The sequence below is a fragment of the Kiritimatiellia bacterium genome, from assembly GCA_028715905.1.
Lineage (GTDB): Bacteria > Verrucomicrobiota > Kiritimatiellia > JAAZAB01 > JAAZAB01 > JAQUQV01.
In genome coordinates, this window is the sequence record JAQUQV010000003.1 from 1 (window position 1) to 57,176 (window position 57,176).

Sequence of the window (57,176 nt, forward strand, 5' to 3'; positions counted from 1 at the left end):
CTTTTGCCGCAGGTCAAAAACGTCGCTTTATTCACGGCGGCCGCCTGTTACCTGCTGGCGTGTTATGGCGGCGGATTCGCCGTCATGCCGGCGCTCGTGGCCGATTCTTTCGGCCCCGCCCATGTCGGCCGGATATACGGCTCCGTCTTGACAGCCTGGGGCGCAGCGGGTATTGTCGGGCCTTTGGTCTTTGCGTGTTTCAGGGAAGCCGCCATTTACACGGCCGCCGGAATGCTGGCGGCCGGACTGTTGCTGGCGCTTGCCTATAAAAAGCCGGAGGCGGCTCCCGCTGGGGCGGATGAAAACGGTGGCCGCGCGGCCCCGCATGAATAATGGAATACGGCGCAACTGGCTTTACGCCTGCCATGTGAAATTTGCGGGTTACCGTGAAAAGGATGGAAAATTATGAATAAAGGAACGGAAAAAAAACTGCGTATGGCGTTTATGGGGTTTCGGCATGGACATATTTTCAGCGTGTATAAAGCCAAGCGCGCCGATGTTGAAATCGCCGGCGCATGCGAGGAGCACGCCGAAACGCGCGCGGCGTTAAAAAAATCTGCGCAGGCGGAAATTACGCATGAGAATTATGAAAAAATGCTGGACGAACTTGATTTTGATATTCTGGCCGTTGGCGATTATTATGCCCGGCGGGGGGCGATCCTTATTGAGGCCTTGAAGCGCGGCAAGCACGTCATCAGCGACAAGCCCATCTGCGTCCGCCTGGCGGAACTTGATGAAATTGAAAATCTCGCGCGGCAAAAACGGCTGGCGGTAGGCTGTCAGTTGGACCAGCGCTCCGGCGGCACCACGCTGGCGATGCGGGATTTGATCCGCGCCGGGGCGCTCGGGGAAATCCACGCAATTGCATGTAACGGCCAGCATCCGTTAAACTACCGGGCCAGGCCGGGCTGGTACTTTGAGGAGGGGAAACACGGCGGCACAATCAATGACATCGCCATTCACGCCTTCAATTCCATTCCCTGGATGACTGGTTTGCGCTTTGTCCGGGTGAATGCGGCGCGCAACTGGAACGCCCGGCTCAAGGAAGCGCCGCATTTCAAGGATGCGGCCCAGTTCATGCTGACCATGGACAACGGCTGCGGGGTCCTGGGCGATGTTTCCTATTTCGCCCCGGACAGTTTCGGTTATTCGCTTCCGCAATACTGGCGTTTTACGATCTGGGGCTCCGCGGGGCTCATTGAGGCGAATCACAAGGACGGAATTTTATACCGGAACGGCGAGAAAGAACCGCGGCCCATTCTGCCGCCGCCGGGGCCGGCCGGTTTTTATTTTGATTCGTTTTTAAGGGAAATCCGGGGGCAATCCGCCGCCGGGGATTTGATGACCGCCGAAGTGATTGAGTCTTCGCGCAATACGCTGCTGACCCAGAAGGCGGCCGACGAAAACCTTCATGACGTGGCGTTATAACCCGGCGGCGCCGGAAAACCAATTGCCCCTCATTTTATGCGATAAGAGGATTTGATGTCAAGCCAGGCCTTGTTATGGAGTATTTTCGGCGTTTTTATGTTCGCGGTCATGGCCTTTGACCTTGGCGTTTTCCAGCGCAAAGACCATACAATCGGCCTTAAAGCGGCTTTAATGCGCTGGGGCTGTCTGGTTGCCTTTGCGTTCATTTTCAACATGGGGGTCTGGTTCTGGCGCGGTTCCGAGAAGGCCCTGGAGTTTACAACCGGTTATTTGATAGAACTCTCCCTCAGCGTGGACAATGTCTTTGTCTTTCTGCTTATCTTTTCCTATTTCCGCGTGCCATCCCGTTACCAGCCCAAAGTCCTTTTCTGGGGGGTGCTGGGCGCATTGATCATGCGGGCGCTTTTTATCGCCGCCGGCATCACCCTGGTCCAGAAGTTTCATTTCATCATTTATATTTTCGGGGCGTTCCTGGTTTTGGCCGGTCTCAAGATGGCTTTTCAGAAAGACCATGAGATTCATCCGGAGAAAAACCCGTTGATCAAGCTGTTTCGCCGGCTGATGCCCGTTTCGGCCGGATATGAAAACGGCCGGTTTTTCGTAAGACGTAACGGCCGGATTTTCGCCACGTCCTTGTTTATTGTGCTGTTGATCGTGGAGACGACGGACATCATTTTCGCGGTTGACTCAATCCCCGCCATCCTTTCCATTACTTTCGATCCGTTTATCGTGTATACCTCAAACGTTTTCGCCATTCTGGGCTTGCGGGCGCTCTACTTTGTGCTGGCGGGGATCGCGCGGCTGTTTTGCTATCTCAATTACGGGCTTTCCGCGATCCTGGCTTTTGTGGGCGTGAAAATGCTGCTCTCCGATATCTGCCATATCCCGGTCGGCGCCGCCTTGGGCGTGATTTTTGTTATCCTGCTTGTTTCAATAACGGTTTCTATCATTCGTCCGCGGAAGGATGCATCAGCGCTGACCCCGGCTTGTTCTTCCAAAGATGACCCGCAGTCCGGCGCCCCCGCCGCCGGTTGACGCGGCCGCCTGGCGCCGTAAATTAAAATGGAAAGCGCTTTTATGCGTAATGCCGTTTCCTTGAAGGGCGGCATGCTCGCGGATGCCCGGCGTCCGGCGGAATCAATTGACAGCGCCGCTGTGGAGCAGGAATGGAACAACACCCGGGATTGGCCGGCGTGCTGGCGGGGGGTGCCGCCCCGTTCCAGGGCCGTTTTGCCGGTTTTCCGGTCTTTCCCCCGCCCAGGTTGTTTTTATTGCCGGCGCTTGAGGTGCGTATTCGTCTTTTTTTCGCTGAAACGGTAGATCGTTTCGCCGGATTTGGTCTTACCCAGTTCCTCGCGCGCCAGCCGCTCAACGTGCTTGGGGTCCGTGGTAAACAGCTCCTGCTGCCTGCGCAACGCCTGAACTTCCTCTTCCTTGCGGCGGTTTTCCTCATCAAGGGCGGTGATCTTGCGCTGGCGTTCCTGGTTCTGCCTGATTTTAGGCAGGAAGGCGCTGATCACGGCAATAATCACTACCGCCGCAAAAACAACCGATGCGATCCGGTAAAGCGTAAGCCAGAATTTCATCCTGCGGAGGCGGCACAAAGGGATAAGGCGCAAAGCCGGAAAGAAAACATAAAATAATCTCCGGCCTTGGCCTAATGCACCTTTGTTGTTTTATGCCTTAATTAAGACCATAAACGGCGTTTTTCCCGAGCATCTCTTCTATGCGCAGCAGTTGGTTATACTTGCATACGCGGTCGGTGCGGCAAAGCGATCCGGTTTTAATCTGGCCGGCATTGACTGCCACCGTCAGGTCGGCGATGGTGGTGTCTTCCGTTTCGCCGGAACGGTGGCTGATGACGGCCGTGTAACCGGCGCGGTTGGCCATGGATATGGCGTCTAACGTTTCGGTCAGCGTGCCGATCTGGTTAAGCTTGATCAAAATGGAATTGGCCGTGCCGCTCGCAATGCCTTTTTTGAGGAATTTGGTGTTGGTGACAAACAGATCGTCGCCGACGAGCTGGATTTTATCGCCGATTTTGTCGGTCATCAGCTTCCAGCCGGCCCAGTCGTTTTCCGCCAGGCCGTCCTCAATGCTGATGATGGGGAATTTTTTTGCCAACTGGGTGTAGAAAGCGATCATTTCTTCCGATGTTCTGGAAGACTTATCGCTTTTTTTGAAGACATAGCGTTTGCCGTCATAAAACTCGCTGGCGGCCGGGTCCAGGGCGATAAAAACGTCCCGGCCGGGCTCGTAACCGGCTTTTGCGACGGCCTTTACGATTACTTCCAGCGGTTCGGTGTTGTTTTTCAGGTTGGGCGCAAAACCGCCTTCATCGCCCACGGCGGAGCTGAGGTTCATGCCTTTCAGGATGGATTTAAGCGCGTGAAACACTTCGGCGCCCATGCGCAAGGCTTCCTTGAAAGAGGAGGCGCCCCTGGGCATGATCATGAATTCCTGCAGGTCAATCGGGGCGTCGGAATGAGCGCCGCCGTTCATGATGTTCATCATCGGCACCGGCAGCACCTTGGCGTTGGCGCCGCCGATATAACGGAAAAGCGGTATTCCCAGGCACTCGGCTGCGGCTTTGGCCGTGGCCAGCGAAGCTCCCAGCGTGGCGTTTGCGCCCAGTTTCTTTTTGGTTTCAGTTCCGTCAAGCTCAATCAGCGTGCGGTCAACTCTTACCTGGTCAATCGCGTCCAGGCCGATGAGGGTATCCTGAATGATCCCATTCACGTTCTTGACGGCCTTCAGTGTTCCCTTGCCGCCGTAGCGTTTTTGATCGCCATCCCGCAGTTCCAGCGCCTCGTGTTCGCCGGTGGAAGCGCCGGAAGGCACTGCCGCGCGTCCGATAATGCCGCCCGTTAAGTGAACCTCAACCTCAACCGTGGGATTGCCGCGCGAATCCAGTATTTCCCGCCCGTGTACGCTGGTGATTTCCGACATGATATTTCTTTCCTTTCCTGGTTTTGAATTGCCGATTAAAATTATTAACGCCGCCATTATAATGTTCCGGTTGGCGGGGGACAAGCCCATAATCCGCGTTTTTGGGAAACGGATTTGTCAGTGATGAATGATGGAATTCATGCAAAAAAAGCGCAGGCAGCCCCTTCCTGCGCAATGGGGACTGGTTCGTTTTCGCGGCTGAACCGTTCCATTTAAACACGATACACTTTAGCGTAGAAGCCCTAAATAAGACCGACGGATCGCCAGCCGGGAAAGGTTTGGATGGCGGCACTGCCGCCTTAGGAAAAACGGCGTTTCAGCAATTGCTGTTTTAATTTCCGGTAGCGCGCGCTGTACCAGGGGGGTGTTTGCGCCTCGCGGTGGTCAAAGCCGAAGGCGCGTTTTTTAACGGCCAGGACCGGCGGCGCCTGGATGCGTTTCGCGATCCCCAGGCCGCAGTATTGTTCCCACCAGCGTTCCAGGTCGGCGATGAAGACGCGATTGTTCTTGAAAATATCGCCGGCCTTCACTTCGCAGCCGATTTCCTTTTCCAGCCTGCCGGCCAGGCGCCAGGCGAGGATTTCCTCCGGGGTAACCCTCTGCCAGCGCTCAACCCAGGCGGCAAAGAGCCGGTCATGATAGGGATAGCAAAGCGGGTCGCCCTGGTTTTTGTCCACGTTCTGTTTTGGGCTGAGCTCCGCCGAGGGTTTTAAGTCAAAACATTCCGCCGGAATGATTTCCCGCTTGAAAATATTCTTGTTCATGAATTTTGCCAGCGCGTAGACTTCGCGCTTCCATAAGTCGCCGAGCGGCGCCAGACATCCGGCCAGGTCGCCGTACATGGTTGTGTAGCCGATTGTCATTTCCGCCTTGTTGGCGTTGCAGGTGAACGCGCCGCCGAAGGCCGCCGCGGCCGCCGCCAGAATCCTCGCGGAGCGGTCGCGGGCCTGGATGTTCTCCAGGATGGGCCCGTTCAGGCGCAACCGTCCCCGCAAGGCGTTGGCAAATGATTTTATGGCCAGATTGTCAATTTGGGATACGGTCAGTTTGACGCTTGGGTCTATGGGGATTTCAACGTAATAACATCCAAGATTTTTTGCGATTGCCCGCGCCAGACGGATGGTAACGGGGGAATTGAAGCGCCCGGGCATGTTTATCAACAGCAGGTTTTTTCGCGGCAGCGTCTGCCGGCAAAGACAGGCCGCGACCGCCGAGTCTATTCCTCCGGAAAGGCCGACGACCATCCGTTTTATCCCGATTTGCTTGAGGAATGACTGCAGTCCGGAGCATAAGGCCTCGTAAATCGCGCCGATGTCGTCTTCGGCTCCGCCGGGTTGCCTGCCGAAAGGCGTGCCGTCCATGGGAATGTCAAAAACCTGTATGTTTTCCTCAAACCGCCTGCCGGCCCGGCGGCAATTGCCGCCGGAGTCGTAGACGCAGGAAGAGCCGTCAAAAGTGTAAACGGTCTTCCCGTTGTTCTGGATGCCGACGTTGTTGACGTAGATAAGCGGCCGCCGGAGGCGGGCGCAGTGCCCGGAAAAAACAGTTTCACGCTTGCGGTTTTTATTGAGAGTGAAGGGCGAGGAGCTGCTGTTAAGGATGATGTCAACGGGGTGTTTCGCCATGATCCGCAGAGGGGAAACGCCATAGTCCGCGTCCCAGGCGTCTTCGCAGAGAATGCAGGCCAGGGCGAGCCCGCAGGCCTTCACCGGCGAAATGAGTTTTTCGGGTTTTTGCCCCAGCTCCTGCGCCAGCTTGCGCAAATCGTAAAAATAACGGCTTTCGTCAAACTCGCGGTAATTCGGCGAGAGGGTTTTTATGACAAAATTGTATGGAGCGCCGCGCGGGCCGATGAATTTTCCCCGCTCGGCGACAAAGAGGGCGTTGTATTTGCGCACTCGGCCATCCTCGTTTTTTCGGCCCCAGTCCATGGCGACGTTGCCGAAGACGACGGTGATGTTTTTTGCGGCCGCGCGAATCCGCTCGCCGCATTCTTCGCATTCGCGCAGAAAGGCGTTCCGTTCCCAGTTGTCGCCGATGAGGTAGCCGGGAATGGCCAGTTCCGGGAAGACGATCAGCCGGGCTTTTTTTTGTTTTGCCGCGGCGATACCCTTCAGCATGGTTGCGGTGTTAAGCGCGGGCTGGCCGGGGACGACATTTATTTGCGCCAGGGCCGCGCGCAGATGTTTTGGTTTGGCATGCATGGGCCGTGCTGATTTAAAGGTATTTGTCTTGTTGCCGGGAAAATATCATTTTTGCCGCGGTTATCAAAGACAAAAAGTATTTCCGGATCAGGGGCTTGAGCGCCGCGCGCGGGCTTGCGGCGGGATTATTTCCTTAATTTTTTTCCTTTTCCGGCGGCCCGGAAAATAGCTTGTCTTGTGATGCAGAATCGGCTAATCGTTATGTTAAAACTCAGGCTTTTTAGTCGCCGGCGAAAGATCGGGGACGGGGCGGACAAAATGAATTTCTATTGCTTGAAATGTTTCTGCGCGGCCATGGCGCTTCTTCTGGCCGGCGGGTGCGCCACTATCCGGCCGCCGGCGGGTGCGCGGCCGCTGGAAAAAAAAATGCTGATTACCGCCTATTGCAAGTGCGGAAAATGCTGCGGATGGGAACGCAACTGGCTCGGGCGCCCGGTCTATGCCGGCGGCCCCTTGAAAGGCAAGCCGAAAAAAGTCGGCGTCACCGCCAGCGGCAAAAAGGCCGGGAAGGGCACCCTTGCCGCCGATTTATCGCTTTATCCTTACGGCACGATCATGTATATTCCCGGCTACGGCTACGGGCGCGTGGAAGATTGCGGAAGCGGCATCCGGGGCAATCATATTGAATTGTTTTTCGGCTCTCACCGGCAAGCGCTCAGCTGGGGCAGGCGGATTATGAAGGTCAGAATCTGGCTGCCGTAGAGACGGCCGATTATTCCGGCCCGGCGGCCATTTGCCGCCGCCGATTGATTATGATCAGCGTTGAACATTTGAATAAGGTTTACCGGCTTTACCACCGGCCTTCCGACCGGTTCCGGGAACTGCTGCGCCCGCGCAAAAAATATCACCAGGATTTTTACGCCCTTCGGGATATTTCCCTGCGCGTCAGACGCGGTGAAACCCTGGGCATTATCGGCCGCAACGGCTCCGGCAAGTCAACGCTCCTTAAAATTATCGCCGGCATTTTAACGCCCACCGGCGGCGGTGTTTTTGTGCGGGGGCGGGTGGCGGCCTTGCTTGAGCTGGGGGCCGGCTTCAATCCCCTGCTGACCGGGATGGAAAACATTTATTTCAGCGGCACGATCATGGGCTATACCAGGCGCGAGATTGACCGGCGGATGGATGAGATGATCGCCTTTGCGGGCGTCGGCGATTATCTTGACCAGCAGGTGCGCACCTATTCAAGCGGCATGTTCGTCCGCCTGGCATTTGCCGTTGCCATCAGCGTGGATCCCGACATCCTGATTGTGGACGAGGCTCTGGCGGTCGGGGATATGAACTTTCAGGCGAAGTGCTTCCGCAAGCTGGCCGATTTCAGGGAAAAAGGCAAAACCGTTATTTTTGTGACCCATGCCCTGGACACCGTCATTCGCTATTGCGACCGGGCCGTTGTTCTTGACCGGGGGCGGCTGGTTGCGGAAGGCGGTCCGAAGCAGGCGGTGGACGCATACAAACGGATCATGGCGGGCTGCGCTTTTCCCGATTCCGGCGCGGATGCCGGGCCGCCGGCCGGCGCGGATGCGCTTTCTTACGGCAACAAGAAAGCGCTCATTGCCGATTGCGGCTTGCATGATGAATCCAACCGCCCGGCCCGTTTCCTGGAAAACGGCCGGCCGTTTACAATCCGGATGAGGGTCAGATTCCTGGATGAAATTGCCGAGCCGATTTTTGCCTTCACCATAAAAGATTTGAAGGGGCTTGAAATAACCGGCACCAACACCGAATACAAGAAAATTTCGCCGGGTATGTTCCGCAAGGGCGAAGAAGTTGAAGTGCGTTTTGAACAGGTGCTCAACATGCAGTCGGGGAGATACGCGCTCTCCCTCGGTTGCGTCGGCTATGATGCGGAGGGCATTGTTGTCTATCACCGCCTTTATGACGCCGTTTTCTTTGAGGTTTCTTCTTTAATGCCCATGGTGGGCTGGTATGATCTGGGGAGCAGTGTTACGGTCAATCGTGTTTAGTCCCGTGTTTGACATTTTGATTAGCTTTTAACCGATGGCGAAACTGATTACAGAATATCATGCCGGCGCCGACCTTTACTCGGACGGCGCGGTTGAGGATGAAATGCTCGGCTGGTTCCAGTCCGGCGCAAATATTTCCGTTATTCTTGCCGCGGACAGCCGCTGGCCGGTCTTGTATCATCTTTCGCCGGAGCGCCGGAACCTGCTGGAATGGTATCCGTTCCGCAGGGACGCGCATTTGCTTGAAGTCGGCGCCGGCTGCGGCGCCTTGACCGGGCTGTTTGCTGAAAAGTCCGCAAAAGTCACCGCGGTTGAGCTTTCCCTCCGGCGCAGCCGGATTATTTACGAGCGGCACCGCGCTCTTGAAAACCTGGAAGTTATCGCCGGCAACATCCGCGATTTGCGGTTTGCGAAAAAATTTGACTATATAACGCTGGTCGGCGTGCTGGAGTATGCCCGTTCGTTGGTTGCGGGCGAATCGCCGGCCGTCCGTCTGCTGGAAATCTGCCGCGGTTTTCTCAAGCCGGATGGCATTCTTTTTACGGCGGTTGAGAACAGGTTCGGCCTGAAATATTTCGCCGGCGCGCGCGATGATCATACCGGCCGCGCGTTTGACGGTCTGGAAGGCTATCCCGCGGGCGGTCCGGCCGAAACCTGGTCGCGCGCCGAGCTTTCCGCCCTTTTGAAGCAAGCGGGATTTTCCGCCCCGCAGTATTTTTATCCGTATCCCGATTATAAATTGCCGGATGAAATTTTCAGCGACGCCTTTCTGCCGGAAACAAACCGTATCCTCCGGAACGCGCCCAATTATGACCGCGTCCGCTACCGGATTTTTGACGAAAAGCTTGCCTTGCTGAATGTTATCGCCAATAATCAATTTCCTTTTTTCGCCAATTCATTTCTGGTATTGGCGGGCCCGGCGGAGCGGTTGTCTTAAAAATAAAATTTTAAAATGGAAGGAGAAAGTAAGAAACAAAATGAATGCCGGTAAATTTATCAGCGAAACCATTCAGAGCTCAATCGGCACCAAGCAGAGCATTCTCGCCGACCGCTTGTTCATGGCGCGCGTGGCGAAAATTGCCGACGCGGCGGTGAAGGTTTGCCGTTCCGGCCGCAAAATCCTGCTGGCCGGCAACGGCGGCAGCGCGGCCGATGCCCAGCACCTGGCCGGCGAGTTTGTCAACCGGTTCCGTTTTGACCGTCCGGCCCTTCCGGCCGTCGCCCTTTCAACCGATACTTCCGTAATGACCGCGATTGCCAACGATTCGTCGTTTGAACGCATTTTTGCGCGCCAAATAGAGGCCCTGGGCGCGAAAGGCGATATGTTCATCGGTTTTTCAACGTCGGGTTCATCGCCGAATATTCTGAAGGCGCTCAAGCAGTGCCGGAAAATGAAAATTGTCGCCGTGGGGTTTACCGGCGAAAAGAGCGCGAAAATGGCCGGGTTGTGCGATTACTGCCTCGCCGTGCCTTCGCAGGATACCCCCCGGATTCAGGAGGCGCATATCATGCTCGGGCATATCCTCTGCGAGATCATTGAAACGCGGCTCTTCAAGCCCGCGCGGTCTTGATTGGCGTTTGCTGTCTTTTTCCGTAAAATATACGGAGGAATCATAAAACGCCATGCTCAATGCTGGGATAAAAAAATAATTTATCGCAAGCCAATGGGCGCAGTTTATAAACTGCGCCCATCGGGTTTTGGATACAATGATGGTCAATCGGGGCGGGCCTGGAGAACAGGCAAGTTTCGGATAACGGCCGGCCGTTTTAAAATTGATATGAAATTCCGACCGCCAGAACAGGGTAAAACCTGAATTTATCGGCCTCGTCCTGGACATTCCCTTCCTCTTGGGCCAGGTCGGCCTGAAAAACGGGGTCGCCGGATTTTGAGCCGTCCGCCGTCAGGCTGATGTCGGGGGAGCCCTGAAACATAACGCCCAGGTCAAAGACAAAATTCCATGAAGTATGCGGTCCGACCGCGTTGCCGAAACCGATTCCGGCATAGGGCGCGAATTTTTTAAAATTCACGCTCCCGCTGAGCGTGCCGATCTCCTCGGGCGTGTAATCATGGCCGCCGATTTTCTGGGTCTCGTTCAGTTTCGCGTCCAAACCGGGGCGGTTGTGGTTCAAAATAAATCCGCCGGTAATCCTGAAATTATTGCAAAAGGGATGGCAGTCCAGCAGCAGCGGCACCGAGGCCATGTTGAGGTCAACGCCGTAATCAACGTCCTTTATCTTTCCGCTGAATCTCAGATGCAGGTAATTCCCTCCCGCCCGCACGTTCAACACGTCTTCCAGCACGCCCAGCGTTATTTCGGCGCCGGCCCCCAGTGTGCCGGCCTTGATTCCCAGGGCGATATAGGGCGGGATATAAGATGGTTCTTCTTCCGCATCCGGCAGTTCCCGGGGGGGCGGAACGGTTTGCGCCTGCGGCGCTCTGGCGGCAACTGCTTTTCCGCGGGCCGGATAGGAGGCCGCCCGCGCGCCCGGGGGGATCAGCGCGAACACGGTCAGGAATAGTATGGCCGCGAATAATATGCCGGCGGACGGACATTTGTTTTGCATTGAAAGATTCTCCTTAACCGTTTTTTGTATCCAGGCCATTGCAATTCATGCGGGTTGTTTCCGGCCGGACTTTGTTCCTCTTGCGCGCGGCATGACTGCGCCGGACGAGCCCGGCCATGGCATTTTTCAGGGCGTCAATGCCGTCGCCGCTCAGCGCGCTTATTTTCAGGGGTTTGATTCCGGTGCGTCTGACGAATTCCTTCAGCAGTCCGGCGCTTTCCGGCAGGTCCATCTTGTTGGCCGCCGCCACGAATGGCCGCGTAAGCAGTTCCGCCTTGTAGCGTTTTATTTCATCCCGCAGGACGAGATAATCATCGGCCGGGTGGCGGCCGTCGGTCCCGGCCATGTCCAGGATAAAAACCAGCGCGCGCGTGCGCTCCACGTGCCGCAGAAAATCGTGTCCCAGCCCTACGCCGGCGTGGGCGTTCTTGATCAGGCCGGGAATATCCACCACTTTGAATTCATGATCGCTGAAAGGGCCGTCTTGCACCGTGCCGATGACCGGATAAAGAGTGGTAAAAGGGTAGGGCGCTATTTTCGGGTGCGCATGGCTGATGGCGCTGATCAGGGTTGATTTGCCGGCGTTGGGAAATCCGATCAGGCCGATATCGGCCACGATTTTCAAATCCAGTTTCAGTTTCCTGGCTTCGCCCGCTTCCCCGGGGGTGTGTTCGGTGGGGGCGCGGTGGGTGCTGGTAAGCCAGTGGCAGTTTCCCATGCCCCCCTTGCCGCCGCGGGCCGCGAGAAACATTTCCCCGTCGGCAACAAGGTCGGCAAACTGCTCCCCGGTTTCAAAGTCATTGACAACCGTGCCGCAGGGGACGTTGAGCGTGAGGTCGGCGCCGTTCCGGCCGTGCATCTTTTTGCCGCGGCCGTGTCCGCCGTCGGGCGCGCGCCGTTCGGGGCGGTAATAAAAAGCGAGGAGCGAATCGGTGTTTTTATCGGCGCGCAGGATGATGTTTCCGCCGCGGCCGCCGTCGCCGCCGTCGGGGCCGCCCATCGGCACGTATTTTTCGCGGCGGAAACTGCGGCAGCCGTCGCCCCCCTTGCCGGCGAAGATTTTCACCTTCGCCGTTTCAATAAAGCGGTGGCCTTTCACTTAGCGGCGGCGGTCTCTTCCACTTTGACGAGCTTGCTGTTCCTGACGAACCGCACGACGCCCGGCTTGAGCGCAAAAAGGGTATCATCGCGGCCGCGCTTGACGTTTGCGCCCGGCATTAATTTTGTGCCGCGCTGGCGGGTGATGATGGATCCCGCCTTTACGAACTGTCCGTCAAAACATTTCACGCCCAGCCGCTTGCCGCAACTGTCGCGCCCGTTTACCGCATGACTGCCGCCTTTTTCCGCCATAATTTCCTTTCAGCAGATCCGGTAGTCAGTAGTCAACAATAGCCGTTCGGAATTTGAAAACAAAATTCAAAATCACGATTGCTGGCCGCTGAACCATTTTGTTTCTGCGTTCTGACTGCTGTCTCCTGAATTCCGATTCAGATTGTAATTTCCTTGATCTTCAGCACGGTCAATTCCTGCCGGTGGCCTTTCTTGCGGTGGTATCCCTTGCGGCGTTTCATTTTGAAAGACACAACTTTCGGGCCGCGGATGTGTTTGACGACAACGGCGTTGACCGCGGCGTTGTCAAGGCGGGGTTGGCCTATTTTTAAAATTGTTCCATCGGAGACGGCGAGGACCGGAGTCAGTTCAACTTCGGCGCCGGCGGCGGCGTCCAGGAGTTCAACCTGCAGGACATCTTCCTGATGAACCAGATATTGTTTTCCGCCGGTTTCAATTACCGCATAAGCGCTCATAATGGCCTTTTCAAATATGATTCAGTTCGTATTAAGTTCGCGCAACGAGGGAAATAAGATAATGGATGCGCGTTTTAAGTCAAATAAAAAAAAAATTTGTTTTGGACGCGCCCGGGATGACGGGGGTTGGGCAGGCTTGGCCGGTTTTTTATCTCCGCGGGAAGCTGTTGTCCTTGGGACGGGGGGGGATGCGGCGGGGGAACTTGACTTTTGCCTTTAAATGCCATAAATTGAAAACATGTCGGATACAACTCCAGCTTCCGGGAACAAAACGGCGTCCGCGGCTCCGCCGCCGCGGCTGGCGGGCCTCTTGAAGCGCTGCGGACTATTGACGGACGAGCAAGTCGGCGCGGTTCTCGCGCGCAGGAGCGAGGGCGGCCTTTCCATTACCCAGATGATTGTTGAGGCGGGCTACGCCGCGGAGGCTGAATTTCTTGAGGCGGTCGGGAAAATCCTCAATCTGCCTTTTATCAGGTTGAATGAAGTGGCCATCACCAAGGATGCCCTCGGCAAACTGCCGGCCAAGGTGGTCTTTCAGTATAATATCATTCCCCTTGCGGTGGAAAACGGTGTTTTGCAGGTTGCCACCAATGACCCCTTCAACGCCGCGGTGATTGACGCGGTCCGCCTGGTCTCGGGCGGAAGGGTGCGGATGGTGCTGAGCCCGGCGGCTGATATCGCCAAGGCCATCAACAAGTTTTACGGGGTCGGGGCCGACACGATGGAAAGACTTATGGAAGACGACGCGATTGATGATTCCGAGGAGTCAATTCTGACCAAGGTTGACCTGAGCGACCTGGACCAGGAGGCTTCCATCGTGAAGTTCGTCAACCAGGTGATCTGGGAAGCGTATAAAGACCGCGCCACGGACATTCATTTTGAGCCGATGGAGGATGAGTTGCGCATCCGTTACCGCGTGGACGGCGTGCTGCATCAGACCTCCATGCCGCCCCAGCTGAAACGTTTCCAGCCCGCCATTGTTTCGCGCATCAAGGTCATGTCCAACATGGACATAGCCGAGAAACGCCTTCCGCAGGACGGACGCATCGGGCTCAGCATTCACGGCGAAAGCCTGGATATCCGCGTTTCCACGATCCCGACCGTTTACGGCGAGAGCATCAGCCTGCGCCTTCTGACGCGCGGCACGGGCCTTTTGGAGCTTGACAGCATCGGCATGAACCCGTCCGACGAGGCCGTCATCCGCAAGCTCATTGAAAAACCGCACGGCATTTTGCTGGTAACCGGCCCGACCGGCTCCGGGAAGTCCACCACCCTGTATTCCTGCCTGCACACGATAAATTCTATTGACCAGCGGATCATCACGATTGAGGACCCGATTGAATATGAAATCAGCGGCGTCAACCAGATCGCGGTCCGCCCGGAAATAGGTCTGACCTTTGCCGCCGGCCTGCGCCACATCCTCCGCCAGGACCCGGACGTGATCATGGTCGGTGAAATCCGTGATTATGAGACCGCCGAGATAGCGATCCGCGCCTCCATGACCGGCCACCTCGTTTTCAGCACCCTGCACACCAACGACGCCGCCGGCGCCATCACCCGCCTGATTGACATGCGCATTGAGCCCTTCCTGATTTCGTCTTCGGTTGAGGCGATCATTGCCCAGCGCCTGGTGCGTGTGCTCTGCGACGCCTGCAAACGCGAGAAGGAAATTGAAGAATCGTTTTTAAGGGAAATCAACTTCCCGCCGCCGGCGGCGGGCGGCGTCAAGATTTATGAAGCGGGCGGGTGCGAGAAATGCCGGCGGACGGGTTTCCTCGGCCGGCGGGGGATTTTTGAGGCGCTGGCGGTGAACGACGCCATCCGGCCGCTGATTATAGGCCGGGAGTCGTCAAATGTGATCAAACAGGCGGCGGTCAGGCAGGGCATGCGCACCCTGCGCGAAGACGGCTGGGTGAAGGTCGGGGGGGGGGTTACCACGATTGAGGAGGTTTTGCGCGTGACCGAGGAAGATGAGTAAAAGTCAGGAGAAACCCGAATATTGCACGAATTTCGTGCAATGTTCGCTTTCGCTCAGGCGGGCATTGTCCGCCGAATTCTACTGAAAGGATAGCATGCCTGCCTTTATGTATATTGCGCGGACGCGGTCCGGCGAAAAAGTTGAAGGGGTGATTGAGGCGGCCGACCGCCGCGCGGCCCTGCTGCAGATTGAGCGCCAGGGACAGGTGCCGGTCACCGTTGAAGAAAAAGACGCGGCCGACCGGGAACAGGCTTCCGCCGGCTGGCGGAGCCGTTTGTTGTGGCGCCGCCGCCGGGAGCGCATGGCCGCGCGGGAGATGCTCGTCTTTACCACGGAATTGAGCGATTTGCTGGCCTCCGGCATGAAACTCGGCAATGCGCTCAATACCTTGTCCCATCGCCGCACCGGACAATCCTGCGATAAAATTATTAAATCGCTCCGGGACGACATCATCCGCGGCACGAGTCTTTCCCAGGCCTGTGAAAAATTTCCGGAAAGCTTTCCTTCGCTTTATTGCAGTCTTATCCGCGCCGGCGAAGCAGGCGGTAATCTGGCGGAAGTCATGCAGAGAATTGTGCGCCATTATGAGCGTTTGCAGGAGGTTAAGGAAAAGGTTGTCATGGCGCTGGTCTATCCCGGCATAGTGATCACGGTCGGCATCGCCACCCTGATCTTCAGCATGGTGTTTGTGATCCCGAGATTTTCCATGATCTTCCGCGACCTGGGCAGCACGTTGCCCCTGCCGACCCGCATCCTGATCGGTGTCAGCACATTGATGATCAAATACGGCTGGCTGCTGCTCATTCTGGTTGTCATCCTGGCCGTTATTTTCAAGCGCTACCTGCGCACGGAAAGCGGGAGGAGGATGTGGGACGGGTTGTATTTGAAAACCCCGTTGATCAGGGATATCACCACGGCCAATGCGTTCAGCCAGTTTGCGCGCACGCTCGGCATGCTTATCGGCAACGGCGTGCCGGTGCTGGACGCGCTGTCAATCGGCGAGAAAACCGTGCAGAATTCGGTCATTGCCGCCGAAATCCGCAATGCCCGCGACCGGGTTACCGACGGCACCACCATTTCGGGGCCGCTCGCGGCCGGCCGGGTTTTCCCGCAGATGCTGACCGACATGCTGGCGATCGGCGAGGAGACCGGCGACATGAACGGCGCCCTGACCCACATCGCCCGCCGGTATGAAAACAACCTTGACCGGAGCATAAAAATTTTCACCACGGTGCTGGAGCCGGTGCTGATTGTTTTGATGGCCTTTGTGGTCGGCTTCGTGGCCATCAGCATCCTGCTGGCGGTCTTTGAAGTGACCAACGGGTTGAACGCATAAGCGGTGAATAAATGTTCGCCGCCCGCTTCGTTGGACGTGTGGAGGAGGCAGAGACAGGGAGTCCGGTTGGTTTAAAATTTCAGAAAAAGATGAAAAAATTTTGTTTTACCTCGGCGCCCTCCGCGTCTGCGGTAAAATAACCTAAAAATCAAATAAGATGGGAAATACAGCGATGATAAAAAAACGGCGTCACAATGAAAAGCATGTTGCCGGGCGGGATTCCGGTTTCACCCTGATTGAAGTTCTGCTGGTGGTGGTCATTATCGGCATCCTGGCCGCCGTGGTTTTGCCGCGCATGACGGGCCGCGGCAAGGAGGCCCAGATTGCGGCCGCCAAGGCCAGTATTGAGAATATCAGCCTGGCGCTGGACATGTATGAGGTTGACAACGGCGTTTATCCGGCCAGCCTGCAGTCCCTTCTTACCAAGGGGGCGGAACTGAACTGGAAAGGGCCTTACCTTAAAAAAGATGAAATCCCTCTTGATCCGTGGGGCAAGGCGTTTGTCTATACGCCGCGGGACAACGGTTATGAAATCAAGTCCTACGGTCCGAACGGAGCCGACGGCGGCGGGGACGATATTACCAATTGAAGAAATGCAGAATTAAGAATGCAGGATGAAAAATAAAGAATATTGTTCCGCCCCGGGCGGAAAGCCTTCTGCGTTCTGCCTTCTGCCTTCTGCCTTTCCGCGCGGCTTCACAATGATTGAACTTTTGCTGGTTGTCGTGATTATCGGCATCGCCCTCGGTGTAACCATGCCCGCCCTGGTGAGTTCCATCCGGGGCCAGCGCCTGAAAACGGCGGCGCGCACTTTTGTGTCCGTAGCCCGTTACGCGCGCAGCATGGCCGTGCTGAAGCAGACCGATTTGACGTTGACTTTTAATACGGAGACCGGCCAGATTGACCTGATTTCAACCAACGCCGCCTTGCCGCGTTTTACCCGCATGATTGAAAACGTCAGGGTGGCTTCCGTTCAAATTGAGGGCCGTAACGGAAATGCCGATGAGGATGTCAGCGCGGTTGAATTCAGGCGCAACGGAGTTTGCCGGCCGTTTGCGGTTAAAATTGTTGACCGGCGCGGAAATTACGTCGTGGTCAAAGTTGACGCGCTGGCCGGCGTGCGGGCAACCGAATATGGACAGGAATAAAAAAATTTCAAATTGCAAATTTCAAATTGCAAATTTCAAACGCCCGGCGCGGCAGACCGGCATGACCCTGGTGGAAGCCGTCCTGGCGCTGGCTATTTTGAGCATCGGCATTTTTATTCTTATTGAAGCCACGGCCCGCTGTCTGGCCGTGGTGCGTCTCTCGCGCAATTATCAGACCGCGCGCGCCGTGCTTGCCCGCGGCGAGAGCGAGCATCCCCTGCGCGGCACCAATGAATTGCAGAAGAACATCGTGGAAGGCGCGGAATACGACGGCTTTGTCTTTTCGCGCGAACTGCGTCCCGTGGACGGCGTGGAGAAACTTTTTATGGTTGTCACGAGGGTCGCCCGGCCGGAAGCCGGCCGTGAATCCGGGGAGGAACTGGTCAGTTATGTCTATTGCCCGAACGAGGAAGAGTGAAACTCCCCCGCGGCTTGCCGCGGGGGGGTTCACTTTAATAGAACTTTTGGTTGCTATGGCGTTGATGGTGATAGCGCTCGGGATCACCTTCAGCACCTTTTACAGCATTTCCAAGGCCTGGCAGCGGGGACAGGGCATGGCCGACAGTCTTAACCGCGGCGAATTTGTCATGGAACAGGTCGTGGACGGCCTGCGCTCGGCCTTTTTTCCGGTCCGGCAGCCGTCCCAGGATCAGGCCGCCGGCGTCCAGACCAACGCCACAAACACTTCCGCAACCGGCGCGGCCGCGGCCGTCTCTTCCTCCAGCGACTACGGTTTTATGCTTGAAGATGACGGCGAGGGCGCCGAGGCGCGCGACGCGATCGGCTGGGTAAAGACCGGCATTGCCCTGCTGGGGAACGAGAATCCGCTCTGGCGCGGCCTGCATCGCGTCCGGATTTCGGTTGAAGAGGATGAAGACGGACGTCTGGCGCTGGCCTCGCGCGCCTGGCGGCCTTACGGTAACGCCGTTGATTTTGCCCCCGAAGAGGTGGCACCGTTTTTTATTTCCGAAAAAATCCTGGGGATGAATTGCCGCGTCGCCCGCGAGCCGGATGACGACGAGGGGTGGAAATGGGAGGACGAATGGGAAGGCATGGAACGCACAAATCGTCTGCCGCTGGCGGTTGAAATCGTGCTCTATCTGGCGCCGCCGGAAAAAAACGGGGAGACCGTGGAGATCAGGCGGGTGGTTGAAATTCCGGTGGCGCCGCTTTCCTGGAGCGCGGGAAAAACAAAATAGCGCCGATGATTTGACCGGGAAAAGCCTTTTTTTCCGCCCGCTTCTCATGGAAGGCGCAGAGAACGCGGAGATATGAAAGCAAATGCGATTGAATATTCAGAAAATAAATAAAAAACTGGATTTGTTTTACCTCGGCGGCCTCCGCGCGGTAAAAAAAAACATTGCAAATCCGGAATCAAAAAAGAGCGGGTCGGTGCTCATCATCGTGCTCTGGGTGATAGGGTTGCTTTCCATGTTTGTCGCGGCGTTTGCCTTTGATATGCACATTGAGGCGAGGATTGTGTCCGCCTGGCGCAAGAAATTGAAGGCCGAATACCTGTCAAGGGCCGGCATTGAGCTGGCGCGCATGGCCCTTCTGGAAACCGCGGACCCCGAGGTAACCAATCCGGAAATATCCGGTTATATTTCCGAGGGGGTGGATTCCGACCGCCGCGCCGCCACCGTTTCCCTCGCGCACGGCGGCGGCGCGGAATTATCGCGGCGGCTGGGCGAAGGCGCCGTCACGGTCCGCATCCGCCCCGAAAACGCCCGCATCAACCTGAACAGCATTGTCAACGCGAACAACCGCGACGAAACTTTCGTCCTCTGGGAGCCCATTTTTGAAACCGCCGGCGTGCCCTTTGAAGAGCGCGACGCCCTCATTGACTGCCTCATGGATTGGGTTGATGCGGACGAGTTGACGCACCTGAACGGAGCGGAATCCGAGTATTATGAAACATTGACTCCGCCCTATAAGTCCAAAAACGCCCCCATCGACACGGTGGATGAACTCGCGCTCGTCAAGGGTTTCAACGACAAGCCGATTGCCCAGACGACCCAGACGGTTTACGCGGCCGTGGCCCGGTTCCTGACGACTTACGCCGAGGACCGGACGATCAACATCAATGCCGTTGACCACGACACGTTGATGGCGTATCTCGGCGTTGATTCGCCCATGGCCGAGGAAATTATTTTCCAGCGGAGCGGGCTGGACGGCGAATACGGCACGGAAGACGACACCCCGTTCAAGGATTTAGGCGACCTCCTGGCGCGCGTGCCGGGCCTTGATCAATCTATCGCGCCCTATGTTTCCTTCACCTCCAGGGGGCGTTTTTACATCCAGTCCTCCGGCAAGGTCGGCGACGTGGAGCGGGTGTGCGCCTGTGTCGTCCTGCTGGCGGAAAACAATCTTACCATTTTGAGCTGGATTGAGGGCGACTCCGCCTCGGCCGACCTGATAACGCGTTGACAAATCGGAACGCACAATGCAGAATGCGAAACGCGGCATGAATAACAGGAAAGACATGATAAAAGCGCTCCGGCAAAACTGGCGCCGCCTGCGGAAAAAAATGCCGGCCTTTCGCGCGCTTTTCCGGAGAAATGCCTCCGCCGGCCGCAACCCCGTAACCGGCTTGAGGATCGCGGACGATTTGCCCTCCGCCGGCGAAGGGTTGACCGGCTTTATTGAATGGACAACGTTGCGCGAGACAAAATCCGGCGTTGAAATACTGGCGGTGAACAACGTTTCTCTGCCCGGCGATTCCGCCGGTCAGTCCGAGGGGGAGGGGCGCGGCGGGCGGCTCAAAATGCACTGCGCCGAAATAAACGGCGCGGTATCGCTGGGCATTACGCCCGACAAAATGCTGATGCGCGTGGCGGAATTGCCGACGACCGATCCGGCGGAAATGAACAGCATGATCCGGCTCCAGGTGGATGCTTCCTCTCCGTTTCCGGACGACCGGATCGTGGTTTCGCATGAAATATTGCGCAGGGACGAGTCCGGGACGCGCGTCCTGATTGTGGCGGCGACCAAGGATTTGATTGAAAAAACAGGTTTGCTTTTTAAAAACGCCGGGCTTGATGTGCAGAGGATTGACGCCCAGGTTATGGCCTGGTGGCATCTGATTTCGGAGCATGTGCGCACATACGGCGGCGGGCGCTGCCTGTTTCTGGTTCTGGAGCCGTGGGGCGGTGTATGGATCGCCGCGCAGGGCGGCGCCCCGCTGGCTTTCCGCGCGGTGAGCCCCGCCGGCGATATGCCGTTTGCCGAATTTGCCCGCGAGGTGGCGCGGGACGGAGGGGCGCTCGTTCTCTCGCTTGATTCGGAATACGGCGGCGCGCCGCTTGTCGGATTGGAGGCGTGGGGGCGGGGACTGGAGACCGGCGTTTTGTCCTCGGCCCTCAGCGAAGAACTGGCGCACGAAGCCAAAGTCAATTCCCTGGACTCTTTGCCGCCGCTCAGCGAGGGATTGGCGCGGCGGTTTCTGGGGACAAACCTGTCGCCGGTCTTGACCCGCGCCGGGGACGGCGGACAGCCGGTTATTGATTTAGTTCCGGAAACATGGCGTTCCGCCGTGATTGCGCAGCGGATGCGGCGGAGACTGCTCGTCTCAACGGTGGGCGTTCTGGCGGTCTGGCTGGCGGCGTTCGCCGGTTTTTTCGGCGCCTATCAATACCAGCATTACCGCCTGGCGAAACTTGAGGAAAAACAGAACGCCTTGCATCAACCCGCTGAAGAAGTGCGCATGATGCAGAACCAGACCAGGGCCTTTGAGCGGTACCTTGACCGGAAAAATTCCGCGCTGGAATGCCTCCGGGAAATCAGCCAGCACCTGCCGAACGGCGTTTTGCTGACTTCTTTTCAATTCAAGAAAGGGAAAACCGTCGCTATCCGCGGCGAGGCGATTGCCGTGGACGCCATTTATGATTACAAGCAGGCGCTGGATAAATCCCCGATGTTCGCCCGGATTGAAATGGGCAGCATCCAGCCCGGCAAGCGCAAAAACACCAGCGTGAACACATTTCAAATGACGCTTCACTTGAAGGAGCAACCGTGAAAATAACATCAAGGGAAATGCTGCTCGGCTGGTTGGCCGGTTTCGTGATGCTCACGGCCGTCTCGCTCTGGATCTGCGGGCCGAAGGTGAAAATCTGGAGGGAATTGAACGGCCGTTCCGGAACGGTCGCGCGCCGGATTGAGGTGGCGGAACATCTTGTGGCGCAGAAGGCGGAGTGGAACAAGCGCTTGCGGGATGTGGCGCAGAAGCTGACCAAATACCCGCCGGATCAGGATGTTACCGCCGATTATCTGAAAATCCTTGAAAATATTGTCAAGGAAAACAACGTCACTCTTTCACAGCGCGTGCCTCAGAAGGAAAAAAGACACGACATCCTTTACAGTTTGACGATTAATTGCACCTGGGAGGCGGAACTGGGCGATCTGGTGCGTTTTCTGTACGCGCTTGGACAGCAGAAAACCACCATGGATGTTGACGATCTGAACATATCGCTCGTGGGCGGCGGCAAGAACAGATTGAAGGGTAATTTTGCCTTTGTCGGCCTTTACACCAGAACGGGCGCGCCATCCGCGCAGCAGAAAAAGGAAGAGATTCCGCGGAAAAACAATTAGACTGTTCCAGTTAAACATGATACACTTTTGCGTAGAAGTTTAAAAGAGTAAAACAAGAGATGGGCGGAATGATTTGTAACCCTGAAATTTGGCGCGCAATCAATTGCCTTCTTAAGCTTTTAAAGCGGGCTGAAGACCGCAATCCAAAGGGCCGGGCCGCCCAAACCGCGTGGCCGCGGCGGAAAAACCTGTTCCGTCCCGGCCGAAGCCTGCCTGCGGCCGCCCGGCTGTTTGCCGTTTTGATGTTGATTTTGGCCGTTCTGCCATTGATTTGCCGCGCTCAAATTGTTGCCGAGGAGGAGGAGGAGGAGGAGGAGGTGGCGACGGCGGTGCCGGGAAAAGCCGGCGTGGCAGTCCCCGCCCCGGAGTTGCCGCCGATTATGCCCCGTACGCCGGACACGGTTCAGACCGACCTGCCGGTCGGCTTGAAATATGAAAACATTGATTCGGACGAGGTCATCAAGCAATACAGCGACTGGACCGGCCTGGCCCTGATGAAATCCCCCGATGTTCCCACCGTAAAGATTACGCTCAAATGTCCGAAACGCCTGCCGAAACGCGAGGCCCTGCTGGCCATTGAAGGAGTGCTGGCCATGAACGGCATTGCCCTGGTGCCGATGGGCGACAAGTTTTTAAAAGTCGTCAAGATTGAGACGGCCCGCCAGCATGGCATGAAAACAGGCACCGGGCCGCTTGAAAAGGATATTGCCACGGCCGACCATCTCGTGAGCCGGATTGTGGAATTAAAGCACCTTGACATTGCCGAGGCGCAGAACGCCATTCAGTCTTTCCTCCATCCCTACGCCAAAGTCATTCCGATGGAAAGGGTCAATTGCATCCTGATCACCGAGACCGCCAACAATCTCAAGCGCATCTTGGAAATATTTGAAATCATAGACCAGCCGATTGAAAGCCGCGAGGACATGCGCATTTTCCAGATAAAATACGCGAAAGCTTCGGAGATCCAGAGCAAAATAGAGTCAATTATCGCCGATGTTCAGACGAAGGACACCAAAAGCGCCCTCATCACCCGGCAATTGGCCACCGCGCGCATGCCCTTCCAGCCGGTGCGAGCCGGCCCCCCGGCGCAGCCCGCCCAGGCCGCCATGGATTCCGAAACTACCGGAACCGCCTTTGACCGCAGTTTGATCCAGAGCAAGGTGAAAATGGTGGCGGACGACCGCATAAATTCGCTCATTGTCATCACCCGCGTGGAACAGTTCCGCTTCATAGAAAATATCATTAAAGCCCTGGACCAGAAGATTGAACCGGATGTTACCATCAAGGTTCTTACGCTTGAGTATGCGGATGCCAAGGAGGTCGTTTCGCTCCTGAACACGTTTATTACGGCCGCATCCTCCAGCTCAAAGTCGGCGCAGACCCCGCCCTTGCTGCCGGTTCCGGAGCGGCCCGCAGAACAGCCGAAACAGGAAGGGCGGAAAGAAGGCGAAACAACCGATGCCGGTGAAAATCAGATCAGCGGAAAACTTTCTTCCGATGTGAAAATTATTGCCGACAGCCGGATCAACGCCCTGCTCATCATGGCCTGCAAGGCGGACCTGGAAATCATTGAGGAGGTCGTCGCCAAGGTTGACATCATGCTTTCCCAGGTGCTGATTGAAGTGGTGATTATTGAGGTGTCCCTGACCGACAAGTTTAAAATGGGAATTGACTGGCTGCAGCGTTCAATGATCGCCTACAATGAAAAGCAGGGCGGCGGCCGGCGCGCATTCCTCGGTTTTTCCGGCGCCGGACGCGTCGGCGCGGACGGCGCCATCAAAGACGGCGCGGGCATCAATACAATCGCCGACAACACCACCAGCGCCGGCTCCGGGCTGACGTATTATTTCACTTTCTTTGACTATAATATTGACGCGGTCCTCAACATGCTGGCCACGACCGATGACGCCAAAATCCTTGCCACGCCGGTCATTTTAACCACGGACAATACCGAGGCTAAAATCCTGGTCGGCGAGAAAAGGCCGGTGGTGACCGGCACCAGCATTTCCAGCGCCACCCAGCAATCCACCTACCAGTACGTTGATATCGGTATTGACCTGGAGGTTACCCCCCATATCAACAAGAACGGTTTTGTGATTATGGACGTGAAGCAGAAAGTTGACAACACGCCCGGCAACGTAACGATTGACGGCAATCCGGTCCCGATCATCACCACCCGCGATTTTACCGCTTCCATTTCGGTCAATGACGGCCGGACGGTTATCATCGGCGGAATCGTGAATGAGCAAAACACCAAAGCCAGGACAAAAATCCCCTTCCTGGGCGATATCCCCCTGCTGGGGCTGCTTTTCCGCAGCGACAGTGACGAATTGAAGCGCACCGAGCTTATGGTGATGCTTACGCCGTACGTGCTTGACACGCCCGCCGAGGCTTACGCGGAGACGGCCCGGCGGCACGCCAACCTGAAAGGCATTTCCAACCTCTGGGTCCAGGGCTGGTCGCCCAGCGATTTGGCTGCCCCGTCGCAAGAGAAAGTCCGGGGGCAGGAGCAGGAGGAGAGAAAAAGGACAGAACCCGGCGAGCCGGTGGAAGTTTATCCGCTCGGAGAAAACGCCGTGAATGCCATTCTCCCCGGGAAGTCTGCGCCGCATCCGGAAAATCAACCGGCGGCGGATTATCAAATGCCCGCTTCCAACTCGCCCGCCGTAAAATAAAAGCGAGGGGCGCGGGGCAAAAACGATTTGCGGCGCGTTGCTTGCGCGCTTGTTCCGTTTCGGATGGAATCCTGCCCCTAATTTGAGCTGGTGAGTTGTTTCAGTTCGTCGCGCAGCTTGGCGGCGTCCTCGTAACGCTCCTCGGCCACGGCCTTGGCGAGCCGCTGTTTCAGTTTTTCAACCGGAGATATTTTCTGCTGGAGTTCCCCGTCTTTCTGCAGGACGGAATCTTCGTTTTCCTTGAGGATTACCCCGGCGTTTTCCATGACCGCTTCGGCCGCAAAAATCGGCGCCGAAAAACGCAGGGCCAGCGCGATGGCGTCGCTCGGGCGCGAATCAAGCTCTATTTCCATGCCGTTCCACTCCAGGAACAGTTTTGCGTAAAAAGTGTTGTCCCGCAGGTCGCAGATTTCAATCCGCTTCATGCGGCATTCAAGATTATCCATCAGGTCTTTCAGGAGATCGTGGGTTAAAGGCCGCGGCGGCCGGATGTTTTCCAGCACGAAGGCGATGGCCTGGGCCTCGGCCGCGCCGATGAAAATCGGCAGGGTGCGGTTGTTGCCTTCTGCCTTCAGGAAAACAACAAATCCCATATTGGAAAGCGAAATCTGGCTGACTTTTACCGCAATCATGTTTCCCGCCTAAGGCGGCAGTGCCGCCATCCAAAACTTTCCCGGCTGGCGATCCGCCGGTTTTATTTAAACTTCTACGCAAAAGTGTATCATGTTTAAATGGAACGGTCTAAATTATTCGGTCAGCTGTTTTTCATACTCGGAAGCTGCCAGCAGTTTTTCAGCGTCCTGCGGGTCGTCGGGCTTGATTTTGACCAGCCAGCCCTCGCCGTAGGGGTCGGCGTTGATCGCATCCGGCTTGTCGGCCAGGTTTTCATTGACTTCCACAATGGTGCCGGCGACCGGCATGTAGACGTCGGCCGCCGCCTTTATTGATTCCACCACGGCCATTTCCTCGCCGGCTGAAATATGCCGGTTGGCCGCCGGCAGTTCCACATAGGTGATGTCGGAAAGCTGGTGCTGGGCGAAATCGGTTATGCCGGTTTTGAGCAGGTCGCCCTCAACCTGCGTCCATTCGTGCGTTTTGGTGTATTTGCGGTCAGACGGTGTAACGGCCATTTTTATCTCCGTGATTTTTTTGTTGCTGTTTCACACATGTATCTTAAACACTTTACCGCTTTAAGATTTATTTGGCCAGAATTTTTTCTATTTCGGACAGGGTATCCGCGGATAGATTGATTTCGGCGGCCGGCGCAACCTGCCGGATTTGTTCCGGGCGGCGCGCGCCGGAGATGGCCGCGGTTACTTCCGGCCGGCGCAGAATCCAGGCGATGGCCAGCTGGGCCGGGGTGATTTTGTTCCCGGCGGCTGTTTTTTTCAGCGCCTCAACTTTTGAAGCAATGCGCGAAAAGGCGGGCCCGTTGAACATGGGGTCGCGCCGGCGGTGGTCATCCTCGCCGAGCCCGGCGATGTATTCCGCCGTGATTTTGCCGGTCAGCAGGCCTTTCTGGAGGGGGCTGTAACAGATGACGCCGATGCCGTTTGCAGCGCAAAACTCCAGCAGGCCGTCTTCAACGTTTCTTTTCAGCATGGAGTAGGGGGGCTGGAGCGAGGCGACCGGATGGATCGGCAGGATGCGTCTGATCTGTTCCTCGGAGAAATTTGAGACGCCGCCGTAACGCACTTTGCCCTCCCTGATAAGCGCGGCGATGGTTTCCCATCCTTCTTCAATTTGTTCGTCGGGGTCATTCCAGTGAATCTGGTAGAGATCAATCGTGTCCAGTTGCAGGCGGCGCAAACTCGCCTCGCATTCCGCGCGCACGCTTTTGGCGCGGAGGTTGTTGCCGACCTGTCCGGAACTGTCCCATGTCCGGCCGCATTTTGTTGCGACAAACGGCTTTTGTTTGAGCTCTTTCAGGGCGCGGCCCAGCACTTCCTCGGCGTGTCCCAGGCCGTAGACGGCGGCGGTGTCAATCCAGTTTATGCCCGTTTCCAGGGCGGCCCTGATGGCGGCGATGGATTCGTTGTCATCCTGTTTCCCCCAGCCGAAGGCCCATTTCCCGCCGCCGTGCGCCCAGGTTCCCAGACCGATCACGGTCAGGTCAATTCCGGTTGCGCCGAGTTTGCGTGTTTTCATGTTTTCCCCCGATTGAATATACGTTAATATGCAACCGTATTCATTATGCAAGCTAAATGGAAAAAGTCCACCGGGAAAGGATAAAGAAATGCAACAGGCGCTTATGGCTCTGATCAATGAAAGAAAAAGCGTGCGCACGTATCAAAACCGGCCCGTGCCCAGGGAAAAGATTGATAAATGCCTTGAGGCGGCCCGGCTGGCGCCCTCGGCCTGCAACAGCCAGCCCTGGTCTTTTGTAATCGCGGACCGGGAACCCCTGCGTGCCAAACTGGCGCAGGCGGCTTTTTCCGGGGTCTATGCCATGAACGATTTTGCGGCGCGGGCCCCGGTCTTGATTGCGGTTGTGACGGAACGCTCAAAATTCATGGCCGCGCTCGCCGGGAAATTCCGCGGTGTGCAATACAGCCTGATTGATATCGGCATTGCCTGCGCTTTTCTTTCGCTGGCGGCGGAAGCGGAGGGGGTGGGCGCCTGCCTGCTGGGCTGGTTTGATGAACGCGCCGTAAAAAAAACGCTCGGTTTGCCCGGAAACAGCAGGATTGATATTATGCTGAGCATGGGATATAGTGCCGGGAACAGGACGCCGGGTAAGGCAAGAAAAGCGCTTGATGAAATCCGGCATTACGGTATAAAATAATGAGTTTGCGCGTCAAGATGCTTATTCTGCTCGCGTTGGTCTGCGCGTTCGGTCTTTTTGACCATTCGCTCTGGTCCGGGAACGACACGCGCGAAGGCGCCATGATCAGCGAAATGGTGCGCACCGGCACCTGGGTCGCGCCGGTTTTTAACGGAACTTGTTATCTTGAAAAGCCGCCGCTCCTGCACTGGACCGGAGTTGTTTTCTGCCGCCTGTTCGGCGCCGTCAACGAGGGGCTGGTGCGTTTGCCCGCGGCCGTTTACGCGTTTGGGACACTGCTGGTTGTGCTGGCCTGGGCGCGTTCCATGGGGCGGGAGGGGGCCGGATTTGCCGCCGCTTTCATGTGCGCCACCTCGGCCCTGTTTTTTGAATACGCGCGCATTGTCCTGACCGATTCCGCGCTCACGTTCATGTTCGTTTTTTCGCTCTGGGTTTTTTGGCGCGCGCAGGCGGCGGAAAAATGGTTTTTCGGCCGCTGCCTGCTCTTTCTCTTTGTTTCGGCTTTTTCGTTTTATGCCAAGGGGCTGATCGGTCCCGGCATGGTCTGGCTTTCGGTCATGGCCTGGCTGTTTATCCGTAAAAAATTCCGGTTTGCCCTGCTGCTTGCGCTTGCGTTTCTTCCGGTGTTTGCGCTTGTTCTCTCGCCCTGGGTCTTTGCGCTCTGGAAAACGGGCGGCTATCCTTACCTGCAGACGGTTTTCTGGGACAATCAATTCGGACGTTTCCTCTATTTTAACGATCCGGCTCTGCCGCTGGATCCGTACCAGGTGCACAAGGAGCCGGTTTATTTTTATCTCCTGAGCCTGCCCGTGCGCCTTTTACCATGGACTTTGCTGGTGATACCCGCGCTTTACCACTGGTTCCGGCGGGAAAGTCCTGTCCGGGACAGCCTGGCTGTTTTTTTAAAAACGAGCCTGCTGGCCAGCGCGTTTTTGCTGCATGTTTCATCCGCCAAGGCGGCCTGTTATGCCCTGCCGCTTTTCCCGATGATATTTTTAATGACCGCCGTCTGGCTGGAAGACGCGGCCATGAAATGGCCTGCCGCGGCCGCCGCCGCGCGGCCCTCTCCGGCGGAATGGTTTGACCGGCTTGAACGCGGTTTGATCAGGATGACGTTCATAACAATGTGGATAGCCGTCATTGCCGCGCCGGTTGCCTATTTGCTGTCCTTTTCCCTGGGAATAAAACCGGTACGGACGCCGTGCACGGGGGCAAACGCGGTTTGTATAACAAGCGCCCTGCTCGCGGTCTTGGCCGGTCTTTTCCTGGGCAACCGCCTCCGGGCGGCATTCCGGGAAGGCCGGCGGCGGTCGGCGCTTCTGACCGCCCCCGTGCTGGCGGCCATCATCGGCCTGGTGGGCGGGGCCGTGTTTGTCCCCGCCGTTGATTATTACCGGACTTATGTGCCTTTTACCCGCATGGTCCGGGGGGAAATCAAGGATGCCCGGCGGATCGCCTTTGCCTCCGACTCGGAACGGGACATCGGCGCCTTCATGTTTTATCTTGATTCGCGTCTCGCGGTTGTTTCAGCCACAAACACGGCCTCCCTGGAAAATTTTTTAAACGGAAAAGAGCGGGCGGGAATTATTGTCCCGGTTGATAAATTGCGGTTTGTGCTCCATAACCTGCGGGGGTATCCCTGCCGGGTGAAAAGAGCGGATCATTCCGGCAAAAAATCGGATTCTTTCCGCCTGATGATTGTCAATCCGGACGGCGGAAGGTTGCCGTGAGGACAACCAAGCGGGCGCGCGGTGATTTGAAAGCATTGAACATTTTTAAAAACGGTTGGCGGCCGGCCTGAAAATCGTGTCTGAAATAAACACCATTTCCGAAAAATTCCGCTCGTGTGCAGCCGGCGGAGCAATGCGCCTGAAAAGACATGCCGCGGCGTTTTCCGTGGTTTTAGTCCTTTCCCTTGTCTTCGGCGCCTGGGAAATATGGAAATATCAGTTTGTGCCCAAGCGCTTCGGCATCGTGGAGCAAGGGAAAATCTTCCGGAGCGGGCGCATCGCGCCGCGCCTGGCTGATAAAACCATTCAGAAGCGCGGTATAAAAGTCATTGTTGATCTTACGGACGATTTTAATCCGCATGCCCCCGTCTGCCTGGCCGAGACGGAAGCGGCGGAAAAATACGGCATTACCCGGCACAATTTTCCTTTACGCGGCGACGGCACCGGCAATATCACCAATTACGCCAAGGCGATTGCCGTTATCATGCAAAGCCGGAAAGAAGGCAAGCCGGTACTGGTGCATTGCGCCGCCGGCGTCCAGCGTACCGGCGGGGTGATGGCCGCCTACCGTCTTCTGGTTGAAAAACAGCTTCCCGCGACCGCTTACGCCGAACTGGTCCGCTACGGGTGGAAAGCCAGGAAAGACAAAATTCTGCTGGAATATCTGAACGCCCGCCTGCCGGAATTAAACGCTCTCCTCCAGGACATGGGGGTAATCCGCCGTGAAAGGCGCGCGATCCCTGAAATTAAGCCGTGATTCGGGCGGGGCCGCCCGGCCTGTTTTCGGTTTCAATTCTCTTCAATGGCGCCCTTGAAATCCTCGGCCAGGGGCCGCGGCGTTGAGCGCCTCATAATCGTGGTAGCCCTGAAGCACGGTCTGAATCACTCCGTTCCTGTCCGCAAAGATGGGGGTGGGGATTGCGCGGATATCCTCGTAGGGCGACGGCATTATCAGTTGTGTCCGTCATGCTTTGTCCTTTCGGTTGCTGATCCTCAAAAGTTTTGGTTGATTTTCACGGGCGATTGTTCGCGTTTGCCCCGGACAATGATGGCCCGCGCGGGCAGGGCCGGGCATTGGCTCTCGCAGGCGCCGCATCCGCGGCATATTTCCTCTCTTACCTCCGGACAGTTCACCCCCTCGTGTTTAACAATGGAGACGGCCTGGTAGGGGCAGAATTCCTGGCAGACCATACAGTCCTGCCGGTCGTTCCAGGCCAGGCACAATGATTTGTCAATATGCGCCGTGCCGATTGCAAGCAGACGTTTCTGCTCGGGCGAAAAACGGCGGATGGCGGATGTCGGACACGCCCGCAGGCATTTCGCGCACCATTCGTTGCAATAATGCCCGCGATCGTATTTTAAAACAGGCGTCAGCAGCCCGCGCAGGCCGCTTGCGCCGAAATCCGGGACAATGATGTTTTCGGGGCAGACGTTTATGCAATTGCCGCAGCGCGCGCAGAGGCCGGTGAAAATATCTTCGCGCACGGCGCCCGGCGGACGGACAACCGCCGCCCTCGTTTTCCTGGCGGTAAAAGCCCAGCCCGCGATTCCGCCCAGGCAGGTCATCAGGAAAACGCGGCGCTGGATGCCTTTTGCGGGGGGCGCGGGCTTAATTTCATTTGTTTGCGCAATATCTTCGGCCAGTCCGGAAGAATTGGTTTTTCCGCAGGCTTGCGAAGCGGGGCGGCAGCAATCCAAATGATGATATAAGGTGCTCCCGGCTGTGCCGAGGAATTGCTGGGCCGCCCCGAGCGGACACAGCCAGCGGCACCACACGTTCGGCCGGAGGAAATTGAGGATAAGCAGGGCGAGAAATGGAATCGCCGCGGCGAAAACTTTCCATTCGTTGGGTTTCCATCGCAGGGCGTTGAAAAAACCGCTCAATATTTGCAGGGGATCCAGGATTGTCAGCAGGGGATAACCGGCCGCGGCCATGCCGATGCCGGTTATGAGCAGCCATTTGCCGATATGCGGACAGCCGGCCGGCGGTTGTTGCCCGGCCCGCCGGCGGAAAGCGGCAAGTTCCAGGATGAACCCGGTGGGGCACAGGTGCCAGCAGAACCAGCGGCGCTTGAAAATGGCAAGAATGACAAGCGGCAGGCCCAGCAGCCCCAGCCATGCCGGATGACGGCTTCCCATGGCCGCACTCAATGACACAAAAGGGCTGATGGCGGAAATGCCGGCCATGATTGTCGGCCATTGCGCGAAAGGAAGAAAAGGCAACGCAACCCCGGCCAGCGCCAGGCTTCGCATGCTTAATCGTAAATATGTCCGCATTTATTGATTCAAACGTTGCCGTGTTCAATCCTGACCTGGCTCAGGTCGCCGCAGCCTATGCCCATTTCGTGGGCGATTTTTATATGGCGGATGGAAAACGGTTCTTTTTTAAAAAGCGTGGCCGCGTAGGCGTCCACGGCCACGGGATCCGTTCCGAAAATAATCTGGTCCGGATAAGCCAGCTTGCCCGGCCCCCGCGGCCCATTGGTCAGCAGAATCCGGGTGGCATCCACAATGATCAATTTCGGTTTTATCAGGGTGCTGCAATCGGCTATGCATTGATGCAGGTTGTTGCGGTGCCAGAAACCCCGGTCATTTACCGACCCCATCCAGTTTTTCATGGAAATGGTCAGTCCCGCGCCGCCGTGGCTTTTTGCGACCGGCATGTTGATCAGGCATTCGGCGTCCAGCACTTCTCCGACCGCTTCAATCTCTTTCAGCGACACCCCTTTTGATATTTTCACCCGGCGAAAGTCCCGCGGCGCCGGGGCATAAAGTTTTCCGCCGGATTTTTCGGCCGCCGCGGCGAGGCCGCTGCGGCGGAATGATTCCTTCGCCGGAGAACAGGTTTTTTCGGGGAGAAGCACCTCGCGGGCGCCGTTCAGGCGGCACTGCCGGATGCATTCCTCCGCCAAGGCCGGGTTGGTATTGCCTCCCTCTTCCGGCGAACTGGCCCAGGCCGCGTTTACTTTCAACACAACGCGCCCCCCCGGTTTTACAAATGATTTCCATCCGCCCATCCTGGCGATGCCGGCGGCCAGCATGCCGGCGATATTCTTGCCGTGGATCACGTAAAGCGCCGGTTTTGCGTCCGGCTGCAGGACTTGCGCCCGGATGACGCCCGGCAGGCAGATAATGCCGGCCGTGCCGGCGCAGGCGCGCGCGATAAATTCCCGGCGGGTTATGCTGTTTTTCATAATTAAATGAAAACGCGCAATTATTTGATTTAAGCGTACCTGAAGAACGGCCGTCAGGCAAGTAGAAATCAATGCGATTCCCGTCTAAGGGGCAGTGCCGCCATCCAAAACTTTCCCGGCTGGCGATCCGCCGGTCTTATTTAAACTTCTACGCAAAAGTGTATCATGTTTAAATGGCGCTAAAATCGGGCGGCGGGGGGCGGGGGAGACCGGCTACGGCAAAAAGGCGCCTTTTTTGATTTTTACAGGCAAATATTTTTCCAGCACGTAATTGAGGCCGTGTTTGGCAAAGGCCTGCTGCTCAATGCGCACGCCCATGGAAAGCATCTGCTCCAGCGCGGCCTGCCATTCCTTGTGGTGTTTAATGAAGGGATCGTTTTTCAGCGCGTCCCTGGCGCGTTTAATGTCGTTTTCCTCCAGCGGGTGGGTGGCGTCCTTGAGGTCAAAGTCAATGATGTCCTGCGGGGTGACGCCGAGATAGTGGACCTGCGGCACGCAGAAGAACTGGTTGATGTGCGCGGCCTGGCCCGAGCCGACCTTGAGCGTCCGGTAGATGTTGCAGTAGCCGTACGGGTCGCCGTCGGTGAATGCCAGCACCGGCAGGCGGCGGTCGTCGCAGAGGCGGCGGATGAACCGGCGGCAGGCGCGGGTCGGAACTCCGCTCATTGAAATCAGGATGCAGTTCGCCTTTTCATAGTAGCGGTGGTGCACCAGACGTTGAAAGAGCGAGGCAGTCTCAATTACCAGCACGAATTTCGCCTTTGTCTCAAAACGCAGGTGCTCAACCTGGGAGGGAATGCTCCATGCGCCGGTGCCGAGCCGTTCGCAGTTGATCCTGATTTCGTCCCGCGTGCCGGGATCAACATCAATGACCGTGAGCGGACCGGTAACTTCGCCGCCGCGCTCCTCGGGAATATAACCGAGTTGTTCGCGGTTGACGGCGAGCATGGCTTCCATGTCGTCCAACAGCGAGTCGCTTTCCGGCTGTTCGTTGAACCGGCATTCGCCCCAGCTTTTGCTGTTGTAATAAATTTCGCGCTTCCCGGCGATGTCGTTCTTGTCCAGCAGGTCGTTCTTGGTGGTGGCCAGCAGGCGCATGGACTGGGCGAAAGTTTTGACCGTGTTGTAGGAGAGCGTGCGCGTCGCCGTTTTGTTGAGGATTTCAAAATGGCCCTTGCGCGGGTCGTACTTGACGTTGCTCAGGGAGCGGATCGGGAAACGCATTTTTGGGCGGGTGTTTTTTTTGACAATATCCGCGTAAATATCGCCGGCCGTCCGCGTGATTTTAGCGGCGGCGTCTTTTTTGGAGACGATATTGTATTTTGCTGTGTTTAATTTTACGGTGTCTGACGTCTTTGCCATGTTTTTCCTCAAGTGCTGAATCTTTCTGATTTTCGGATATTTCTCGCCTGCTCTCCCGGCCTCCCGGAGAATCGGGAAGCGCAAGGCGTTCGCTTTTCTGTGAGGGTCATTCTGCTATTGTTCCAGATGCGTCCTTTCCAGCATCTTTTGCAGTTTGTGCAACACGGCTTTTTCCTGCCGGTCGTCAAATTCCAGGATTTGTTTCAGACCCAGCGCCAGATGGGGCAGGTAGAGCTCAATGTAATTCCGCTTGCGCTCCAGTTCCGCCTGGCGCCGCCGCCGGCTCAAATAGACCGCCAGCCGCCGGCCGCATTCCTGAAGGGCAAAAACTATTTCGCGGATGATTTCCGGGTAATGCGCGATGGCCTCCTTGCTTTCGCTGGTGAAGGGCACCCAAACGCTGGCGATATGGACCATGATCACCAGCGGTCCCAGCGGCAGAGAGCCGGAAGGCTGGGCGAGGTGATAGCTTTTCCAATTGATGGCGGAGACCGCCTTGGTGATGGCGCAGGCGCCGCCCATGTAAAGCATCGGAACCTTGTTGGCGAAACGCAGGACGCGGGCCGGCTCTTCCGCGCCGAGTCCCTGGGCGGCGTCCGGCTTGGCGTAGGCGATTCCCGCCTCAATCTGGAAGGGATTGCCGCGGTAGACCTCCGGACTGCGCGTGACGGACGTGTAGAAATCGGCCTTGATTTCCTTCTCCAGCCCGGCGATTATTTCCTTTTCGCCGATCGGCGAGAGGCAGTCGGTCGGCGGCCGCATCAACTTGGTTTCGCCGATGGCCTTGAAGAGCGCCTCGCTTTCGCGGTGCGCGATCTGGGCCGGCCGCTCCTTAGGGGCTAATCCGGCCCGCTCGCAGATTTCCTTCGCCACGCGGTCGCTGATCCGCGAGAAATCGTGCTGCAGGGCGGCCTTGAGGGATTTATGGGGGGTGTCTTTCAGCATCTGGATAAGCATGCCCAGCTCAACGCCGTGGGGATGCGGCTTGATTTCAAAGGGCTGGACCGGGGTTTTGTGCGTGGCCCGCGCAAAGGTGGTCCACGGCGCCGTCCCTTTTTCCCCGGGAACGTCCTTTTCCTTTCCCGGCTCAGCCGCGCTGATGCGGTAATGCAGTTGAAGGTGGGGGTTGACGATGGCGCATTGTTTCAGGTATTCATCCACGGAAAGTTTGCCGCGCGCGTAGGCCGCCTCCATTTCAATGGCCACGCAGGTGCCGTGCCTGGCGGTTGCCGCCCCGCCCGTTTCGCCGCCGGCGAATTCCGGCGTCCATTCCAGTTCCTGGTCCTTGAGGATGACCGGCTTGTTCTGGCGCGTGTCAATCTGCACTTCAAGGTGGTGGCCGGTTTTTGAATTTTTTGTCCGGGACTTTATGACGGTCGGCTTGCCGGTGGTCAACTGCCCGTACATTCCGGCGGCGCTGATGCCGATGCCCTGCTGGCCGCGCGACATGCGCAGGCGGTGGAACTTTGAGCCGTAAAGCAGCTTGGCGAATATTTTCGGGATCTGGTTGCGCAGGATGCCCGGTCCATTGTCGGTAACCGATACCACGAAACGTTTGGCGGCGGTCTGCCGGATTTCAACGCCGATTTCCGGCAGGATGCCGGCTTCGTCGCAGGCGTCCAGGGAATTGTCAACCGCTTCCTTGACGGCGGTCAGGAGCGCCTTGCGCGGGTTGTCAAAACCCAGCAGGTGGCGGTTTTTGAGAAAAAATTCGGAGACCGATATTTCCCGCTGGCTGGCGGCCATGCTTTCGGCGGTGGCGCCGGAGTCCGCCGGCGGCCGGGCACGGCCGGATTGGCGGCCGGCATTGTTTTTTACGTTTTTGCCGGGCGCGGTTTGCCTGAAAGTTTTTTTCCTCATAAGCGGAAGGAAACGATAAGGAAAATACGCAAAAAAACAATTAAAAATTGACAATAAAACGCGAATATATAACAATAATTTTTTACCAGCGGGCAATGCCCGCTTGAGTGAAAGCGAATATTGCACGATTCTCTTGCAATATTCAGGCATTAACATGTTTATTTCCGGATTAACTTCGGTAACATTCCGCAAACTTTCCTGCCGGAAAGTGGCCGCCCTGGTGAAAAAAGCCGGTTTGGCCGCCATTGAGTGGGGCGGGGAAGTGCACGTGCCGCACGGCGATATTGCCCGCGGGAAGTGTTTTTTATTGCCTTTCGGGTCTTGTTTGGCGATATTACTTCCCTGTGTTGCCTCAAGGCCGCCCGGAAAGGGATAGTGTATGACCCAAATTCATCAGACCGCCGTAGTGCATAAAAACTCCGAAATAGGCGAAAACGTTGTCATCGGCCCTTACGCGGTCATTGACGAGCAGACGCAGATTGCCGACGGGGTTAAAATCGGCCCGCACGTTGTTGTTCATAAACATGTTTCGCTTGGCGGAAACTGCGTCGTGCATGCCCATGCGGTTCTCGGCGACCTGCCCCAGGATCTTGTTTATCAAGACGTTGTGAGTTATGTCCGGGTCGGAGCGGGAACAACCATTCGCGAAGGCGTTACCATCCACCGCGGCACAAAGGCCGAAACGACCACCGCGGTCGGAGAAAATTGTTACCTGATGGCCAACTCGCATCTGGCGCACAATGTGCGGCTTGGCGATAACGTCGTTTTGGCAAACGGAGCCCTTCTGGCCGGTTATGTTGAAGTCGGCGAACGCGCATTCATCAGCGGGAACTGCGTCATTCATCAGTTCGTGCGGATTGGCCGTCTGGCCATGCTGGGGGGCAACAGCGGCCTCAGCCAGGACGTGCCGCCGTTCTGCACCGCGGCCAGCGTGCATTTGAACGCGCTGGCCGGGATCAACGTGGTCGGTCTGCGCCGGGCCGGCATTTCCGCCCCCGACCGCCTGATTATCAAGCGCGTTTTTGCGGTTCTTTTCCGCTCGGGCCTTAATGTTTCCCAGGCGGTTGAGAAAATCCGGCGGGAGGAACAATCTCCGTACGCGCGCGAAATATGCGATTTTATCGCCGCCTCCAAAAGGGGCGTATGCGCCGCCAGGATTTCCGGCGAAAACGGCGAATAGATTTTAGAGCGGCCATGCCGCCAGGCGGATATGTTCTGCCTTCTTTCCTTTTTGCCGGTTGCGGCCGTCTTGTTTTGATCCCGTTCCGCGCCGGCGGCTAAAAATTGATTGTTGAAGCTTTCTTTTTGTACTGGCCGGGGGTTTGGCCGGTGTGCTTTTTAAAGAAGCGATAGAAACTCTCAACGTTTTCAAATCCGCATTGATAACTGATTTCCTTGATATTGCCGCTCCCCTTTACCAGCAGCTGCTTGCTTTCGGTCAGGCGGAACGCATTCAAATAAGCGTGCGGACTGTTTGCCAGATGTTTTTTGAACAGCAGGAAGAGATGCGCTTCGCTTACGCCTGAATATTCCGCGACCTCCGCCACGGAGATGGCCGCGTGATAGTTGTTTCTGATATATTCCAGGGCTTTGTTCAGGGCGGGAGGCAGCCGGTTGTCCGTTTCCGTTTCATGGCTGGACAAGGCCTCCCACCGGAGGCGGGAATAGGCATAAATGCCCAACAGTTTGTGCGGGACGGTTTTTCCGAGAAAAGCCCTGAGTATGGTGAAGGCGAATTTCCTTACTTCGTAATTGTCGGACCAATATGAACATCTTGCCGTATGCCGCTGCCCGGTATTGCCGGTTTTGAAAAGCAGCGCCAGGCATTGGTAAGGAAACTCCGGGTTGTTGTCATAGACCGAGAAGTCGCCGGGAATATGCCAGAACATATGGCCGCATCCGTGTGCCGCGCGGCCGGCGCCTTCGCCAAAATACACTTCCCCGTCAGTCAGCAGTTCAATGTACTCATGCTTTACCGGAATCTTTACCGGCGTGATGCGCTTATGATGCGGCGCTTTATAATAAAACACCCGTTTGAGAATAATATCCATGCTCGTTGCCATCCCGTGTAAAATTCGCGGCTTAACGGCAACAAATAATGGTTTTGTTCAATTATGTCAAGGCATAGGAATTTTCCGCCGGAGGCGGATCCGCCTACGGCGGAAAATCTTGCCGCAAAAAAGCACAAAATCGGGGTGGGCGCCGAACTTCTGTTCGGCGATTGCGCGCCGTGGCAGGCAGGAGCCGAACCCCTGTTCGGCGATGTATATTTTATTATCCGGAATCGCCGCATGGGGATGCGGCTACCGCGCCGCTCAAAAGTTGCTGTCTTTGGCGGGCCCAATCCGGGGCGGATATTCAGGGGCGGCAAACGAATGAATTGAACGCAAGACAGGGCGGCGCGCGGGTTTTTTACTCGTCAAGCATGCCATGTTCCAATCCCAGGGGGAGCGGGACTGGCCGCGTGCAGGTGGTGGTCATTTTTACTTTCCTGCCCAGTTTGCTGGATTCGTCAAAAGCGAGCATAATTTCCAGAACATGGCTGGCGAGTTCGGCGTTTGCGCGGTGCTTGCGGCCGCTTTGCAGGGCATAAACCATGTCGGCCGCGCCGATGCTGCGGGAGTTTTCAGCGTAAATGTGCGCAAGCGGCGCGCATTCAAAATCATGATATCCATTGCGAAAGATTCGCACGGGGCCGCCGAAGGTGTTTGGATTCGGAACCTGCAGGGTGCCTTCGGAACCGTAAAGCTCAATTGGCCAGTGGCTGTGTTTGTGAACTTCAAAGCTGGTGATAACCGTTATGATTGCGCCGCAATGGAACTCAACCATGCCGCTCAGGTGCGTCGTAACGTTCACCGGATAGGTGCGGGGAACCGTATCCGGACCGCCGCGGCGGGTTTCAGTTCCCTTGCAGGTTACGGCCGTAACGCTTGCCGCCGGTCCCAGCAGGTTGACCAGCGCGGTGATATAGTAGGGCCCCAGGTCCAGCATCGGTCCGGCGCCAATATCGTAGAAGAAAGGCGCCTGCGGCCATTTTTCAGGCCCCCGGCCCATGACAATGGCGGTTCCGGCAATGGGTTTGCCAATCCAGCCGTCATCAAGCATCTTGCGGGCGGTTTGCTGTCCGCCGCCGAGAAAGGTGTCCGGCGCGCAGCCGACCATGAGTCCTTTTGCGTTTGCCGTTTTAGTGATTTGGCATGCCTCTTCAAAACTGACGCCCAGCGGCTTTTCCGAATAGCAGTGCTTTCCGGCGTTGAGCGCGGCCATAGTGATTTCATAGTGGGCCTTGGGAGGAGTCAGGTTAATGACGATCTCAATCCCGGGCGCCGCGAGCAGTTCGGCCGTGGTCATGCTCCGCAGGTTATAGAGCTCGCTCTTGGCTTTGGCGCGCGCCGGCAGTTGGTCGGCGCAGGCAACCGTTTCAAGGATTTCAAAAGTCTGCGCAGCCTTGAAATAGGTGTCGCTGATCATGCCGCAGCCAATAATGCCGATTTTTGACTTTTTCATTTCAATAATCCTTGTTGTTCGCGGATTGCGTCGGCGGCGGAAACCGCCGCGGGGTGCTTCATTTATTGCCCGCGGCCAGTCCGTTTTGCGTCATGTATTTATAGCTCATTTCAATGGCCCGGAACATATCCATGTTGCAGTAGTCCAGCTCCACGACGATGCTGTTGACCTGTTCCGGCAGGTTGGCGATCAGCGCTTTGATATCCAGCTGGCCGCTGCCGAGCGGACACAGGTCCAGTTTGCGGTCCAGGATGCCCCGGGTAACTTTGAACTTCCGCCGGGGCTGTTTCAGGATTCCGTCCTTGACGTGGATCAGGATGGTGCGCTTCGCAAATATTTTCAGTATTTCCACGGCATCCTCTTTGCCCAAATTGGTGGACCAGAAAGAGTCAATTTCAAATTTAACCTTCGGGCAAAGCTCGGCGTAGATCTGGTATTTGAGCCTGCCATTCAGGCGTTGAAATTCAAAAGCATGATTATGCTGGAAGAGGGTAAAATTGTTTTTGGCGAGGATGGTCTGCATCGTGTTGGTGGTCTCGGCGGTGCGTTTGATCGCGTCCATGTCCTTGAATTGATCCGGGCCGTAGCCGCAGACAATCTTGTCAAGGCCGAGGATGTCGGCGATTTCCATCACTTCGCCGAGATTGCGCTCATTGGCCCAGGGGGAGTGGGAGGAATACAGTTCCAGCCCCAGATCGGCGATGATCTTCTTGAATTCCCCGGGGCGCAGGTTCCAGAACCCGGCGGGCTCCACCCCTTTGTAACCGATTCGGGCGACTTTTTTGAGCACGGAAACAAAATTCTTTTGAGCGGCTTCCCGCAAGGAATACAATTGAACCGACAATGGCTTTAACATGTTTTTGCTCCTTCCCGTGATGTTATTCTTGAGCGGCCTTGATTTCTGCATGGCAACGTGCGCAATCCGCGCTATGTGAAAAATTATTAAAGAAGCCCGGGAAAAAGGCAATTGACAAAAAGTATTATTTGTTGACGAGAAGCATGATCATGATTTGTTCCGGCCCCATCCCGGTTTCGGCGTAAAAATATGGTTGATATCGGCGAAAGATAATGTAAATTCAGGCACAACCGCATCGGCGGGCGGAATATAATGAAAGAACAGCGCTTTTTTTAAGGAGGAGGGCGGATATGGAATCAAGAGAAGACGGCAATGTGCTGAAACCGGCGGTTGCGCGGGTTATGCGGTTGAGCATTGGTTTTTTGGCATTGATTTCCTGTTTTATTTTGGCGGAGTCTTGCGCCGATGGCGCCCCTATATGTAATCTGGATAACGCCGATAAATTCAAGATTCCGGAGCGCTGGGCGGCGCGTCCGGTTGGAGCGCGCGATTTTTACATTGAGAGTCCGTTGGAAATCCAGAATCAAGAGGTCCGGGTCGGGAATGAAACGCGGCTTTTCGGGGAAGTGCCCTGCTGGAAACAGGGGGTTTTACGCGTGTCCTATGGCGCGATGAGAGACCCGGACGGCACGTATTATAAAGAAGTATTGAGCCAAAGGGATAATCCGATCATCATATACGGACGTCCGAAGACCATGGATACCAATGCGCTGATGCGGATCAAGCGGGATTTCGGGAAACGATTTCTCGGGGTTTACGCGCTTGAGTGGTATAGTCATCCGTTCCTTGGCAACAGGGGGGTGGAAGGGGTGAAAACGGTATGCGAAGAATACAAGATTCCACTGGTGCGGAACCGGGACGAGGCCTTTCATCTCTTTGAATTGCATTTTAAAAACACGTGGGGCGGACTGCAGGCGGCCGGCATTCCCGTCTATGCCGGCCAGGCCACGTTTATGAATCACTGGGAATGCCGGATGGGTGTGAGCATAACCGGGGAGGAAATCGGCGGCAACGAGCGTTGCACGCCTATGCAGCTGGCGTTTTCGCGCGGCGCCAGCCGGCAATATGACGTGCCCTGGGTGGTGTATATTGCGAGTTGGGGCGGGGGAGTGGTGGGCGATGCGGAGACCCGTTATTTATTTGTGCGGCCGGATGAACGGCGGCTGAACTCCACCAGATCCGGAGGCACCTATGACGTCGGTCCTTACAGCGGCACTTCCTGGTCGTTGATGAAGCGCATGTTATACGCATCGTACATGGCGGGAACAGGTGTCGCGAGAAAAGAAGGCGATAAGAATGCTTTTTTCGCGAACTTTGACGCGGATACCGTGGATTCAATTCCGCCCTGCACACTCGCGCTGCAGGATCGGAAGACATATCTCTCGCCGCTGGGCCGGATATATGAAAGGTTTTATGACACGGTGACTGCCGGGCATGAGCGGGGGATTCCATACGCGCCGATCGCCCTGGTGTTTGACAAGAACCACGGCTGTATCCTGGAATATAGCCAGATCCATACCATATCTTGCGTCCCGTACGGGCCTGGCGAATGGCAGACGCGGGCGATAATCAACACTGTGTTTCCGTGGGAAGAAAGGCGCAAGGAGACCAAGTCGTTTGAATCCAATACGCTGGTGACCGGTCCTTTCGGGGATATATTTGACGTGTTGACCAGCGACGCCGGGGGCGAGGTGTTAAGCAGTTACCGGTGTCTTGCTTTGGTTGGGAATGTGCGGATGAATGAGGGGCTGGAAGACCGGATAAAAGAGCATGTCAAGGGCGGCGGAGTGGTCTTTATGGCAGTCGCGCAGATGACGCCGGCATTATGGGAGGCGGCCGGGCTGGAAGACGGCCGGGCGGACCTGCAGGCAAAGGTTTGGCGGGTGGAGGGGGAAGACAAGCGGGTGGAGGAAGACCAAAGCTGCACCTATCGGAAAGCAGGGTTAAAAGGCGCGGAGGCGCTGATCAGGACCGAAAACGGCGACCCGCTGGTGACCATTAAACGGGAAGGCAAAGGGGCGATCGTGGTTGGCCTTGCGGGCTGGATGACGATTGACGGGCCGAAGCCGAACCGGATGTTGAAAGTTTATTCGGAAGTGATGGGGAGGATAGCGGATGAATTGTCGCCCGTGAAAGTGAGCGGGAATGTGGAAAAACTTTATAACCGGAACGGCAAGGGATGGGTGGTAACCTTGATCAATAATGACGGCATTTATAAATATCCGGGCAAGAAGGAAGTGTTAAAGCCGGAAGAAGCGGTTGAGGTCAGTCTGGAACCGCGGTTTGCCCATGGCGCCGTCCGCGAATGGGTCACGGGGGCGGAGATGAAGGAATTGAAATTGACGGTCCCGCCGGGGGACGTGCGGATTGTTGAAATTGAGGAAAAATGAGCCGGGAGGGGGAATATTTAACCGATGAAAAAAATAATATTGCTGGCGATAGGCATAGCGGCCGGGGCCGCGGCGGGAAGCGCGGAGCAAGCGGCCGGGAAGGTTATTCTGGACGAAATGTTTGACCGTCCGGAAATCGGCGCGAACTGGGTGGTAAAGGAAGGATATTGGACGATCAAAAACGGCAGTTTATGCAACACGGACGGCGGGGTGATCCTGGCGGCCAAACCGATGGAAGGCGATTTTGCGCTGGAATGCGAGGTTCGGGTGGCAAAATGGAACGCGCAATATCCATGGGTTGATATTATCGTCGGTTATGATGATCCGGAGAATTACATGTCTTTAATGTTCACGCCCGGAGAACGTTATTATTATTTGAGGGCGACGGCTGATGCCGCGAATCAGATGTCAGGCGGCAATATTCCATTTGATCAAGACGTGTTTCACAAGGTCAGGCTGGAAAGCCGCGGGCTGATGGTAAAGTTTTTTTGGGACGGCGTCTATATTCGGCAGCACCGGTTCAGCCAGATTCTGCCGGCCATGGTTGGCTTTATGGGGAACAAGTCCGGCGCGGAATATGAAATCAGGGCGGTAAGGATAAGCGAGATTCAGGAGAGCGGGCGGCAGGTCGGTGAGTTGACGGTCAATGAAATCATGCGCGCGCAAGCATGGGAAGATGCCGGGAATAACAACGTGAAACGGGGCCGGGGCTGCGAAGAGAAGGATAATGCGGCCTGGCTGGAATATGATTTCAAGGAAACCGGCGAATACGCGGGGGTCTTCGTGCGGATGCCGGCGCGTATCGGCAATTCCGAAAAGGTTTTAATGGAAATAGCCGGGGACGGGTCCGCGAACAAAGCGTATCTGATCGCGCGGGACGCCGGAGATGAGGAACACTTAATCGGCACGGTCAGTCTGAACTGGGACGGGTGGCGTAAAATATCGTTGAATTACGAAATATTTTTGAAGCCTCCGGGGCGGGAGATATATGCGACCCATTGGGGCGGAGACGGGAACCAGACGATTGATTTTCCGATCAAGCAGATTGAAGTGGGCGTGGTCCGGTCCGATAAAGCCGTGAAACGCGCGGGTAGAATCGGCGTGCGCAACATCCGGTTTATGAAGGATGAAGGGGGATAGTTATCATATGACATTGACGCGCATGTTCTTGTTGATCGCGCCGGCGGCAGGCTTGATGCTGGTTGGATGTCATTTGATTGACGCTGCCGGCCGGAAAACCGGAGGCGAAAATCAAAAAACTGACGGCGCGCCGCCGAATTTCCTGCGGAACGGGAATTTTGAAAAAACAGACCGGCTCACCGGAAAGCCGGCGGACTGGTCTTGTCACGAGAAAATGGCTGGGAGCAATGTTATTGAGTGGGGGGTTACCCCGGAAAATGGCCGCGCGGGGCGGAATTGCCTGCGTTTAAGCTCGGAGAGGGAGGGATATCACGGCGGTATTTTTCAAAAAGTGGCGCTGGAACCCGATATGACTTATAAATTCAGCGCGTGGATCAAGGCGGACGTCGCGACCAATGACGGCAAGGTGGTATGCTTGTATTATGATGGCTATAATGAAGAGGATGGCAAAAAACAATGGTGGGGCGGGTCGTTAAAAACTCTGCGGCAGAGCGCGGACTGGCAATACGTGGAAAAGGTGATTGTTGCGACATCGCGCACGCCGGAAACGGTGAATTTTTATCCGTGCTTGTTTTACGGCGCGACGCGCGTATGGCTGGATGATGTGCGGCTGGTTGAGGAGGGGTATGCCGGCCAGCCGGGGAGGAGCGTATTTCAGATCAAGGCGCCCGCGGCGGACTGGGAGATTTTTTGCGACCAGGGGGAAAGGTATGGGGTTAAAACGCGGGCGGCGCGGGTGAAACGGGAACAGGTGGAAGGCCGGGATTGCCTGCGGCTTGATTATCGCTTTGAGACGGCCGGACATGATTGCGTGATGATACGCGCGGCGGCGAATGCCGGCGAAAAGGCCGGCCTGGCGGCCGTAACAATGTACGGGGACGGATCAGGGCATGAATTGTTTCTTATCCTGGAGGATAACGGCGGAGAGAATCATTATTTGCCGATTACCCCGGTTTATTGGAAAGGCTGGCGGACGGTTTATCGTGCCATGGATAAACTGTATCGGCCGCCCAGGAAGCATGAAATACATGCGACGTGTTGGGGCGGGGACAGCAACCAGGTTGTTGATTTGCCGCTCAAGCGGATTACGGTCGGAATGAACGACTGGCCCGATGAATACCGCGGGCGTGGGCGGGTCTGGCTGGAAAAGGCGGTTTTTTTAGACCGTTCCTTTTAAACATGATACACCTTTGCGTAGAATTTTAAATAAGGCCGGCGAATCGCCACCCGGGAAAGTTTTTAATGGCGGCGCTGCCGCCTTGGATTGGAATGAGAGCATGAGCAGGAGGTGCATGATGAGACGAATATTGAGCGGATTAGTCGCTGTCCTGGCGATCTCGGGATCATATGCGGATGACCTGGTTTTGGATGGCGGCGTAATTTATACCAATGACGCCGGGACGTCCAATTACGTTTGCTTTGTGGTCGGGAGCAACACGGCCGATAACGGATATATCCTGACCAACGGCGCGGTCTTGAATACGACCACGGCGGTTGTGGGTTATGCCGGATCTGCCACCAACAATTTTGTGCTGGTGGACGGGGCAACATGGCATAATGCCACCAACGTGTACATGGGCTACAGCGGCAGCGCCGGATTTAACCGCATCATCATCACCAACGGCGGTCTCTGGTCGCTTGGCAAAGACGCCATTGTTTTTGTCGGCAAAGCATCAAATCCCACCCGTATAAGCGAGGGTAAATACGTGTATTTTCTTGCCTCCCCGGTAAAATTTTGATAGTAAAAAAACATGAATGCATCCGGCAACGAAATAAACCTCAAGGGGCGCAGTCTTCTGAAACTTGTGGATTTGAGCGATGAGGAGTTGCTTTACCTCATTGACCTGGCCGGCCGCCTCAAGGAAATGAAAAAGCGCCGCGCCCACGGCAATTCCCTTTTCCGCCGGAACATTGCCTTGATTTTTGAAAAACCTTCAACCCGCACCCGTTCGGCCTGCACGGTTGCGGCGGTGGACGAGGGCGCGAGCGTGGAATATATGGACATGAAAGACCTGCATCTGGGTAAAAAGGAATCCATCAAGGATTCGGCGCGCGTGCTCGGCCGGATGTTTGACGGCATAATGTTTCGCGGTTTCAGCCAGGCGACCATGGAGACGCTGGCCAAATACGCCGGCATTCCGGTCTGGAACGGCTTGACCGACGAAAGCCATCCCACCCAGACCCTGGCCGATCTCATGACGATCCGTGAATGTTTTAAAGGTTTGCGCGGCTTGAAGGTGGTTTATGTCGGCGATGGCCGCAACAACGTGTGTCTTTCGCTGATGGTGGGCTGTGCCAAGACCGGCATCAATTTCGTTGACTGCACTCCGCGGGAACTTATGCCCGACGCGGCGGTTCTCGCGCAGGTTTCCGCGCTGGCGCGCGCGCACGGCTGCACGCTTGAAATCAGCCACGATCTCAACGCGGCCGTCCGGAATGCCCAGGTGATTTACACCGATGTCTGGATTTCCATGGGCGAGGAAAAGAAATTTGAGGAGCGCCACCGTCTCCTGAAGCCCTATCAGGTCAGCATGGACCTCATGCGTAAAACCGGCAAATTGGAAAACGGCGGGGTGATTTTCCTGCATTGCCTGCCGGCTTTCCACAACCATGAGACGGAAGCGACCCGCGCGACAGGCGCCCTGGAAGTTACCGACGAGGTCTTTGAAGCGCCATTTTCAAGGGTTTTTGACCAGGCCGAAAACCGCCTGCATACTATCAAGGCCATCATGGTTGCGACATTGGCCGGAGGGGGGATATAAGCCGTGAATGCCCCGCAAACTGTTCTGAGGGAGTTGGCGTGGGGCGAGTTTCAGAAGCTTGATTTGAAGCAAAAGGCGGACTGTTTCAACCTTGACGGACAGCCTTATCACGTTCTGGTCGCCCAGCAGTTTGACCGGCGGCTTCTTGAGGAACTGGGCGACCTGGCCACCAATATTCGTTATATCGCCAAAACCAAGTCCGGCATGGATTTTCTGCACGCGTTGTTATCCCATAAAACCGCCATGCTTTATTTCACCCAGCCGAGCACCCGCACTTTTCTTTCGTTTCATTCCGCCTGCCAGATTCTGGGCATGCGCACGGTTGAAGTGCGCGATACGGCCACTTCCAGCGAAATGAAGGGCGAAACCCAGGAAGATTCGGTGCGGACTTTCAGTTCTTTTTCCGATGCCATCATCATGCGCAGCGCCATTCCCGGTCTGGCCGAGAAAATGGCCTGGGTTCTTTCCAACACCGAGCGCCCGGTACCGATTCTCAACGCCGGGTCCGGAAAGGACCAGCACCCCACTCAGGCCCTGCTTGATATCTATACCTTGCGTCGCAGTTTTGAAAAAAGAGGCGGCATAGACCGCAAGAAAATAGTTTTTGTGGGCGATCTGGCGCGCGGCCGGACGGTGCGCTCGCTCGCCTATCTCCTCAGCAATTACGCCGGCGTCCGGCAGTATTTTATCGCTCCGCCGCAGCTCCAGATTGGCCGGGACATCCTGGAAATCCTGGGCCGGGCCGGGGTTGATTACGAGCTGGATTCCGATTTTGAAAAGTATATTCCCGAGGCCGACGCGGTCTACATGACGCGCATCCAGGACGAGTGGGATGAGAAAAAAGGCCAGAGCGAGAAAATCAAAGCCGCAAAATTTCATTTCACGGCCGGCCATCTGAAAAAACTGTCGGCGCAGGCGGTTATTATGCATCCCCTCCCGCGCCGCGGGGAAATCGCCGTTGAAGTGGACAGCGATCCGCGCGCCGTCTACTGGCGTCAGGTGCGCAACGGCATGTGGATCAGGGTCGCCCTCCTTGCCAGTATTTTCGGGTGCGGCCCGGCGATCAGCGGTTTTCACGGCGGATAGGCGTTGAACCGGCGCGCGCCCTATTTCGGTGCGGGAAAAATGCGGGTCTTTTCTGGGGGCGCAAATTCCTCACGCTTCACTTCTCCGCCCCTGAATCGCCGCATGGGGCTGCGGCTCCTACGTCTCTCAAATACAGTTGCAGCCTTTGGCGGCTTAATTCAGGGGATTAGTTTTTTCAGATGCTCCACGTATGCCCCGGGGCCGCCCGGTATATACCCGGTGCGCGCCAGGACCTTGCCCTTGGCATCCAGCAAAAGCACCGTGGGAAAACCGCGCACCCCGTATTGTTTGGAAAGTGCGGCGTTCTGTTTCTTGATCGCGTCGTCCTGCGGTTTATTGCGCGGGAAATCGGCGAGGAAGAGCACCAGCCTGTCCTTGGCGAATTCCTGGAATTCTTTCCGGGAAAACACTTCCTTGTCCAGCCGGATGCACCAGCCGCACCAGTCCGATCCGGAAAAATCGGCCAGGATGGGCAATTGTCTTTCGGCGGCCGTTTTTTTTGCAGCTTCAAAATCTGTCAGCCAGTTGTCGGCGCCGCGCAGATTGGCGGAAAACGCCGCGGCCAGGACGATTGACAGCAATATTTTTTGCATTCTTATCCTCCTTGTAGTATTGTTTCAGGCGTTGGATTCATGCAAGCCTTTTTGCCGGAGCATGTCAAGCAGGAACATGACAAGCATATTGATGAAAGGATTGAATCTATGGAACAGGTAGTCATTATCGGGGCCGGGCCGGCCGGTTACACCGCCGCGATCTATTGCGCCCGGGCGAATCTCAGGCCGCTGGTTGTTGAAGGCGCGCAGCCGGGCGGCCAATTGACCACCACGACTGAAATTGAAAATTTTCCGGGTTTTCCCGATGGGATCGGCGGCGTGGAATTGATGGGGGTGATGCGCGGACAGGCCGAGCGGTTCGGCGCGCGCATCAGGGCGGGCGCGGTAACCGGCGCCGATTTCAAACGCCGGCCTTTCACGGTTAACCTGGAACAGGGTGTTCCGGTTGAAGCGGAATCCGTGATCATCGCCACCGGCGCCAGCGCCGTTTATCTGGGGCTGGATTCCGAGCAAAAGCTCATCGGCCGCGGCGTTTCGGGGTGCGCCACCTGCGACGGTGCCCTTTACCGCAACAAGGCCGTGGCGGTGGTCGGCGGCGGCGACACCGCCATGGAGGACGCCCTGTTCCTGACGCGGTTTGCCGCGGCGGTAACCCTCATCCACCGGCGGGATAAATTCCGCGCCTCAAAAATCATGGCCGAACGGGTAACGACCCATCCCAAAATAAAAGTGCTCTGGAACAGCGTTGTTGCGGAAGTGCGCGATGTTTCCAAGATGAGCGTGGATGCTTTGCAGATAAGGAATACGCTTACGGGGGAGATCAGCGTTCTGCCGGTGGCCGGCCTTTTCGTCGCCATCGGCCACAAACCGAACACGGATATTTTCAAAGGGCAGGTCGCCATGGATGAGAAGGGATATATCATCGCTGAAAACACCCGCACAAATGTGCCCGGGGTTTTCGCGGCCGGAGACGTGCAGGACCATTCCTACCGGCAGGCGGTTACCGCGGCCGGCTCGGGATGCATGGCCGCGATTGAGGCGGAAAGGTTCCTGGGGAATGGATAAGGAAAGATATCTCTGGCGGGTTTTGAGAGCGGGTAAGAAACGCTTTTGCGATTAATATCAAATGAAAAACTGGATAAAAGAGTGGCAGACCTATAAGCGCTTGGTCGGCTATGCCCGTCCGTATTTATGGCGTTTGATCATCGGCGGGGGGTGCGGCGTGCTTTTTGCCGGCTCCACGACGGGTATGCTGGTGGCCGCGCGCAACACGCTGCGCGAAGTATTCCAGAACGCGCCTTTTTACCAGGTGTTTTTGATCGCCGTTTTCCTGCCCTTGCTGGCGCTTGGGCGCAGCGTCGGGCAGTTTTTAAGCGATTATTATATTCAATGGGTCGGCAACCGCGTGGTAATGGATTTGCGCATTCTGACCTTTGCGCATTTGCAGGAGCTCTCGGTCCGTTTTTTTACAAAGAGCAGGACGGGCGAACTGATTTCGCGCACCATCAACGATTCCATGATGGTGGAAAGGGCGGTGTCGGTCGTGCTCGGGGACCTGGTCAAGGAGCCGTTCGTTTTCATCGGCGCGGCGGGATTTCTTTTCTGGCTTGATCCGTTGCTGGCTTTTGGCAGCCTGGTGCTGTTCCCTGTCTGCATATTGCCGATTGCCCTCTTCGGCCGGCGGGTGCGCCGTTACGCCCGCCACAGCCAGGAGCGCCTGGCTTCCCTTGTGTCAATCATGCAGGAAACCCTCTCCGGCATCCGCATTGTCAAGGCATTCGGCATGGAAAAATATGAAATAGTAAGATTTGCGGATCAATGCCGTCTTTTCTTCAACCGCATCATGCGCGTGGCGCGCGACAAGGCCGTCATTGAGCCGCTGATCGTTTTCGTTTCCATTATCGGGCTGGCCCTGGTGCTGGTTTACGCCCGCTGGACTAAAATGCCGGCCGAGAATTTTATAACCTTTGCCATCGCCATGGTTGCGCTTTACGAGCCGGTCAAAAAACTGAGCAAGGTGCACCTCAATATTCAGCAGACTTCGGCCTCCGCCGACCGGATTTTTGAAATCATGGATTCGCCGGTCCTGATTCACGATTCACCCGCCGCAATTGAACTCAAAGGCGATGTGGATTCAATCCTGTTTGACAATGTCAGTTTTGCCTACGACGGGCCTTTTGTGCTGCGCAATATCCGCCTTGACGTCAGGGCCGGGGAAATGGTGGCGATTGTCGGCGGGTCCGGGGCCGGCAAGACCTCGCTGGTCAATCTGATCCCCCGGTTTTATGATGTCAGCTCCGGCGCATTGCGGATCAACGGAGCCGATATCCGCGGTTTTACGGTCAAATCCCTGCGCGCAAAAATCGGCATGGTTACCCAGGAAACGATTCTTTTCAACGACACAATCGCGGCCAACATCGCCTACGGCCACACGGAAGCTTCGCGCGCTTCCATTGAGGAGGCGGCCGGCCGGGCCCACGCCCACGAGTTTATCCGGGAGATGCCGGAGGGGTATGAAACCGTTATCGGCGAGAGGGGGGTGCGCCTTTCGGGCGGGCAGTGCCAGCGCCTGGCGATTGCCCGCGCCATCCTGCGCAACCCGCCAATCCTGATCCTGGACGAGGCCACCAGCGCCCTGGACACCGAGTCGGAACGTCTCGTCCAGGCCGCGCTGGACGAATTGATGCGGGGCCGGACCGTTTTCGCCATTGCCCACCGTCTTTCCACGATCATGCATTGCGATAAAATAATCGTGCTGGAAAACGGCGGGATTGTTGAAATGGGCGCGCACGAAGAACTGCTGGGGTTGAACGGCGTCTATCGCCGGCTCTATGACCTGCAGTTTGCCAATCTCCAGCCGAATGGCGTTGCGCGCGAATAACTCCAAGCAGGTCCCTTTCCTGTATACATCCGTAAACGGTTTCGGTCTGCGGCATTATGCCCGTTTTGCGGGCCGGATACGGCCGCGCGGCTCACCGTCGGCGCAGGCGGGCGAGGATGTCGCGCACATAGCGTTTTGTAGCGGGATAAGTGATGCCATCCCAGAATTTATTCGCGTCGCCGCCGTCGTTTGCCGCCCAGCGCACGGCGTTTGACCGGCCGGCATTGTATTCCGCGAGGGCATAGGGCAGGGGATTGGGCTTGTTTGTCCAGCGTGCCATTGACCGTTGCAGATACCATGACCCGGCCTGGATGTTCGTTTCCGGATTAAAGAGATCGTTTTTTTTGAAATTGACTATTCCGGATGATTGCGCCCATTCCCGGGCGGCGTTCTCGGTTACCTGCATCAGGCCGATTTCGCCGTGTCCGCCGCGGCAATTGTGCTTAAATCCGCTTTCGCGCCAGATAACCGCCCGGATTAATTCCGGGGCAAGATTGTGTTCGGCGGCGGCTTTTGCGATAATCTTGTCGTAGGCGTGCATCCGGCGCCAGCGATTGATGCCAAAGGCGGTTACAAGCGCGAGCGCCGTTATGAGGATAATCAGGCAATAAAGCCTCATTTTCTGCGTGTTTTGCATTTTAAGCACACGGCTGATATTTGCGCAGCAACGCCAGATAGGCGGCCAGGGAGAGGAGCGCCATGACGAGCATTCCGGGGTCAATATCGCGGAGCCATATTTGCGGCGAAGATGGATGAATATAAAGCGGCGCATAAACCGCGGCAGATAATACGATCTGCATAACCAGCAATGCAATCCCGAACGGGCGCGAGAACCAGAACGCGAGCAGGGCCAGTCCCGCCGAGAAAACGAGCGGGGTAAAAAGCGTGCCCTGGTGGATGAACGTGTCGGCGAACATAATCAGACACCACGCCGCAGTCGTGGCGGCGCCGGCCAGCAGACACTTGAAACCGCCCGCGGAAAGCGATGTGCGGGGGACACGCCGTGCCGCCGCAAGCAAGAGAGCGGGCAGAACCAGAAGAAGCGGCCCGAGCGAGGGGATCAGATGAAAGAACAAAGTCAGCCGCATCCAGGCCAGAAAAGAGGACACATCCATGGCAGCGGGGTGGGGCATGATAAATGGCAGGCGGGCGAGGAGGGTAACCAGGTTCATCAGTTTCTTTTTTGCGATCTCGCCGAGCGGGAGGCGTGCATAAGAATCCATGATGGTGGCGGTGATGGAACGCCCGTCCCACGGTGTTAAAGAGCCGCCGATATGCATTTTGATCAAGGCGTCGCCCGGGGGATCGTAAACTTTTTGAAATATCGTCCAGGAGAGAAGGAGAACGGCAAAAGGGACCAGCGCGGCGGCAATGATCCGGGCTGAAGGCCAGCGGCGGCAAAGGAGCGCCGCCGCCGCGATGCCGGCCAAACCAAAAAAACTGCCGCCGTGCGCGAGCATGGCCAGGCCGGAGCTGGCGCCGATGATAAGGCCGGTGGCCAGATTGTCCCGCCGGTCATCGCAACAATCCCGGAACAACAGCTCCGTCATCACAATAAACAGGAAGGGAACCGCCAGCAGTTTCGGCCAGACGAAGAAAGCGTTGACGATAAACACGGGGGCAAGGACGGCGAACGACAAAACGCCGAAAGCGGCAAGCCGTCCTGTTTTCAGTTGCCGCAAAAGTATCCATAATCCCGCCAGGGCCAGGCATTGCAGCGGAACCGCCAGGCATAAATAATGCAGATCAACGCAGTCGTTTTTTTCAGTGTCCATGAAGAGAGGCGATTGCAGGAGGACAATCCCGGTCTGCAGCGGCGGCCGGTCGCTGAAGCGCCATGTGTCCCGCCATGTTTCCACGATGGTGCGGCCGTTGTATATCTTTATCGCGCCCCAGAGCGGCAGGCATTGATCAACCGGGAGCGCGTGCGAAAAGCGATTGGTGGAGGTTCTTAACGGTTTTTCCGTCCCCCCGTATAAAAAACCGAACGAAAGAACGAAAATGCCGATGCTGGCGACAATCGCCAGCGGCCAGACCAGTTCCAGCCGCATGGGCGGTGAAAAAAGACGGCGCCGCTCTTTCACTGCGGCGAAGACCGCCAGGCCGGCGCACGCGGCTGAAAATATTTTTCCGCACAAGGGATTCGCAAAATATATCCAGAATGCAAGGTATCCGCAGAAACAGGCGAGGATTAATACCGCCGCCAGAAACCGGCCCGGCTTTTGAAAACAAGCCGGCGGCAAGAAGAGCGCCAGCGCCAGACCCGGCAGAACGAAAAGGAAAAAATGCAGACAGATCAGCCCCGCGGTAAAAAACGGGCGGTTCATGAAAACATACCAGGGTGGCGGCTCATAATTCAAAAGGGGCGCGCTGACGCCCAACCATCCTTTATCCGGTCGGGCCGAGTTGTCGCCGGCAGTCAGGCGGACCGCGCGGCCGATCCAATTCGTCTCCAGCCGCCATTGAACCAGGCGCCAGGCGGCGCCCGGGTCTTTCACGGGGCAAAATTCAATTCTTTCCCCCGTGGCTGCGTCGGCAAGCATTATGCGATTGCCCGGATGCCGGGGATAGCCGGAGATGTAAAAGAACAATTTCGGGGGAGTCGTGAATTCTGCGGAAACGAAAGCTCCCGTGGCCGCCGGCGTTGCCAGGGATGTCCATAACGGGGGCTTGCTGTCCGGATAAACGGCCGGCCAGTGAATGGCGGGATTGCCGTTGTTATCCGCAAAGGCGCCGTGGCAGAAAACGCGCTCCCGGTATTCGCGGCTGTTGCGGATTTCAGCGCGCAGTTCCCGTTCGTCCAGCCCGGCTCCGGCCATGCGTCCGGCATAAAAATCCAGACCGCTTTCGTCGGGCGCGCGGTTTAGCAGTTCCGCGTAAACATTGGAAACAATGGATTCATAACCGGCGGTTGTGGCATTTTCTTTTGAGAGCGCCGCGGGAGAAACGCACCCAAGGTAAAGCATGGCGCCGAAAAGCCCGGCAAAACAGATAAAACTCCGGCTCATCAATTTTCACCAGGGGGCGGGAGAATAAAGGGCCAGAGCGTAGATGGTTGAGTAAATATTGGCGGGAACGGCGTTTGGTCCGCCGAGCGTGAATTCTGTTTTTGCCCGGCTGGCAATGTCGTCCCCGCGTCCGCTGTTGAAAACGATTGACCACATGCCGGTTTCATAATTATACACGGCCTGGTCGTCGTATCCGTTGCCGTCGTAATCCCCGGCTGCCACCGGCAGGGTCTGTCCGAATATTCCCAGCTGGAATAAATCCATGTAAGGGACAAAGCAGTCGGTTGTCGTCAGTTTGTAAACGCAAATGCCGCGCGGCACGTCAAACGTGCGCGAGCGGTAATTACCCGGCGCCGGCAGGGAACCGGAGGATCCCCAGACATAATAATCAACATAATCACTTTTGCCGGCCATATACAGTATGGACCAGGCGGAACTTTCCATATTCGTTCCCCGGTAATAATAACACAGGTCGTCCAGACCGTCCTGGTCATAATCAAAAGGCATGGGCAGTACCGTGTAGGTCCGGGGGGTTTCCCATGGCCGGAAATCGCCAAGATATCCCCACTTGACGCTGCCCTCGGCCTGATAACTGCTTAAAAAGGCGGTCCAATAGCCGGTTTGCGGATCATAAACGGCCAAATCCGTTGTCCGGTCGCCGTCATAATCGGCCGGCACCGGCCAGCAACCCGGCCGGCCGAATATGCCGGAACCTTCCCAGCCGCTGCTGAGCTTGCCGCGCCACGTTGCGGTGGTTGTGTCAAAAACTCCGATGTCGGCTTTGCCGTCGCCGTCATAATCACCCGGCACCGGCCGGCATGCGCCGGAACCGAGGTATTCGGTGCGGATAGTGCCGCTCAATGTCTGGAAAATTTCCCATTTGCCGGAATCCGGGTAATAGACGGCGGGATCCGTGCATCCATCGCCGTCAAAATCGTTGTTGACTTTCCGCAATTCATCCGCCGATACCCGCAAAAGTCCCGGCATAATAATTACCGCGCATGCTGCCGCCAAAATCCTTGTTTTCATTTTTGTCTCCATTTCTTGCAATGCCCTTCCACTACATTAAATTAAGCATAATCCGTGCCAGGCGGCTCGTCTGATTCATATTGCATGGCCGGGCGCGCCTGAAATGTTATGCCATACTGTCTTCATCCGAATCCTGAGTGCCTTAAGAACAGCCCGTCGCCTTATGAAAGTTTCAAGCCTGTGCTTTTCGTGCGCTTAAGTTATCATTTTCTCAAAACATAGACAACAGAAAATTGGTTTAAGATTGCACAAAAGGGCAGGTTGTGATTATAGTTCTCCGATTTCCATCCGGGAGGAAAAACGCGGTTGGAAACATAAGAATGGGAGGGACGAACATGCCAGGCCGATTTATGAAGATTTTTTTTGTCCGTTATGTGCCCACGCGTTTTTACCGCGTGTTCAAACGCCATGTATTGCGGCTGGCGGATTTCCGCGCGGGCCGTTCGGGCGGGCGCAATCCTCTCATTCCCCCGGCCAGCAAGACTTTCGTCTATGGCGTTGATCCCGATTTCAAGGTCATCGGCGGCGAATTTCTCAGGCATTTCATTGAACTGGGCGGGCTCAAGCCGGAACATAAGGTGCTTGATATCGGCTGCGGGATCGGCCGGATCGCGCTTTCCCTGACCGGATACCTTTCGCCCCGCGGCGAATACCGGGGTTTTGACATAATACGCGAGGGCATCGTCTGGTGCCGGGAAAATATCACGCCGCGCTGCCCTAATTTCCATTTTGAAGCGGCGGACATTTTCAATCGGACTTACAATCCGGGCGGGAAATATTCCGCCGCGGATTTCAGTTTCCCATACCGCGACAACTATTTTGATTTTGTCTACACGACTTCCGTTTTTACGCACATGCTTCCGGCGGACATGGAGCATTACCTGGCCGAATCGGCGCGCGTGATGAAGCCCGGCGGCCGATGCATGCACACGTTTTTTATCGCCACCGCCGAGGCGCTCTCCCTCATGGCGCAGGGCCGGGCGGCTTTCAATTTTATATATGAACGCAAAGGTTATCGCACCGTGAGCAGACTGGAGCCGGAAAAAGCCGTGGCCTATGATGAGGCCGTCGTGCGCGCCCTTTACGAAAAACACGGGCTGACAATTCTTGAGCCGATCCGCTTCGGGAACTGGTGCGGACGGGAAAACTGCATCAGCGGGCAGGATGTTGTCGTGGCCGCGAAAAACTGATTCAATGCGGCCGCCCGGCCGGCTGATGGTCCACGGGGCGCTTCACTTTTCCGCAATTCCGCGGCAGGTTATGAATTGGCGGGGGCCGATCCCCATTACTTTGCGGAACTGGCGCGAAAAATAATTGCTGTCGTTAAAACCGGTTTGCAGAGCCGCTTCGGTAACGTTCATTTCTCCCTGGCGGAGCAGTTCCGCGCCGCGCATCACGCGCAAACGGATAAGATATTTAACCGGGGATAGTCCCGTGGCGGCATTGAAATGTCTGTGGAAATTGCGCGCCGACATGTGAACCGTTGCGGGCAAATCCGCCGGGCATATCGGCTTGGCGTAATTTTGCTCCATATATGCGATGGCCTCGGAGATTTTCGCCAGGGGGGGCTGGAAGTTTGCCCGGCGGTCCTCGTAATACCGGGCGAGGGAAGCGGCAATCAGCATCAAAAGCGCCTTGGCGGTGAAGGCGAACCCGGCCTTTCTTTCCTGCAATTCCCGTTCCAGGAAGCCGGTTAGATTTTGAATGTATGCCAGTTGTTTCAGGTTAAGATGCAGATGGGGCTTAAATCCGTAAAAAATTTTGGCCGGCCGGCGCGTTTCAAAGAGGGCGTGATAGCCCGGCAGGTCTTCCAGTTCCTTCAGCGGCAGGCGCAGGGGGCCCGGATAAAAAAGAACGTTGATCAGCCGGAGATTTTCAGTGTTGGAGTATCCGTGCGCGTTGTGTTTCCGGATTACAAAGACGTCGCCGGACGCGATCGGATACGATTCGTTTTCCGTGAAGTGAATGCCCCGGCCGCTTTCAATGACAACCAGCTCCATGAATTCGTGGTAATGAAAGTTTGCGGTGATCTGGCGGCTGATCCGCATGACCGCCAGGGGGAAATCGCCGAACCGCCATTGCAACAATGCCGCTTTTTTTGTCATGATTTTTTAAAACTCTCTGGCGGAATTGTGCTTGTTTTTGGCGGAATAATCAAGGCGGTATTTTTTATTTTTGCTATATTTGCTTCCGGGTTTTAAGAAAAAATCGTTTTTCGCGGGGCAAACCATGAACACGCGCGAGCGTTTCCAGGCCGTTATGAATTTTCGTCCCTTTGACCGGCTCCCGATTCTTGAGTGGGCGCCGTGGTGGGATAAAACCCTTGCGCGCTGGCGTTCCGAGGGGTTGCCGGAAAATGCGGCCGACCGTTATGCCATCTGCCGTCATTTCGG

General features: G+C 56.4%; 54 protein-coding genes (1 of these 54 running past the window's edge). 32 read left to right on the forward strand and 22 right to left on the reverse strand.

The window, feature by feature from the left end; translation table 11 throughout:
* From PHP98_01325 to PHP98_01335, 3 genes are all read left to right on the forward strand, one after another.
* Positions 1-333, forward strand: a 333-nt coding sequence (locus PHP98_01325; protein MDD5482281.1) for an MFS transporter, incomplete at its 5' end; no start/stop codon positions are given.
* A gap of 72 nt (positions 334-405) precedes the next feature.
* The gene (locus PHP98_01330) at positions 406-1,428 is read left to right on the forward strand and encodes a Gfo/Idh/MocA family oxidoreductase (GenBank protein MDD5482282.1); all 1,023 of its coding nucleotides are present in this window, start codon (positions 406-408) and stop codon (positions 1,426-1,428) included.
* 54 nt (positions 1,429-1,482) lie between these two features.
* Positions 1,483-2,463, forward strand: a complete 981-nt coding sequence (locus tag PHP98_01335) for a TerC family protein (protein ID MDD5482283.1) — start codon at positions 1,483-1,485, stop codon at positions 2,461-2,463.
* Positions 2,464-2,696: 233 nt separating this feature from the next.
* Here PHP98_01335 and PHP98_01340 read toward each other — a convergent pair whose 3' ends face one another.
* From PHP98_01340 to nadE, 3 genes are all read right to left on the reverse strand, one after another.
* Positions 2,697-3,014, reverse strand: coding sequence for a septum formation initiator family protein (locus PHP98_01340; GenBank protein ID MDD5482284.1), 318 nt, complete (start codon positions 3,012-3,014; stop codon positions 2,697-2,699).
* Between the two features lie 97 nt (positions 3,015-3,111).
* Complete coding sequence (gene eno, locus PHP98_01345) at positions 3,112-4,377, reverse strand: phosphopyruvate hydratase (protein ID MDD5482285.1); 1,266 nt, start codon at positions 4,375-4,377, stop codon at positions 3,112-3,114.
* Positions 4,378-4,676: 299 nt separating this feature from the next.
* Positions 4,677-6,581, reverse strand: coding sequence for an NAD(+) synthase (nadE, locus tag PHP98_01350; protein ID MDD5482286.1), 1,905 nt, complete (start codon positions 6,579-6,581; stop codon positions 4,677-4,679).
* Between the two features lie 258 nt (positions 6,582-6,839).
* Between nadE and PHP98_01355 the strand changes: the two genes are divergently transcribed.
* Genes PHP98_01355 through PHP98_01370 form a run of 4 tightly spaced genes read left to right on the forward strand, consistent with a single transcriptional unit; the run spans position 6,840 to position 10,116 of the window.
* Complete coding sequence (locus tag PHP98_01355) at positions 6,840-7,283, forward strand: 3D domain-containing protein (protein MDD5482287.1); 444 nt, start codon at positions 6,840-6,842, stop codon at positions 7,281-7,283.
* A 50-nt stretch (positions 7,284-7,333) separates the two neighbouring features.
* Complete coding sequence (locus tag PHP98_01360) at positions 7,334-8,545, forward strand: ABC transporter ATP-binding protein (GenBank protein ID MDD5482288.1); 1,212 nt, start codon at positions 7,334-7,336, stop codon at positions 8,543-8,545.
* Between the two features lie 34 nt (positions 8,546-8,579).
* Entirely contained in the window at positions 8,580-9,482 is a 903-nt protein-coding gene (locus PHP98_01365; GenBank protein MDD5482289.1) for a class I SAM-dependent methyltransferase, read from the forward strand.
* Positions 9,483-9,522: 40 nt separating this feature from the next.
* Positions 9,523-10,116 carry a D-sedoheptulose 7-phosphate isomerase gene (locus PHP98_01370; GenBank protein ID MDD5482290.1) on the forward strand — a complete coding sequence of 198 codons (594 nt, stop codon included), beginning with the start codon at positions 9,523-9,525 and terminating at the stop codon, positions 10,114-10,116.
* 196 nt (positions 10,117-10,312) lie between these two features.
* Here PHP98_01370 and PHP98_01375 read toward each other — a convergent pair whose 3' ends face one another.
* The 4 genes from PHP98_01375 to rplU all read right to left on the reverse strand — a co-directional run bounded on the left by PHP98_01375 (position 10,313) and on the right by rplU (position 12,915).
* Positions 10,313-11,110, reverse strand: coding sequence for a hypothetical protein (locus PHP98_01375; GenBank protein ID MDD5482291.1), 798 nt, complete (start codon positions 11,108-11,110; stop codon positions 10,313-10,315).
* Between the two features lie 13 nt (positions 11,111-11,123).
* Positions 11,124-12,209: a GTPase ObgE gene (gene obgE, locus PHP98_01380; protein ID MDD5482292.1), complete on the reverse strand. Its 1,086-nt coding sequence runs from the start codon at positions 12,207-12,209 to the stop codon at positions 11,124-11,126.
* Positions 12,206-12,463, reverse strand: a complete 258-nt coding sequence (gene rpmA, locus PHP98_01385) for a 50S ribosomal protein L27 (GenBank protein MDD5482293.1) — start codon at positions 12,461-12,463, stop codon at positions 12,206-12,208. The genes obgE and rpmA overlap by 4 nt, the downstream gene beginning before the upstream one ends.
* Before the next feature lie 134 nt (positions 12,464-12,597).
* The gene (gene rplU / locus PHP98_01390; GenBank protein ID MDD5482294.1) at positions 12,598-12,915 is read right to left on the reverse strand and encodes a 50S ribosomal protein L21; all 318 of its coding nucleotides are present in this window, start codon (positions 12,913-12,915) and stop codon (positions 12,598-12,600) included.
* 238 nt (positions 12,916-13,153) lie between these two features.
* On the opposite strand from rplU, the gene PHP98_01395 reads away from it, so the two are divergent.
* The 10 genes from PHP98_01395 (at position 13,154) to gspD (ending at position 24,639) form a co-directional block, all read left to right on the forward strand.
* Positions 13,154-14,893 carry an ATPase, T2SS/T4P/T4SS family gene (locus PHP98_01395; protein ID MDD5482295.1) on the forward strand — a complete coding sequence of 580 codons (1,740 nt, stop codon included), beginning with the start codon at positions 13,154-13,156 and terminating at the stop codon, positions 14,891-14,893.
* A gap of 94 nt (positions 14,894-14,987) precedes the next feature.
* Positions 14,988-16,229, forward strand: coding sequence for a type II secretion system F family protein (locus tag PHP98_01400; GenBank protein ID MDD5482296.1), 1,242 nt, complete (start codon positions 14,988-14,990; stop codon positions 16,227-16,229).
* Between the two features lie 172 nt (positions 16,230-16,401).
* A complete protein-coding gene (gene gspG / locus PHP98_01405) occupies positions 16,402-16,818 on the forward strand; it encodes a type II secretion system major pseudopilin GspG (protein ID MDD5482297.1) in 417 nt (138 codons plus the stop codon).
* 25 nt (positions 16,819-16,843) lie between these two features.
* Positions 16,844-17,377 carry a prepilin-type N-terminal cleavage/methylation domain-containing protein gene (locus PHP98_01410; protein ID MDD5482298.1) on the forward strand — a complete coding sequence of 178 codons (534 nt, stop codon included), beginning with the start codon at positions 16,844-16,846 and terminating at the stop codon, positions 17,375-17,377.
* A complete protein-coding gene (locus PHP98_01415; GenBank protein ID MDD5482299.1) occupies positions 17,364-17,795 on the forward strand; it encodes a prepilin-type N-terminal cleavage/methylation domain-containing protein in 432 nt (143 codons plus the stop codon). Before PHP98_01410 ends, PHP98_01415 begins: the two co-directional genes overlap by 14 nt.
* On the forward strand, positions 17,767-18,576 hold the full coding sequence (locus tag PHP98_01420; GenBank protein ID MDD5482300.1) for a prepilin-type N-terminal cleavage/methylation domain-containing protein: 810 nt from the start codon (positions 17,767-17,769) through the stop codon (positions 18,574-18,576). Before PHP98_01415 ends, PHP98_01420 begins: the two co-directional genes overlap by 29 nt.
* Positions 18,577-18,658: 82 nt before the next feature.
* Complete coding sequence (locus tag PHP98_01425; GenBank protein ID MDD5482301.1) at positions 18,659-19,804, forward strand: type II secretion system protein GspK; 1,146 nt, start codon at positions 18,659-18,661, stop codon at positions 19,802-19,804.
* 37 nt (positions 19,805-19,841) lie between these two features.
* A complete protein-coding gene (locus PHP98_01430) occupies positions 19,842-21,392 on the forward strand; it encodes a PilN domain-containing protein (protein ID MDD5482302.1) in 1,551 nt (516 codons plus the stop codon).
* Complete coding sequence (locus PHP98_01435) at positions 21,389-21,964, forward strand: GspMb/PilO family protein (GenBank protein ID MDD5482303.1); 576 nt, start codon at positions 21,389-21,391, stop codon at positions 21,962-21,964. The genes PHP98_01430 and PHP98_01435 overlap by 4 nt, the downstream gene beginning before the upstream one ends.
* Positions 21,965-22,206: 242 nt before the next feature.
* On the forward strand, positions 22,207-24,639 hold the full coding sequence (gene gspD, locus PHP98_01440) for a type II secretion system secretin GspD (protein MDD5482304.1): 2,433 nt from the start codon (positions 22,207-22,209) through the stop codon (positions 24,637-24,639).
* Between the two features lie 77 nt (positions 24,640-24,716).
* Here the strand turns inward: gspD and PHP98_01445 are convergent, their stop codons facing one another.
* From PHP98_01445 to PHP98_01455, 3 genes are all read right to left on the reverse strand, one after another.
* Positions 24,717-25,271, reverse strand: coding sequence for a DUF151 domain-containing protein (locus PHP98_01445; protein ID MDD5482305.1), 555 nt, complete (start codon positions 25,269-25,271; stop codon positions 24,717-24,719).
* Between the two features lie 114 nt (positions 25,272-25,385).
* Positions 25,386-25,769: a glycine cleavage system protein GcvH gene (gene gcvH / locus PHP98_01450; GenBank protein ID MDD5482306.1), complete on the reverse strand. Its 384-nt coding sequence runs from the start codon at positions 25,767-25,769 to the stop codon at positions 25,386-25,388.
* 67 nt (positions 25,770-25,836) lie between these two features.
* Positions 25,837-26,787, reverse strand: coding sequence for an aldo/keto reductase (locus PHP98_01455; protein ID MDD5482307.1), 951 nt, complete (start codon positions 26,785-26,787; stop codon positions 25,837-25,839).
* Positions 26,788-26,875: 88 nt separating this feature from the next.
* Here PHP98_01455 and PHP98_01460 point away from each other — a divergent pair, with 88 nt between their 5' ends.
* The 3 genes from PHP98_01460 (at position 26,876) to PHP98_01470 (ending at position 29,911) form a co-directional block, all read left to right on the forward strand.
* Positions 26,876-27,424 (forward strand): nitroreductase family protein, encoded by a 549-nt coding sequence (locus tag PHP98_01460; GenBank protein MDD5482308.1) that lies wholly within the window; start codon positions 26,876-26,878, stop codon positions 27,422-27,424.
* Positions 27,424-29,154: a glycosyltransferase family 39 protein gene (locus PHP98_01465; protein MDD5482309.1), complete on the forward strand. Its 1,731-nt coding sequence runs from the start codon at positions 27,424-27,426 to the stop codon at positions 29,152-29,154. Before PHP98_01460 ends, PHP98_01465 begins: the two co-directional genes overlap by 1 nt.
* A gap of 133 nt (positions 29,155-29,287) precedes the next feature.
* A complete protein-coding gene (locus tag PHP98_01470) occupies positions 29,288-29,911 on the forward strand; it encodes a dual specificity protein phosphatase family protein (protein ID MDD5482310.1) in 624 nt (207 codons plus the stop codon).
* A 236-nt stretch (positions 29,912-30,147) separates the two neighbouring features.
* On the opposite strand, the gene PHP98_01475 is transcribed toward PHP98_01470, so the two are convergent.
* The 4 genes from PHP98_01475 to PHP98_01490 all read right to left on the reverse strand — a co-directional run bounded on the left by PHP98_01475 (position 30,148) and on the right by PHP98_01490 (position 35,570).
* Complete coding sequence (locus PHP98_01475; protein ID MDD5482311.1) at positions 30,148-31,407, reverse strand: 4Fe-4S binding protein; 1,260 nt, start codon at positions 31,405-31,407, stop codon at positions 30,148-30,150.
* Between the two features lie 32 nt (positions 31,408-31,439).
* Positions 31,440-32,348 (reverse strand): DUF362 domain-containing protein, encoded by a 909-nt coding sequence (locus PHP98_01480; GenBank protein MDD5482312.1) that lies wholly within the window; start codon positions 32,346-32,348, stop codon positions 31,440-31,442.
* A 213-nt stretch (positions 32,349-32,561) separates the two neighbouring features.
* On the reverse strand, positions 32,562-33,710 hold the full coding sequence (locus tag PHP98_01485; GenBank protein MDD5482313.1) for a DNA topoisomerase IV subunit A: 1,149 nt from the start codon (positions 33,708-33,710) through the stop codon (positions 32,562-32,564).
* Positions 33,711-33,824: 114 nt separating this feature from the next.
* Positions 33,825-35,570, reverse strand: a complete 1,746-nt coding sequence (locus PHP98_01490) for a DNA topoisomerase VI subunit B (protein ID MDD5482314.1) — start codon at positions 35,568-35,570, stop codon at positions 33,825-33,827.
* A 103-nt stretch (positions 35,571-35,673) separates the two neighbouring features.
* Here PHP98_01490 and PHP98_01495 point away from each other — a divergent pair, with 103 nt between their 5' ends.
* Together PHP98_01495 and lpxA are read left to right on the forward strand one after the other, a co-directional pair.
* Positions 35,674-35,946 carry a hypothetical protein gene (locus PHP98_01495; GenBank protein MDD5482315.1) on the forward strand — a complete coding sequence of 91 codons (273 nt, stop codon included), beginning with the start codon at positions 35,674-35,676 and terminating at the stop codon, positions 35,944-35,946.
* Positions 35,947-35,949: 3 nt separating this feature from the next.
* On the forward strand, positions 35,950-36,750 hold the full coding sequence (gene lpxA / locus PHP98_01500; GenBank protein MDD5482316.1) for an acyl-ACP--UDP-N-acetylglucosamine O-acyltransferase: 801 nt from the start codon (positions 35,950-35,952) through the stop codon (positions 36,748-36,750).
* Positions 36,751-36,847: 97 nt separating this feature from the next.
* Here the strand turns inward: lpxA and PHP98_01505 are convergent, their stop codons facing one another.
* The 3 genes from PHP98_01505 to PHP98_01515 all read right to left on the reverse strand — a co-directional run bounded on the left by PHP98_01505 (position 36,848) and on the right by PHP98_01515 (position 39,933).
* Positions 36,848-37,621 (reverse strand): AraC family transcriptional regulator, encoded by a 774-nt coding sequence (locus PHP98_01505; protein ID MDD5482317.1) that lies wholly within the window; start codon positions 37,619-37,621, stop codon positions 36,848-36,850.
* 361 nt (positions 37,622-37,982) lie between these two features.
* The gene (locus tag PHP98_01510) at positions 37,983-39,077 is read right to left on the reverse strand and encodes a Gfo/Idh/MocA family oxidoreductase (GenBank protein MDD5482318.1); all 1,095 of its coding nucleotides are present in this window, start codon (positions 39,075-39,077) and stop codon (positions 37,983-37,985) included.
* Positions 39,078-39,135: 58 nt separating this feature from the next.
* Complete coding sequence (locus PHP98_01515; protein ID MDD5482319.1) at positions 39,136-39,933, reverse strand: sugar phosphate isomerase/epimerase; 798 nt, start codon at positions 39,931-39,933, stop codon at positions 39,136-39,138.
* 290 nt (positions 39,934-40,223) lie between these two features.
* Here PHP98_01515 and PHP98_01520 point away from each other — a divergent pair, with 290 nt between their 5' ends.
* The 6 genes from PHP98_01520 (at position 40,224) to pyrB (ending at position 47,311) form a co-directional block, all read left to right on the forward strand.
* Positions 40,224-42,323: a hypothetical protein gene (locus PHP98_01520; GenBank protein MDD5482320.1), complete on the forward strand. Its 2,100-nt coding sequence runs from the start codon at positions 40,224-40,226 to the stop codon at positions 42,321-42,323.
* Between the two features lie 24 nt (positions 42,324-42,347).
* Entirely contained in the window at positions 42,348-43,463 is a 1,116-nt protein-coding gene (locus PHP98_01525) for a hypothetical protein (GenBank protein ID MDD5482321.1), read from the forward strand.
* A gap of 7 nt (positions 43,464-43,470) precedes the next feature.
* Entirely contained in the window at positions 43,471-44,640 is a 1,170-nt protein-coding gene (locus PHP98_01530) for a carbohydrate binding domain-containing protein (GenBank protein ID MDD5482322.1), read from the forward strand.
* 130 nt (positions 44,641-44,770) lie between these two features.
* The gene (locus tag PHP98_01535) at positions 44,771-45,202 is read left to right on the forward strand and encodes a hypothetical protein (GenBank protein ID MDD5482323.1); all 432 of its coding nucleotides are present in this window, start codon (positions 44,771-44,773) and stop codon (positions 45,200-45,202) included.
* 12 nt (positions 45,203-45,214) lie between these two features.
* Positions 45,215-46,225, forward strand: a complete 1,011-nt coding sequence (gene argF, locus PHP98_01540) for an ornithine carbamoyltransferase (protein ID MDD5482324.1) — start codon at positions 45,215-45,217, stop codon at positions 46,223-46,225.
* A gap of 3 nt (positions 46,226-46,228) precedes the next feature.
* Entirely contained in the window at positions 46,229-47,311 is a 1,083-nt protein-coding gene (gene pyrB / locus PHP98_01545; protein ID MDD5482325.1) for an aspartate carbamoyltransferase, read from the forward strand.
* A 158-nt stretch (positions 47,312-47,469) separates the two neighbouring features.
* On the opposite strand, the gene PHP98_01550 is transcribed toward pyrB, so the two are convergent.
* Positions 47,470-47,904 (reverse strand): thioredoxin family protein, encoded by a 435-nt coding sequence (locus PHP98_01550; GenBank protein MDD5482326.1) that lies wholly within the window; start codon positions 47,902-47,904, stop codon positions 47,470-47,472.
* Positions 47,905-48,012: 108 nt separating this feature from the next.
* Here PHP98_01550 and trxB point away from each other — a divergent pair, with 108 nt between their 5' ends.
* Together trxB and PHP98_01560 are read left to right on the forward strand one after the other, a co-directional pair.
* Complete coding sequence (gene trxB / locus PHP98_01555) at positions 48,013-48,930, forward strand: thioredoxin-disulfide reductase (GenBank protein MDD5482327.1); 918 nt, start codon at positions 48,013-48,015, stop codon at positions 48,928-48,930.
* Positions 48,931-48,991: 61 nt separating this feature from the next.
* On the forward strand, positions 48,992-50,746 hold the full coding sequence (locus tag PHP98_01560) for an ABC transporter ATP-binding protein (protein MDD5482328.1): 1,755 nt from the start codon (positions 48,992-48,994) through the stop codon (positions 50,744-50,746).
* 91 nt (positions 50,747-50,837) lie between these two features.
* Here PHP98_01560 and PHP98_01565 read toward each other — a convergent pair whose 3' ends face one another.
* From PHP98_01565 to PHP98_01575, 3 genes are read right to left on the reverse strand one after another with little or no spacing between them, the layout of a single operon-like run.
* Positions 50,838-51,383, reverse strand: coding sequence for a lytic transglycosylase domain-containing protein (locus PHP98_01565; GenBank protein ID MDD5482329.1), 546 nt, complete (start codon positions 51,381-51,383; stop codon positions 50,838-50,840).
* Between the two features lies 1 nt (position 51,384).
* Positions 51,385-53,754, reverse strand: a complete 2,370-nt coding sequence (locus PHP98_01570) for a hypothetical protein (GenBank protein MDD5482330.1) — start codon at positions 53,752-53,754, stop codon at positions 51,385-51,387.
* A gap of 6 nt (positions 53,755-53,760) precedes the next feature.
* Complete coding sequence (locus tag PHP98_01575) at positions 53,761-54,783, reverse strand: VCBS repeat-containing protein (GenBank protein ID MDD5482331.1); 1,023 nt, start codon at positions 54,781-54,783, stop codon at positions 53,761-53,763.
* 350 nt (positions 54,784-55,133) lie between these two features.
* Here PHP98_01575 and PHP98_01580 point away from each other — a divergent pair, with 350 nt between their 5' ends.
* A complete protein-coding gene (locus PHP98_01580) occupies positions 55,134-55,973 on the forward strand; it encodes a class I SAM-dependent methyltransferase (protein MDD5482332.1) in 840 nt (279 codons plus the stop codon).
* A 42-nt stretch (positions 55,974-56,015) separates the two neighbouring features.
* Here PHP98_01580 and PHP98_01585 read toward each other — a convergent pair whose 3' ends face one another.
* The gene (locus tag PHP98_01585; GenBank protein MDD5482333.1) at positions 56,016-56,888 is read right to left on the reverse strand and encodes a helix-turn-helix domain-containing protein; all 873 of its coding nucleotides are present in this window, start codon (positions 56,886-56,888) and stop codon (positions 56,016-56,018) included.
* 124 nt (positions 56,889-57,012) lie between these two features.
* Here PHP98_01585 and PHP98_01590 point away from each other — a divergent pair, with 124 nt between their 5' ends.
* Positions 57,013-57,176 carry the 5' end (the start) of a uroporphyrinogen decarboxylase family protein gene (locus PHP98_01590; protein MDD5482334.1) on the forward strand. It continues 856 nt past the right edge of the window, so only the first 164 of its 1,020 coding nucleotides appear in the window; the start codon lies at positions 57,013-57,015; its stop codon lies beyond the right edge, outside the window.

Bases quoted from the DNA above. Each gene is read 5' to 3' on its own strand.
- PHP98_01530 (MDD5482322.1), top strand. From the start codon at position 43,471: ATGACATTGACGCGCATGTTCTTGTTGATCGCGCCGGCGGCAGGCTTG.
- argF (MDD5482324.1), top strand. From the start codon at position 45,215: ATGAATGCATCCGGCAACGAAATAAACCTCAAGGGGCGCAGTCTTCTG.
- PHP98_01520 (MDD5482320.1), top strand. From the start codon at position 40,224: ATGGAATCAAGAGAAGACGGCAATGTGCTGAAACCGGCGGTTGCGCGG.
- PHP98_01335 (MDD5482283.1), top strand. From the start codon at position 1,483: ATGTCAAGCCAGGCCTTGTTATGGAGTATTTTCGGCGTTTTTATGTTC.
- PHP98_01565 (MDD5482329.1), bottom strand. From the start codon at position 51,383: ATGCAAAACACGCAGAAAATGAGGCTTTATTGCCTGATTATCCTCATA.
- PHP98_01560 (MDD5482328.1), top strand. From the start codon at position 48,992: ATGAAAAACTGGATAAAAGAGTGGCAGACCTATAAGCGCTTGGTCGGC.
- PHP98_01330 (MDD5482282.1), top strand. From the start codon at position 406: ATGAATAAAGGAACGGAAAAAAAACTGCGTATGGCGTTTATGGGGTTT.
- PHP98_01455 (MDD5482307.1), bottom strand. From the start codon at position 26,787: ATGAAAACACGCAAACTCGGCGCAACCGGAATTGACCTGACCGTGATC.
- gspG (MDD5482297.1), top strand. From the start codon at position 16,402: ATGATAAAAAAACGGCGTCACAATGAAAAGCATGTTGCCGGGCGGGAT.
- PHP98_01570 (MDD5482330.1), bottom strand. From the start codon at position 53,754: ATGAGCCGGAGTTTTATCTGTTTTGCCGGGCTTTTCGGCGCCATGCTT.
- PHP98_01430 (MDD5482302.1), top strand. From the start codon at position 19,842: ATGAATAACAGGAAAGACATGATAAAAGCGCTCCGGCAAAACTGGCGC.
- PHP98_01475 (MDD5482311.1), bottom strand. From the start codon at position 31,407: ATGCGAAGCCTGGCGCTGGCCGGGGTTGCGTTGCCTTTTCTTCCTTTC.
- trxB (MDD5482327.1), top strand. From the start codon at position 48,013: ATGGAACAGGTAGTCATTATCGGGGCCGGGCCGGCCGGTTACACCGCC.
- PHP98_01510 (MDD5482318.1), bottom strand. From the start codon at position 39,077: ATGAAAAAGTCAAAAATCGGCATTATTGGCTGCGGCATGATCAGCGAC.
- PHP98_01550 (MDD5482326.1), bottom strand. From the start codon at position 47,904: ATGCAAAAAATATTGCTGTCAATCGTCCTGGCCGCGGCGTTTTCCGCC.
- nadE (MDD5482286.1), bottom strand. From the start codon at position 6,581: ATGCATGCCAAACCAAAACATCTGCGCGCGGCCCTGGCGCAAATAAAT.
- PHP98_01400 (MDD5482296.1), top strand. From the start codon at position 14,988: ATGCCTGCCTTTATGTATATTGCGCGGACGCGGTCCGGCGAAAAAGTT.
- rplU (MDD5482294.1), bottom strand. From the start codon at position 12,915: ATGAGCGCTTATGCGGTAATTGAAACCGGCGGAAAACAATATCTGGTT.
- PHP98_01575 (MDD5482331.1), bottom strand. From the start codon at position 54,783: ATGAAAACAAGGATTTTGGCGGCAGCATGCGCGGTAATTATTATGCCG.
- PHP98_01355 (MDD5482287.1), top strand. From the start codon at position 6,840: ATGAATTTCTATTGCTTGAAATGTTTCTGCGCGGCCATGGCGCTTCTT.
- lpxA (MDD5482316.1), top strand. From the start codon at position 35,950: ATGACCCAAATTCATCAGACCGCCGTAGTGCATAAAAACTCCGAAATA.
- gspD (MDD5482304.1), top strand. From the start codon at position 22,207: ATGTTGATTTTGGCCGTTCTGCCATTGATTTGCCGCGCTCAAATTGTT.
- PHP98_01370 (MDD5482290.1), top strand. From the start codon at position 9,523: ATGAATGCCGGTAAATTTATCAGCGAAACCATTCAGAGCTCAATCGGC.
- PHP98_01445 (MDD5482305.1), bottom strand. From the start codon at position 25,271: ATGATTGCGGTAAAAGTCAGCCAGATTTCGCTTTCCAATATGGGATTT.
- PHP98_01410 (MDD5482298.1), top strand. From the start codon at position 16,844: ATGAAAAATAAAGAATATTGTTCCGCCCCGGGCGGAAAGCCTTCTGCG.
- PHP98_01480 (MDD5482312.1), bottom strand. From the start codon at position 32,348: ATGAAAAACAGCATAACCCGCCGGGAATTTATCGCGCGCGCCTGCGCC.
- PHP98_01365 (MDD5482289.1), top strand. From the start codon at position 8,580: ATGGCGAAACTGATTACAGAATATCATGCCGGCGCCGACCTTTACTCG.
- PHP98_01465 (MDD5482309.1), top strand. From the start codon at position 27,424: ATGAGTTTGCGCGTCAAGATGCTTATTCTGCTCGCGTTGGTCTGCGCG.
- eno (MDD5482285.1), bottom strand. From the start codon at position 4,377: ATGTCGGAAATCACCAGCGTACACGGGCGGGAAATACTGGATTCGCGC.
- PHP98_01585 (MDD5482333.1), bottom strand. From the start codon at position 56,888: ATGACAAAAAAAGCGGCATTGTTGCAATGGCGGTTCGGCGATTTCCCC.
- PHP98_01425 (MDD5482301.1), top strand. From the start codon at position 18,659: ATGCGATTGAATATTCAGAAAATAAATAAAAAACTGGATTTGTTTTAC.
- PHP98_01485 (MDD5482313.1), bottom strand. From the start codon at position 33,710: ATGGCAAAGACGTCAGACACCGTAAAATTAAACACAGCAAAATACAAT.
- PHP98_01470 (MDD5482310.1), top strand. From the start codon at position 29,288: ATGCGCCTGAAAAGACATGCCGCGGCGTTTTCCGTGGTTTTAGTCCTT.
- PHP98_01375 (MDD5482291.1), bottom strand. From the start codon at position 11,110: ATGCAAAACAAATGTCCGTCCGCCGGCATATTATTCGCGGCCATACTA.
- PHP98_01490 (MDD5482314.1), bottom strand. From the start codon at position 35,570: ATGAGGAAAAAAACTTTCAGGCAAACCGCGCCCGGCAAAAACGTAAAA.
- PHP98_01460 (MDD5482308.1), top strand. From the start codon at position 26,876: ATGCAACAGGCGCTTATGGCTCTGATCAATGAAAGAAAAAGCGTGCGC.
- PHP98_01360 (MDD5482288.1), top strand. From the start codon at position 7,334: ATGATCAGCGTTGAACATTTGAATAAGGTTTACCGGCTTTACCACCGG.
- PHP98_01415 (MDD5482299.1), top strand. From the start codon at position 17,364: ATGGACAGGAATAAAAAAATTTCAAATTGCAAATTTCAAATTGCAAAT.
- PHP98_01515 (MDD5482319.1), bottom strand. From the start codon at position 39,933: ATGTTAAAGCCATTGTCGGTTCAATTGTATTCCTTGCGGGAAGCCGCT.
- PHP98_01505 (MDD5482317.1), bottom strand. From the start codon at position 37,621: ATGGATATTATTCTCAAACGGGTGTTTTATTATAAAGCGCCGCATCAT.
- gcvH (MDD5482306.1), bottom strand. From the start codon at position 25,769: ATGGCCGTTACACCGTCTGACCGCAAATACACCAAAACGCACGAATGG.
- PHP98_01395 (MDD5482295.1), top strand. From the start codon at position 13,154: ATGTCGGATACAACTCCAGCTTCCGGGAACAAAACGGCGTCCGCGGCT.
- PHP98_01525 (MDD5482321.1), top strand. From the start codon at position 42,348: ATGAAAAAAATAATATTGCTGGCGATAGGCATAGCGGCCGGGGCCGCG.
- PHP98_01420 (MDD5482300.1), top strand. From the start codon at position 17,767: ATGTCTATTGCCCGAACGAGGAAGAGTGAAACTCCCCCGCGGCTTGCC.
- PHP98_01580 (MDD5482332.1), top strand. From the start codon at position 55,134: ATGAAGATTTTTTTTGTCCGTTATGTGCCCACGCGTTTTTACCGCGTG.
- PHP98_01340 (MDD5482284.1), bottom strand. From the start codon at position 3,014: ATGAAATTCTGGCTTACGCTTTACCGGATCGCATCGGTTGTTTTTGCG.